This window comes from Shewanella sediminis HAW-EB3 (assembly GCF_000018025.1).
In the GTDB taxonomy this organism is placed as follows: Bacteria; Pseudomonadota; Gammaproteobacteria; order Enterobacterales; family Shewanellaceae; genus Shewanella; species Shewanella sediminis.
Genome location: NC_009831.1, coordinates 4,267,687 through 4,325,357, shown reverse-complemented (window position 1 = coordinate 4,325,357; position 57,671 = coordinate 4,267,687). Strand labels below are relative to the sequence as shown.

General features: G+C 46.0%; 49 protein-coding genes and 1 riboswitch (2 of these 50 only partly in view). Of the genes, 19 read left to right on the top strand and 30 right to left on the bottom strand.

From position 1 onward, the window contains the following. The 3 genes from SSED_RS18585 to SSED_RS18575 form a co-directional block, all read left to right on the top strand. Positions 1 to 1,162 carry the 3' portion of a protein-disulfide reductase DsbD family protein gene (locus tag SSED_RS18585; RefSeq protein WP_012143884.1) on the top strand. 971 nt of this gene lie to the left of the window's left edge, so only the last 1,162 of its 2,133 coding nucleotides appear in the window; the start codon falls outside the window, past its left edge; its stop codon occupies positions 1,160 to 1,162. Between the two features lie 113 nt (positions 1,163 to 1,275). Next, positions 1,276 to 2,094 (top strand): DsbA family protein, encoded by an 819-nt coding sequence (locus SSED_RS18580; RefSeq protein ID WP_012143883.1) that lies wholly within the window; start codon positions 1,276 to 1,278, stop codon positions 2,092 to 2,094. A 26-nt stretch (positions 2,095 to 2,120) separates the two neighbouring features. Beyond that, positions 2,121 to 2,669, top strand: a complete 549-nt coding sequence (locus SSED_RS18575; protein WP_012143882.1) for a protein disulfide oxidoreductase — start codon at positions 2,121 to 2,123, stop codon at positions 2,667 to 2,669. A gap of 334 nt (positions 2,670 to 3,003) precedes the next feature. Here SSED_RS18575 and SSED_RS18570 read toward each other — a convergent pair whose 3' ends face one another. From SSED_RS18570 to SSED_RS18560, 3 genes are all read right to left on the bottom strand, one after another. Further along, positions 3,004 to 3,345 (bottom strand): Rid family hydrolase, encoded by a 342-nt coding sequence (locus SSED_RS18570; RefSeq protein ID WP_012143881.1) that lies wholly within the window; start codon positions 3,343 to 3,345, stop codon positions 3,004 to 3,006. 70 nt (positions 3,346 to 3,415) lie between these two features. Continuing rightward, positions 3,416 to 3,781: a hypothetical protein gene (locus tag SSED_RS18565; protein ID WP_150104362.1), complete on the bottom strand. Its 366-nt coding sequence runs from the start codon at positions 3,779 to 3,781 to the stop codon at positions 3,416 to 3,418. Between the two features lie 45 nt (positions 3,782 to 3,826). Beyond that, positions 3,827 to 5,215: an NAD(P)/FAD-dependent oxidoreductase gene (locus SSED_RS18560; protein WP_012143879.1), complete on the bottom strand. Its 1,389-nt coding sequence runs from the start codon at positions 5,213 to 5,215 to the stop codon at positions 3,827 to 3,829. Positions 5,216 to 5,445: 230 nt separating this feature from the next. On the opposite strand from SSED_RS18560, the gene SSED_RS18555 reads away from it, so the two are divergent. From SSED_RS18555 to SSED_RS18545, 3 genes are read left to right on the top strand one after another with little or no spacing between them, the layout of a single operon-like run. Then, a complete protein-coding gene (locus SSED_RS18555) occupies positions 5,446 to 6,045 on the top strand; it encodes a peroxiredoxin family protein (RefSeq protein WP_012143878.1) in 600 nt (199 codons plus the stop codon). Further along, positions 6,039 to 6,770, top strand: coding sequence for a gluconate 2-dehydrogenase subunit 3 family protein (locus SSED_RS23745; protein WP_012143877.1), 732 nt, complete (start codon positions 6,039 to 6,041; stop codon positions 6,768 to 6,770). The genes SSED_RS18555 and SSED_RS23745 overlap by 7 nt, the downstream gene beginning before the upstream one ends. 40 nt (positions 6,771 to 6,810) lie before the next feature. Continuing rightward, on the top strand, positions 6,811 to 8,502 hold the full coding sequence (locus SSED_RS18545; RefSeq protein ID WP_012143876.1) for a GMC family oxidoreductase: 1,692 nt from the start codon (positions 6,811 to 6,813) through the stop codon (positions 8,500 to 8,502). Positions 8,503 to 8,716: 214 nt separating this feature from the next. On the opposite strand, the gene SSED_RS18540 is transcribed toward SSED_RS18545, so the two are convergent. The 7 genes from SSED_RS18540 to SSED_RS18510 form a co-directional block, all read right to left on the bottom strand. Next, positions 8,717 to 9,649 carry an alpha/beta hydrolase gene (locus tag SSED_RS18540; RefSeq protein WP_012143875.1) on the bottom strand — a complete coding sequence of 311 codons (933 nt, stop codon included), beginning with the start codon at positions 9,647 to 9,649 and terminating at the stop codon, positions 8,717 to 8,719. Between the two features lie 224 nt (positions 9,650 to 9,873). Beyond that, positions 9,874 to 12,012 (bottom strand): phosphate acetyltransferase, encoded by a 2,139-nt coding sequence (pta, locus tag SSED_RS18535; RefSeq protein WP_012143874.1) that lies wholly within the window; start codon positions 12,010 to 12,012, stop codon positions 9,874 to 9,876. Positions 12,013 to 12,121: 109 nt separating this feature from the next. Then, positions 12,122 to 13,318: an acetate kinase gene (locus SSED_RS18530; protein WP_012143873.1), complete on the bottom strand. Its 1,197-nt coding sequence runs from the start codon at positions 13,316 to 13,318 to the stop codon at positions 12,122 to 12,124. Positions 13,319 to 13,417: 99 nt separating this feature from the next. After that, complete coding sequence (fabV, locus tag SSED_RS18525; RefSeq protein WP_223295924.1) at positions 13,418 to 14,623, bottom strand: enoyl-ACP reductase FabV; 1,206 nt, start codon at positions 14,621 to 14,623, stop codon at positions 13,418 to 13,420. Positions 14,624 to 14,641: 18 nt separating this feature from the next. Then, a complete protein-coding gene (locus SSED_RS18520; RefSeq protein WP_012143871.1) occupies positions 14,642 to 15,061 on the bottom strand; it encodes a MaoC family dehydratase in 420 nt (139 codons plus the stop codon). A 121-nt stretch (positions 15,062 to 15,182) separates the two neighbouring features. Continuing rightward, complete coding sequence (locus tag SSED_RS18515; protein WP_012143870.1) at positions 15,183 to 16,772, bottom strand: acyl CoA:acetate/3-ketoacid CoA transferase; 1,590 nt, start codon at positions 16,770 to 16,772, stop codon at positions 15,183 to 15,185. Positions 16,773 to 17,108: 336 nt separating this feature from the next. Next, on the bottom strand, positions 17,109 to 18,020 hold the full coding sequence (locus tag SSED_RS18510) for a LysR family transcriptional regulator (RefSeq protein WP_012143869.1): 912 nt from the start codon (positions 18,018 to 18,020) through the stop codon (positions 17,109 to 17,111). 331 nt (positions 18,021 to 18,351) lie between these two features. Between SSED_RS18510 and SSED_RS18505 the strand changes: the two genes are divergently transcribed. Both SSED_RS18505 and SSED_RS18500 read left to right on the top strand, forming a co-directional pair. Then, positions 18,352 to 19,086, top strand: coding sequence for a beta-ketoacyl-ACP reductase (locus SSED_RS18505; protein ID WP_012143868.1), 735 nt, complete (start codon positions 18,352 to 18,354; stop codon positions 19,084 to 19,086). Between the two features lie 8 nt (positions 19,087 to 19,094). Further along, the gene (locus SSED_RS18500; RefSeq protein ID WP_012143867.1) at positions 19,095 to 20,306 is read left to right on the top strand and encodes an acetyl-CoA C-acetyltransferase; all 1,212 of its coding nucleotides are present in this window, start codon (positions 19,095 to 19,097) and stop codon (positions 20,304 to 20,306) included. A 262-nt stretch (positions 20,307 to 20,568) separates the two neighbouring features. Here the strand turns inward: SSED_RS18500 and SSED_RS18495 are convergent, their stop codons facing one another. The 3 genes from SSED_RS18495 to phaZ7 all read right to left on the bottom strand — a co-directional run bounded on the left by SSED_RS18495 (position 20,569) and on the right by phaZ7 (position 25,129). Then, entirely contained in the window at positions 20,569 to 22,236 is a 1,668-nt protein-coding gene (locus SSED_RS18495) for a methyl-accepting chemotaxis protein (protein ID WP_012143866.1), read from the bottom strand. Positions 22,237 to 22,619: 383 nt separating this feature from the next. Further along, the gene (locus tag SSED_RS18490; protein ID WP_012143865.1) at positions 22,620 to 23,954 is read right to left on the bottom strand and encodes a DUF1302 domain-containing protein; all 1,335 of its coding nucleotides are present in this window, start codon (positions 23,952 to 23,954) and stop codon (positions 22,620 to 22,622) included. A 68-nt stretch (positions 23,955 to 24,022) separates the two neighbouring features. Then, positions 24,023 to 25,129 carry an extracellular native short-chain-length polyhydroxyalkanoate depolymerase PhaZ7 gene (phaZ7, locus tag SSED_RS18485; RefSeq protein ID WP_012143864.1) on the bottom strand — a complete coding sequence of 369 codons (1,107 nt, stop codon included), beginning with the start codon at positions 25,127 to 25,129 and terminating at the stop codon, positions 24,023 to 24,025. A 176-nt stretch (positions 25,130 to 25,305) separates the two neighbouring features. On the opposite strand from phaZ7, the gene phaZ reads away from it, so the two are divergent. The 3 genes from phaZ to SSED_RS18470 all read left to right on the top strand — a co-directional run bounded on the left by phaZ (position 25,306) and on the right by SSED_RS18470 (position 28,291). Next, on the top strand, positions 25,306 to 26,190 hold the full coding sequence (gene phaZ / locus SSED_RS18480; protein WP_012143863.1) for an intracellular short-chain-length polyhydroxyalkanoate depolymerase: 885 nt from the start codon (positions 25,306 to 25,308) through the stop codon (positions 26,188 to 26,190). 17 nt (positions 26,191 to 26,207) lie between these two features. Beyond that, a complete protein-coding gene (locus SSED_RS18475; protein WP_012143862.1) occupies positions 26,208 to 27,764 on the top strand; it encodes an alpha/beta fold hydrolase in 1,557 nt (518 codons plus the stop codon). A gap of 314 nt (positions 27,765 to 28,078) precedes the next feature. Beyond that, a complete protein-coding gene (locus tag SSED_RS18470) occupies positions 28,079 to 28,291 on the top strand; it encodes a dodecin (protein ID WP_012143861.1) in 213 nt (70 codons plus the stop codon). 59 nt (positions 28,292 to 28,350) lie between these two features. On the opposite strand, the gene queG is transcribed toward SSED_RS18470, so the two are convergent. Continuing rightward, positions 28,351 to 29,547 (bottom strand): tRNA epoxyqueuosine(34) reductase QueG, encoded by a 1,197-nt coding sequence (gene queG, locus SSED_RS18465; RefSeq protein ID WP_012143860.1) that lies wholly within the window; start codon positions 29,545 to 29,547, stop codon positions 28,351 to 28,353. A gap of 484 nt (positions 29,548 to 30,031) precedes the next feature. Between queG and SSED_RS18460 the strand changes: the two genes are divergently transcribed. Beyond that, positions 30,032 to 31,492: an MFS transporter gene (locus tag SSED_RS18460; RefSeq protein ID WP_012143859.1), complete on the top strand. Its 1,461-nt coding sequence runs from the start codon at positions 30,032 to 30,034 to the stop codon at positions 31,490 to 31,492. A gap of 145 nt (positions 31,493 to 31,637) precedes the next feature. On the opposite strand, the gene add is transcribed toward SSED_RS18460, so the two are convergent. Next, positions 31,638 to 32,633 (bottom strand): adenosine deaminase, encoded by a 996-nt coding sequence (add, locus tag SSED_RS18455; RefSeq protein ID WP_012143858.1) that lies wholly within the window; start codon positions 32,631 to 32,633, stop codon positions 31,638 to 31,640. 98 nt (positions 32,634 to 32,731) lie between these two features. After that, a riboswitch (purine riboswitch) is annotated at positions 32,732 to 32,831 on the bottom strand. Between the two features lie 179 nt (positions 32,832 to 33,010). Here add and SSED_RS18450 point away from each other — a divergent pair. Continuing rightward, on the top strand, positions 33,011 to 33,817 hold the full coding sequence (locus tag SSED_RS18450) for a substrate-binding periplasmic protein (protein ID WP_012143857.1): 807 nt from the start codon (positions 33,011 to 33,013) through the stop codon (positions 33,815 to 33,817). Here SSED_RS18450 and SSED_RS18445 read toward each other — a convergent pair whose 3' ends face one another. Then, complete coding sequence (locus SSED_RS18445; RefSeq protein WP_041422289.1) at positions 33,818 to 35,689, bottom strand: GGDEF domain-containing protein; 1,872 nt, start codon at positions 35,687 to 35,689, stop codon at positions 33,818 to 33,820. A 315-nt stretch (positions 35,690 to 36,004) separates the two neighbouring features. On the opposite strand from SSED_RS18445, the gene SSED_RS18440 reads away from it, so the two are divergent. Continuing rightward, positions 36,005 to 36,481 carry a phosphatase PAP2 family protein gene (locus SSED_RS18440; RefSeq protein ID WP_398354512.1) on the top strand — a complete coding sequence of 159 codons (477 nt, stop codon included), beginning with the start codon at positions 36,005 to 36,007 and terminating at the stop codon, positions 36,479 to 36,481. A gap of 81 nt (positions 36,482 to 36,562) precedes the next feature. Continuing rightward, the gene (locus SSED_RS18435; protein ID WP_012143854.1) at positions 36,563 to 37,000 is read left to right on the top strand and encodes a DUF3069 domain-containing protein; all 438 of its coding nucleotides are present in this window, start codon (positions 36,563 to 36,565) and stop codon (positions 36,998 to 37,000) included. Between the two features lie 1,365 nt (positions 37,001 to 38,365). On the opposite strand, the gene SSED_RS18425 is transcribed toward SSED_RS18435, so the two are convergent. The 5 genes from SSED_RS18425 to SSED_RS18405 all read right to left on the bottom strand — a co-directional run bounded on the left by SSED_RS18425 (position 38,366) and on the right by SSED_RS18405 (position 44,406). Then, positions 38,366 to 40,054, bottom strand: a complete 1,689-nt coding sequence (locus SSED_RS18425; protein ID WP_012143852.1) for an NAD-dependent malic enzyme — start codon at positions 40,052 to 40,054, stop codon at positions 38,366 to 38,368. Positions 40,055 to 40,611: 557 nt separating this feature from the next. Further along, a complete protein-coding gene (locus SSED_RS18420) occupies positions 40,612 to 41,076 on the bottom strand; it encodes a YehS family protein (protein ID WP_012143851.1) in 465 nt (154 codons plus the stop codon). Positions 41,077 to 41,161: 85 nt separating this feature from the next. Beyond that, complete coding sequence (locus SSED_RS18415) at positions 41,162 to 42,559, bottom strand: serine hydrolase domain-containing protein (RefSeq protein ID WP_012143850.1); 1,398 nt, start codon at positions 42,557 to 42,559, stop codon at positions 41,162 to 41,164. 11 nt (positions 42,560 to 42,570) lie between these two features. After that, the gene (locus SSED_RS18410) at positions 42,571 to 43,797 is read right to left on the bottom strand and encodes an NRAMP family divalent metal transporter (RefSeq protein ID WP_049772176.1); all 1,227 of its coding nucleotides are present in this window, start codon (positions 43,795 to 43,797) and stop codon (positions 42,571 to 42,573) included. Between the two features lie 234 nt (positions 43,798 to 44,031). Then, positions 44,032 to 44,406, bottom strand: a complete 375-nt coding sequence (locus SSED_RS18405) for a response regulator (protein ID WP_012143848.1) — start codon at positions 44,404 to 44,406, stop codon at positions 44,032 to 44,034. Positions 44,407 to 44,758: 352 nt separating this feature from the next. Here SSED_RS18405 and SSED_RS18400 point away from each other — a divergent pair, with 352 nt between their 5' ends. Further along, positions 44,759 to 45,382, top strand: coding sequence for a glutathione S-transferase family protein (locus tag SSED_RS18400; protein ID WP_012143847.1), 624 nt, complete (start codon positions 44,759 to 44,761; stop codon positions 45,380 to 45,382). A 126-nt stretch (positions 45,383 to 45,508) separates the two neighbouring features. Here the strand turns inward: SSED_RS18400 and SSED_RS18395 are convergent, their stop codons facing one another. The 5 genes from SSED_RS18395 to SSED_RS18375 form a co-directional block, all read right to left on the bottom strand. Further along, entirely contained in the window at positions 45,509 to 46,009 is a 501-nt protein-coding gene (locus SSED_RS18395; RefSeq protein WP_012143846.1) for a DUF4447 family protein, read from the bottom strand. 136 nt (positions 46,010 to 46,145) lie between these two features. Beyond that, on the bottom strand, positions 46,146 to 46,547 hold the full coding sequence (locus tag SSED_RS18390; protein ID WP_012143845.1) for an SMI1/KNR4 family protein: 402 nt from the start codon (positions 46,545 to 46,547) through the stop codon (positions 46,146 to 46,148). A gap of 236 nt (positions 46,548 to 46,783) precedes the next feature. Continuing rightward, a complete protein-coding gene (locus SSED_RS18385) occupies positions 46,784 to 47,572 on the bottom strand; it encodes a RelA/SpoT-related domain-containing protein (protein ID WP_041422288.1) in 789 nt (262 codons plus the stop codon). A gap of 191 nt (positions 47,573 to 47,763) precedes the next feature. Next, on the bottom strand, positions 47,764 to 49,848 hold the full coding sequence (locus SSED_RS18380; protein ID WP_012143843.1) for a M13 family metallopeptidase: 2,085 nt from the start codon (positions 49,846 to 49,848) through the stop codon (positions 47,764 to 47,766). 245 nt (positions 49,849 to 50,093) lie between these two features. Beyond that, complete coding sequence (locus SSED_RS18375) at positions 50,094 to 50,639, bottom strand: sugar O-acetyltransferase (protein WP_012143842.1); 546 nt, start codon at positions 50,637 to 50,639, stop codon at positions 50,094 to 50,096. A 93-nt stretch (positions 50,640 to 50,732) separates the two neighbouring features. Between SSED_RS18375 and rsuA the strand changes: the two genes are divergently transcribed. After that, complete coding sequence (gene rsuA / locus SSED_RS18370; RefSeq protein WP_190273170.1) at positions 50,733 to 51,461, top strand: 16S rRNA pseudouridine(516) synthase RsuA; 729 nt, start codon at positions 50,733 to 50,735, stop codon at positions 51,459 to 51,461. A gap of 72 nt (positions 51,462 to 51,533) precedes the next feature. Here the strand turns inward: rsuA and SSED_RS18365 are convergent, their stop codons facing one another. The 4 genes from SSED_RS18365 to lhpI form a co-directional block, all read right to left on the bottom strand. Next, positions 51,534 to 52,478, bottom strand: a complete 945-nt coding sequence (locus tag SSED_RS18365) for a DUF4097 family beta strand repeat-containing protein (RefSeq protein WP_012143840.1) — start codon at positions 52,476 to 52,478, stop codon at positions 51,534 to 51,536. Next, on the bottom strand, positions 52,475 to 53,008 hold the full coding sequence (locus tag SSED_RS18360; RefSeq protein ID WP_012143839.1) for a hypothetical protein: 534 nt from the start codon (positions 53,006 to 53,008) through the stop codon (positions 52,475 to 52,477). The genes SSED_RS18365 and SSED_RS18360 overlap by 4 nt, the downstream gene beginning before the upstream one ends. Continuing rightward, positions 53,008 to 53,544, bottom strand: coding sequence for an RNA polymerase sigma factor (locus SSED_RS18355; RefSeq protein ID WP_012143838.1), 537 nt, complete (start codon positions 53,542 to 53,544; stop codon positions 53,008 to 53,010). The genes SSED_RS18360 and SSED_RS18355 overlap by 1 nt, the downstream gene beginning before the upstream one ends. A 235-nt stretch (positions 53,545 to 53,779) precedes the next feature. Then, positions 53,780 to 54,736 (bottom strand): bifunctional Delta(1)-pyrroline-2-carboxylate/Delta(1)-piperideine-2-carboxylate reductase, encoded by a 957-nt coding sequence (gene lhpI, locus SSED_RS18350; protein WP_012143837.1) that lies wholly within the window; start codon positions 54,734 to 54,736, stop codon positions 53,780 to 53,782. Positions 54,737 to 55,017: 281 nt separating this feature from the next. On the opposite strand from lhpI, the gene SSED_RS18345 reads away from it, so the two are divergent. Continuing rightward, a complete protein-coding gene (locus SSED_RS18345; protein ID WP_012143836.1) occupies positions 55,018 to 56,880 on the top strand; it encodes a methyl-accepting chemotaxis protein in 1,863 nt (620 codons plus the stop codon). Between the two features lie 57 nt (positions 56,881 to 56,937). Next, positions 56,938 to 57,671: the 5' end (the start) of a sensor domain-containing diguanylate cyclase gene (locus SSED_RS18340; RefSeq protein ID WP_012143835.1), read on the top strand. 847 nt of this gene lie beyond the right edge of the window; 734 of the gene's 1,581 nt are visible here — the first part of the coding sequence; its start codon is at positions 56,938 to 56,940; its stop codon lies beyond the right edge, outside the window.

Below are 57,671 nucleotides of genomic sequence, written 5' to 3'. Positions count from 1 at the left end.
CACGGTAATCGCCGCCCCCGAGCTAAAGCGCAACGAGATCCGTCAGCAATTTATCGCATCGGCATTGGGTATTTTAGTCTCGTTCTGGCTGCTGGCCGGATTCATCTTAGTGCTTAAACTGACCGGGCAGGCGATTGGTTGGGGCGTTCAGTTCCAGAACCCTTGGTTTATCGGTTTTATGGCAATCGTGACCTCTATTTTTGCCCTCAATATGCTCGGCACATTTGAGATCAACCTGCCTTCCAGCCTACAGACCAAGCTGGCGACCACTGGCGGTAACAATAACCGGGGCCATTTCCTGCAGGGAATGTTTGCTACCCTGTTGGCGACGCCCTGTAGTGCGCCTTTCTTAGGGACTGCGGTGGCATTCGCCTTGGGTGCCGATACTCTCAGCCTGTTTGTTATCTTCACCGCACTCGCCGTCGGGATGGCGTTGCCCTGGCTGCTGGTAGCTCTGTTTCCGCAGGTGGCGAATTACTTCCCTAAACCCGGTCGCTGGATGAATATCGTTAAGGTGTTCTTCTCGGTCATGTTGTTGATCACCAGCCTGTGGTTAATCAGCCTGTTAAGCAATTTCGTTGCTTCGAGCATTCTGTGGTTATTCGCCGGGTTATTGGTGTTGATGTTTTTTGTCTTTATGGCAAAGAAACATGGCAGTGCTGCCGTGATCGCCAGCATTAGTCTGGGCATATTATTCAGTGCCGTTACCGCCTTTATGACCTCTGAGCAGTGGGCCAGACCTCTGCCCACAGACTTAGCCTGGACGCCTTTGAGTGAAGTCGAGATCAGTCAACAGGTCGCAAACGGTAAGACTGTGTTTGTCGATGTGACGGCCGATTGGTGCATCACCTGTAAGGCCAATAAGGCGGGAGTGATACTGCAAGACCCGGTTTATAGCGCACTCAAGCAAGCGGATATGGTGATAATGAAAGGGGATTGGACTAAGCCATCGGCGCCTATCACTAAGTACCTGCAGAGTCATAATCGCTTCGGTGTGCCTTTTAATGTGGTCTATGGCCCCAACGCACCCCAGGGGATAGCGTTACCTGAAATTTTGAGTACCAATGAGGTGCTATCGGCGATTGAACGTGCCTCTTCGAGGGCGATGGCGGCGACGCCCGCTGTGGGTGACACGGACTCCGAACAGTTCCGTTATGACTAGCCCTGTTTCTTTAAGGTGTGAGATCTCATAACGTTATTTATCTTCAATCGTTAAACTGAACCAATCGTGTGTGCAGGGGTTATTCAAGTAGCCCTGCATACCAAAGGAAAATCATGAAAGTTCTATCACGTTTTAATCGCGTTACAGATATGCTGTTTCAATCCCGTAAGGCTAAATTTGCCATGCTGGCCACCGTTGCCGGTTCTGTATTTTTTCTCTCATCACAGTTGATGACCAGTCAGCTTGCTCACGCCGACCATAGTAGTTTTACCGATGAGCAAAAATTGGAGATCAGGGCGATTGTTGAAGATGCATTGGTCAACGATCCTGAGCTGTTAAAGGAGGCCATTATTGCATTACAGATGCGTGAAGAAGATCAGATGAGCCAGGCCAGAGGTAGTCTGGTTGAGCAGCATCACGCGGGATTATTTGAGACCCAAACCGACCCATGGAAAGGTGCCGAAAACCCAGCCATCACTATGGTCTACTTTACCGACTTTAACTGCCCATACTGTAAGAAGCTTGAGCCTTCATTGGACAAGTTAATCGAAGATTACCCGCAACTAAGGGTCATCACTAAGATGGTGCCACTACAGGGTGAGGGCTCTCAGAAAGCGGTCGTGCTGGCACAAAAAGTATGGCTTAACGAGCCTGAAAAATACCACGCGTTGAAGGATATGTTGATGTCCAGCCCGCGCAGACTCGACGCCGATGCTATCGCTAAGGTGGCTAAACTAACGGATACCGAGCAGTGGTTAAGCAAGGATGATGACCGCGTCGTCAACGTTGTGCGTGATAATGTCTCCCTGATGAGAGACTTAGGACTAAGTGGTACGCCGAGTATGATATTTGGAGACACGGTTATTCCGGGGCTAGTCACTTATGAGGTGCTAAAAGAGCAGCTCGAAGAAGTGATCCAGGCTAAGGGCTAGGGGTTGAGTATTGAGGGAGAGTGACGATGAGCGATAATAACAGCGCCGATAACACTGATACTGAGCTTAAGCCGACTTTTTTCAGACGTGTCCTGGGTTGGGGGAGGCAGCTTGCTCTGTTGATACTGTTTTCCATGGTGTTCAGCGCGGGTCTGGATATGTGGCGAGGCAAAGATATCCCCAGAGATGATCTTCCCAACATTTCGGGTATTAGCCTGAAAGGGGAGAGCCTGGATATCGCCGCGCTGAGCAGAGACCAAGCCGTCTTGGTGTACTTCTGGGGCACATGGTGTCCCGTGTGTAACCTCGTTAGTCCAGCAGTGGATGTTCTATCGACGAGCTATTCAGTCGTCACGGTAGCGATGAATTCGGGAGCCGATGACAAGATGGTCAAATATCTCAAGCATAAAGAGTATGATTTTGAGGTGATTAATGACTCGAGTAATGACATTGCCAGAGACTGGTCGGTACAACTGACCCCGACCATAATGGTATTCAAGGATGGTGAACTTAAGCATTACACCACCGGGTTTACCAGTCTGCCTGGCATGTGGTGGCGAATGCTATTTACATAAATTTAGCTAATCGATGCGGTGGTCAATATCGATCACTGCATCTACCTCTATCTCTAATACCCATTCCGGATTGATGAAGCCGCTAACCTGTACCAGAGTTGTAGCGGGGTCTTATACCCAAACCACTTCAAGATGCAGGATTCAGCATGTCGAGAAGTGACAGAGTTCAAGGCATGAAATAGTAGGACTAGTTATTCTAATTCAATATTTCATAACGCAGAAAAATGTGACTTCTCGCCTTGCCCTTCGGGAGTTCCCGTAGAATACCTGCACTGCGTTAGTGATATCAACAAGGGAGTAACCATTCTCTCAATCACTGCCTTGTTCTGCTATCCTACGGGAGCTCTGAAACGAGCATCTTGAGGTAGCTTGGGTATATATGCTTAAAATATTTTCCATGGATCTCGGCCACTTTATGCCAGTCTTTAATATCTGTGAGCATGATACGGGTCCTGATGACATCATCTAAACTTGCCCCCGCAGCTTCCAGTGTGTGAGTGATAGTGTTCAGGCATTGTTGAGCCTGAGCCGCAGGATCGTTAGCTCCTACAATTTTCCCCTCCTTGTCCAGTGGAGCCGTGCCGCCAATGGCTAAGGTATTTCCGATTCGCACGGCTCGTGAAAAACCTATCATACCGGCATAGGGGCTTGAGCTTGGGATCTGGGTTCGGGACATAAAACACTCCTTCAGTAGGGGGGAGATACTGTTTTAAGTATGGAGGTAATTGCCCGTTTCGCCCTGTTTTTTAATCGGTTTTAAAACTGATCTCATAGTTTTCATTGATGGTGAAGCTGAGAGTCATCCCCAGCTCTGCCAATGGGCTCTCGTCGCCTACGTAACTCAATTGGCCCTGTGCCACGGTATCACCTGAATCGGAGAGGAGTTGGTAAGTAATAAGACCAACCTGCTTTTGTGGGGAGAAGTAGATCGTTTGGCGGCTTCTCGGTTTGATGGCCGAGAAGGAGAGGTCATTCGATGGAAAAGAAAAATTTAACGCCGAGTAGCTTTTACCTGACTGGTTATCAACCACGACTTTGGGAGATAGGAAATGATAAGCGATAGCGCTTATCATTATGAATAAACAGAGGCCGAACGCGATTCTTCTCTTCATACCTATTTCGCTGCGATGATTCGCTGTGATGATGACATCTCCAGACTAAGCTATTTTGCCTTCGCTGTGAAATCTATTGGGATCGAAAGGGCCGAGGTTGACGCTGGTTTTTGAGCCTGTGATTATTTCACTCACCAGTTTGCCGGAGATAGGCCCCAGGCTCAGCCCCATCATGGCATGCCCCGTAGATACCGTCAGGTTCGTGTATGGGTGACAGCGACCTATGATAGGTAACCCATCGGGAGAGCAGGGCCTGAAGCCGGACCAGAACAGACTCTGATCGATACTGTCAGCCCTGAATGCGGGCAGGTAACGACCGGCCGATTTTAGCAGCCCCTTAATCCTGTTTTGGCTGATCCCTCTTCGCTCCTGATTGGCCAGTACACCCAGCTCCATCGTGCCGCCGAAGCGGATCTCATTGTTAAATGGCGTGACGGCAACTTTAGCTTCACTCAGGATAAAAGGGGTTCTACAGTCAAAAGTGGCGGGCGCGCACTTATTGTCCGGGTCGTTACTTAAGGTGATGCTGATCCCTTTCCCCGCCTGAACGGGGATCTTCAACCCTAAGCTTGCGGCCGTTTGACCCGACCAGGCACCATTGGCAAGAATAAACTCATCGGCTTCGATGTTCCCCTTTTCAGAGCCCTTGGTATAGCCCGCCGAGACAAGTTTTCGCGGTCTGTTTTTGTCAGCTGTGTTATCTCCAGAGGGGCTAGTTAGCGAGTCGGTATTGAAGGATGTGATCTCTGCGTGCTCAATAAATTCGACCCCCCGAGTCTCGAGATAGACTCTTAAGCTATTGAGTAGCTCATAGGGGGCGATGTGTGCATCTTCCGGATAATGAGCCGCACCTATGACATCGAAATCGATATTGGGCTCCAGACATTTAAGCTCACTTGGGCTGAGCATCTTTGCATTTAGGCCCAGTCTGTTAGCCTGTTTGACGGTTTCGGCCTCCTCCTTCAACTCTTTCTCTGTCTTATAGAGCATTAACAGGCCTTTCTGATAAAACTGAAATTCAAGGTCCTCTTCATTGTGGAGCTCTTCGTAGAGGGCTAAAGACTTAAGGTTGATATCTAGGATGGCCTCTTGGGTATTTAAGGTGTGTTGCTTGGTGCATTTTTTAGCGAAGGACCAGAGCCAGAGTAAAAAGTCGAGATTGAGACTCGGGCGAACGAAGAAGGGACTCTGAGGATTTAACATCCACTTTAAGCCTTTTTGTATCATACCCGGCGCTGCCAGCGGAACGAAGTGACTGGGCGTGATATAGCCGGCATTACCGAAAGAGCAGGCCTTACCAATCTCTCCTTTATCTACGACTACCACCGACCTACCAGCCTTGTGTAGGTAATAAGCGCTACAGAGTCCGATAATTCCGCCGCCTATTACAGCCACCTCTTTGTTTTTATTTCGATTAGTTTCTGGATTCATCATCAGTGTCCCGGGGAGTCAATGGTGACAAACTACCTTGGGTGGGCGGTTAAAACTTGTTCTGAATCAATTTTTCACCAGAAAGTGATTTAACATGAATTATTTTGTAGATGAACACGGTCTGTTAATTCAATGTAACTACAAGGTTGTCAGTTTTGGTGTTTATCCTATAGTGATAAGTTAGTAGATGCTTGGTATAGATAGCTTTCGTGATTAGATTGGGGAAGATAAGCATGAGAAGAGATGTTTCACTGTTTTCGGGTTTGAATTTTTTGGTGATCAGGGCTCTGGCTTTGGTAGTGGCTTCGGCGTTTGCTTTGAGTGTCGGCGGGTCGGTCAGCGCCGAGCCGTTAAAAGTGGGTGAGATAGCGCCAAACTTCACAATCAATCAAATCGATAACACTCCTTTCAAACTTAGCGAGTTTAAGGGGAAGCAATCAGTCTATCTGATCTTTTGGAATACCTGGTGTGGCCACTGTATGAAGAAGGTGCCTCAGTTGATGACTATTGAGCGTGAGTTCGGTGAGCAGGTTAAGTTACTTGCGATCAATACCAGCTGGAGTGATTCTTTAGCCGAGATATCTCAATTTCAGGCCAGATTCGAGGCTAATTACGCCATCGCCTTCGATGATAATGCCGAAATCACCCATAGATACGGGGTTATGGGCACACCTACCGGTTTCCTTGTCGATATCAATGGGGTAATAAGACAGGTCGATGGGATAACCCATACGTTGGCGGCCAACATTGAACAGTGGAATCGAGTGTCAGGCACTGAAGGGAAGCCCGTGGTGCTGGCGGGGGCAGTGTGCGACAAGGACAGCTTATGTTAAACAAGAGTCTGTTAGAGAAAGGTATCTTAGAAAAGAGTCAGTTAGGAAATAAAACTGCTTTATTTCCTAACGACAAGGGGCTCACATCTGCCGGGGCTGCTAAGCGTGAGCATGGGTCAATTAAAGCTGAATTTGTGAGCGCCTATAATTCCGGACTCAATCGGCGTGCTTTTTTAAGGCAGACCGGAGCCGCGGCCGTGTTGCTCGGCTTGCTTGGGGCTAAACCCAGTGCCGTGATAGCAGAAGAAGCAGAGGACAAAGTAGAGAATGACAGGGGATTAGAAGACTTCAATGCCCATAGCCGCGGTGTTGTCGAGGCGGTGCAGTTGCAGCTATTTCCCGATGATGGCGATGGCCCTTCGGCCAAGCAGCTTAATGGATTTCAGTACCTGAGTTGGGCATTGGACGATCCTGAAAATGTAGCCGAGGGTGATAAGGCGTTTATTCTCAAAGGCGTAGGCTGGTTAGAGGAACAGTCAAAGGCGACTCAGGGCGAGAGCTTTATAAAATTGTCACTCATTCAACAAGATACGGTGATGAAACAGATTTCACAAACCCGGGCCGGTGAAAACTGGTTATCGTTACTGCTCTATTATCTCCTCGAGTCACTGACCCTGGATCCTGTCTATGGCGGCAATCCCGATGGTATTGGCTGGAAGTGGCTGGAGCACCAGCCTGGTTTTCCTCAGCCCGTTAAGGGAAAAACCTATTTAGATTTTAGCTAATATTATTCCCTCTCGGTTTCAGGTTTAGGCTGCATAACATATGAAAAATACTAACGAATTTGATATCTGCATCGTAGGCAGTGGCGTCGGTGCCGGTCCTGTGGCCCATGAACTGGCCAAGGCGGGTTACAGGGTTGGTGTGCTCGAGAAGGGGAAGTGGTTTAAAGAAACGGACTTCTTCAAAGATGAGCAGCTTGGACGTCATAGGGTATTTAGATCTCAATTCAAGGATGAGCGGCACACCTTAGAGGAGCCCAACGGTGACGGCACCTGGTCGAGTGAGACTACCGCGCAGTTTTGGGGCGGCAATATTGTCGGTGGTGCCTCTAACTTTATGAGTGGTTACTTTCATCGACTCAAGCCACAGGATTTCCGGTTAGTCAGTGAGTTTGGTGAAATAGAAGGGGCCAATACCGTCGACTGGCCAATCGGCTATGACGAGTTAGAGCCCTATTACACTAAGGTTGAGCAGCTTGTAGGGGTGTCGGGCAAGGTGGTTGAGCATCCTCACCTGGAGCCGCGTTCGACCAAAGATTTCCCCTTTCCTCCCACCGCGGAGCATCCGGTCGCTCAACGGTTCGATTTAGCCTGCAGAGCACTTAAACTCCACCCACTTCCCATGGCGAGAGGCATCTTGTCGGTGCCCTTTAATGGGCGTTTGAGCTGTGAGTATTCCGGCTATTGTGGCAGTTATGGCTGTCACTCAGGCGCCAAAGCCAGCTCCCGTGCGGCCTTGTTGGATAACGCCGTTGCAGGCGGCAATTGTGAGGTTATCACACAAGCCAAAGTGTATCGGCTCAATACTGATGAAGCCGGAAGGGTGAGCTCTGCTGACTACTTCGACAAAGACGGAGAATCAGTACGGGTCCTGGCCACCATTTTCGTGGTGGCCTGTTACTCCATTGAGAGCGCACGTTTATTGTTAAGCAGTACCGGAGTTAAGCACCCACAAGGCATAGGAAACAGCAAGGGACAGGTAGGTAAGAACCTGCACTGCTGCGCGGGTGGAACGGGTCATGGGGTGTTTAAACTCGATAAGCTAAAAGAGTTTGAAGCCAGGCAGCTCAAGATCCGGGGACCGTTTTATAATCGCGCCTTGCAGGATTGGTATGTGATCGATGACAGGTCCGTCTCTGACAAGCCGATAAAGGGCGGCACTTTAGATTTTGTGTTCGATCCGCCATCACCTACAGCGGAGACGGCAGGGCTCAAGTGGCAGGGGGATAATCTGCTGTGGGGCACGCCCCTAAAGCAGAAGATTAAGGCGCACTTTACCCAATCGAAAGACTTTAAGTTTGAGGTGTTTTGTGACTGGCTAACTAATGACGAGTGTTATGTCAGCTTAGACCCTGATGAGAAAGACAGGTGGGGCCAGGCTGTCGCGAAGGTGCGCGCAGGGTTTCACCCCCATGATGAGAAGGTCGCTCAATACCTGGTCGATCGCGGAGTCGAGGTGATGAAAGCCATGGGCGCAGACGAGGCCTGGGGCAATGTGTTTACCTCACCGACATCCAACCTGGTCGCCGGAGGCTGCCGTTTCGGTAATGACCCTGACACCTCGGTGCTGGACAGAAACTGCCGGGTACACGACTGCGATAATCTCTATGTCACCGATGGAAGTTTTATGCCTAATGGTGGTTCAGTCACACCGACACTGACTATCTATGCCAACGCGTTTCGGGTTGCGGACAGGATACTGGAGGAGATGAAGGTGCTAGAACCTAGAACCTAGAACCTAGAACCTAGAGCCTAGAACCTCTAACCTAAAACCTTCTCCGTAGGAGCGGCTTTAGCCGCGAAGCTGTCCAAAGGTTCCGGTTAAGAATTTATGGACCGGTGGGGGAATGGCTGGAGCTCCTCGAAGCTCGAAGATGCTAGGCTCTAGGAACGCGAACCTAGCATCTTCGCTCTATCATTAGTCTTCAAGCCATATCGCTTCTGTTGTCCTATTTTAAAAACTCGGTGATTGAACGATAAACTGATTCACATTCACTTTTGACAAGATCTTCCATGTTCATAAATGTGTGGATCATATCGGGGAAGTGGATGAGCTTAGTCGTAACGCCAGTTTTATTGAGCTTTTCAATATAGCTTGTACCTTCGTCACGCAGGGGACAGAATTCGGCGGTAAAGACCAATGTTGCGGGTAAACCATCGGTAAACTCACCTTGCAGCGGTGACGCTTTTCTACGATCATCTCCGGCATTAAAGTAGTTGTCGAAGTACCAGCCAATTTTCCCTTTTTGCAGTAGGTAACCCTCTGCATTTTGTTCAATAGATCTGCTCTGCATGGTGTAATCCAGACTGGGATAGATCATGACCTGTTTATCGATTTTTACTTGGTTATCGAACTGGGCTTTTGCACTGACACTAGCCACTAAAGCCCCGCCACCAGAGTCTCCGACTACAGCAAGTTGTTGTTGATAATTTACTTTGCGATTATCCAGTGTGGACCAGATATTTTTGACAACGGTGTAGGCATCATTAAGCCCTGCCGGGAAACGGCATTCGGGGGCTAAGCGATAATCTACCGAGACAACGATATGTTGTGTCGCATTGGCTAGCTTTCGGCAGATGGGGTCGTAGACTGTCACACTGCCTGCCATGTGTCCGCCACCGTGGAGGTAGACAATAACCGGTAAGGCTTTTTCCGGTGCAGGATGGTAGATTCGTACCGGAACATCATATTCATCATTAATAACCAGATCGTCTCCCACCCATGCGATCTCCGGTATATCAGTGACTAGTCCTTTGGTTAAGTTAGCTAACCCTTCACGGGCATTGGTTGCGGTAGGCTTAAAGCCATTTTCAATGAGTATGGCAATTTGTTGGTTAAAGTTTTCGAGCCAAGGCTGCAGTTTGTCGCTTACTTTACGCACTATTTTACTCCTATGCCGGGATCGTTTCTGTTTCCTATCTCGGCTTACTTGAGAACAGCTAGGTTATTTGAATTGCCTTCAATCATACCTAATGTGCTCAGGTTTTATTTTCCCGATTTTTCATAATTGTATTGCCGATGCAAGGTTCAAATCTGAATCAAACTGGCAAGCACACATAGCCTACCAGGTGTACTTGCCATTGCTACGACAATGTTTGCCCAAGATTAACCTTGAGAAGCCTGAATTGCCGTTAGGGCAATGGTGTAGACAATGTCATCAACCAAGGCTCCCCGTGACAGGTCATTAACGGGTTTTCTCATTCCCTGTAGCATAGGCCCAATACTGATGAGTTCAGCACTTCTTTGTACCGCCTTATAGGTGGTATTGCCGGTGTTCAGGTCTGGGAATACGAATACCGTCGCCTGACCCGCTACAGGGCTATTGGGAGCCTTAGATTGTGCCACATTTGGCATAACGGCGGCGTCATATTGAAGCGGACCATCTATGATGAGATCCGGTCGTTTCTCTTTAGCGATACGGGTCGCTTCACGCACCTTGTCGACATCGGAACCACTTCCTGAACTACCTGTCGAGTAACTGATCATAGCTACTCTCGGTTCTATGCCGAATGCGGCGGCCGATTCGGCAGATTGAATGGCGATATCAGCGAGTTGCTCGGCATTGGGATCTGGGTTAATCGCACAGTCACCGTAGATCAGCACCTGATCTGGCATCAACATAAAGAAAATAGATGATACCAGGCTGGCTCCCGGGGCTGTTTTGATCAGTTGAAGTGGAGGTAGTATGGTATTAGCCGTAGTGTTAACCGCACCGGAGACGATGCCATCGACCTGGTTTTGAGCGACCATCATGGTACCAAGGACCATGTTATCTTCGAGTTGCTCCTTTGCGACCACCTCGGTTAGCCCTTTATGGCTACGAAGTTCAAGCATAGGTTCGATGTAGCGTGCTCGGGCCGTTTCCGGCTCAATAATAGTGACCCCTTCTCCCAGAGTCACCCCTTGCTGTTTGGCAATACGTTCGATCTCTTCGGTATTACCCAGTAGAACACATTTTGCGATGCCGCGCTGGGCACAGATACTTGCAGCCTCGATTGTTCGGGGCTCATTACCTTCGGGTAACACCACGGTTTTACAGGCTGCTTTGGCCAGTTCGGTTAACTTGTATCTGAATGCCGGAGGTGAAAGATGATGTTCACGTGGTGAGTTTTCCGTCACGCTTTTAATCCAGCTTGGATCGATATGACTCGCGACATACTCCTGACACTCTTCGATACGTACTGCGTCATCGACAGGAACTTCATAGTTGAAGCGCTGAATATTCAGTGAGGTCTGCCAAGTATTGGTATTGGCGAGGAAAACCGGAAGACCGGTCTCTAAGGCTTGCTCACATAGAGTCATCACTTCAGGTTCGGGATCATAATTACCTGTCAGTAACAGGGCGCCAATGTTAACTCCGTTCATTGTGGCTAAACAGGCTGCGACGATAGCGTCGGATCTATCTCCCGAGGTGACCAGTAGTGAATCGGTTTGTAGGTGTGAGACCATGTTCGGAATACTTCTGGCACAGAAGGTGACCTTGCGGAGGCGACGGGTGCTCATCTCTCCGGCGTTGATAATTTTTGCATTTAGGTGTTTGGCTAGATCTGATGCCCTCGGTGCTACCAGATTTAAATTGTAGGGAACAATTCCCAGGACCCGAACCGGACTTTTACCAATAGGTTTAAACATGCTCGCTGTATTTAGACCTTGTGACCGTCTATTGTTTAACACCTCTGACATATCAGCTTGGATATGCCCTTCATCATCGATTGGTGCCCCTACTTTATTAATAATTGCGCCAATGAGGCGCTTGTTTTTGGCACCGCCCCAGGTGTTATGCGCTATCTCAAGGCGATGCATTAAGGCTGTCGTTGTCTCATTGCCTGGGGTGGCGACAAAGATGATATCTGCATCTAGGGCCTTTGCGATAGCGTAATTTATATCACCTGAAAATGGGTGGTTTCTTGTTTGTACCAGTCCCTCAACGATTAGAGTGTCCGATGTCTCGATATGTTCAGTGACGCGGGCAATAATCTGTTCCATCAGGGTATCTGTTTTGTTGGTACGGATCATGTCTTCGGCGTACTTCATAGAGAAGGGCTCGAGTGGGTTAACCGTTGGAGATTGACTCAGAATTGTCGTGGAACGTTCGGATCCCTTGTCGTGGGATCTTTGTTGGGCAATGGGTTTGAAGAAACGAATTTTTACCCCATGATGTTCAAATGCGCGAACTAAGCCCAGGCTGACAGAGGTCAGGCCTACGCTGGTTCCAATGGGGATGAGTATGATATTACGAGACATAAAGACCTCTTTGACTGCGCCAATTTTGCGCTGAATATTTCCGGAAACTCAGTCATCGCTGAATTCCTGGATTAATAAGCATGTTTTGTTATCAGAGTGATGCGTGGGATTATTTAATCAGTGCCATTGCATCTTGGGCGATAACCCACTCCTCATTGGTCGGAATAACTAAGGCGACAGGGCCACTGTCTTTCGTTATCTTCCCTCGATTGCCAAAGCGTGCTGCCTGGTTACGTTCGTTATCGAGTTCAAATTTGAATACCTCCAGTAAATTGAGGGTTTTTTCTCTGACGAGAGAGGAGTTTTCGCCTATTCCACCGGTGAACACTAAGGCATCTAATCGACCTAAAGGGACGGTATATGAGGCGATATACTTAGCCAGGCGATAACAGAATATATCCAGCGCTAAACTCGCTCCTTTATGCCCACGCTGGACAGCCTCTTCTATGCCACGGCAGTCATTGGTTAGTTCAGAGATCCCAAGTAAGCCGCTTTGGTTGTTTAGCAGGTGATTGACTTCATCTAAGGTGTAGCCGAGTCGATTAATCAGATGGTAGATAATTGATGGGTCGAGATCGCCGCAGCGGGTTCCCATCGCTAAGCCTTCTAACGGTGTTAGCCCCATCGAGGTGTCTACGCTCTTACCACCTCTGATCGCGGTTATCGACGCGCCGTTTCCAAGGTGGGCACTAACAATATTGGTCTCTTCGAGTGGTTTACCAAGAAGCTTCGCAGCTTCACGGCTGACAAACAGGTGGCTGGTACCGTGCATGCCATAACGGCGAATACTATTTTCACGATACAGCTTATAGGGAATGGCATAGATGTAGGCTTTTTCTGGCATTGTTTGATGGAAAGCGGTATCAAATACGGCGACCTGTGGAAGGGACGGAAATGAAGCCTGAGCCGAGCGAATTCCAATCAGGTGTGCAGGGTTATGTAACGGTGCCAAGCTGGCGCAATTCTCTATGCCCTGGACTACGGTTTCATCGATTAGTACGGATTGAGTAAATTTCTCTCCACCGTGAACGACCCTGTGTCCAATGGCCAATATCTGTTCTTTAAGATGTGGGAGATCAGATAAGATGATATTAACGATATATTCAACAGCTTCACGGTGTGCGGTAAATACACCTAGATCGGCCTCATGCTTTTCTCCGTTTACATTCCATTTAATACAGGCGTTTTCTAACCCAAAGCATTCGGCAAGCCCTGAGAGCTGCTCATCGCCGGTTAGCGCATCGATGACTGCAAATTTTAGTGAAGAGCTACCACAATTGAGAACGAGTACGAGTTTGTTGGACATTATTAAACCTTGTGAACTTTAGATAACACCTGCTCAATTGAGCAGGTGTTTCTTAAGATATTGAAGTGTGTAGACCGGGAGAGTCAGAAGATAAAAATATTAAGGTTGAAGTTGGCACAGAGAGTCAAAATCTACTCTCGCCTGATAATCGACGCCCGGAAGATCGAAGCCATTAAGCTGCATGAAGTCTGTCTTATAACCTTGATAGTCGCCTATTAAGGCAAAATTATCCGGCGCAATTTTAGCGATCAGTTTATCTACTTCATTTTGAACGCCAGCATCGAGCTCCCAATCATCGATACGGATCAATCGCTGGTTATCGACCGGGATAGCCGATTTATCGCCATAAACCCGCTGAGCAAACAGCCTTTGCATCTGTTCGATACAGCCTTCATGCAGTCCCTTCTCTTTCATGACTTTATAGAGTGCAAGGATATAGGGGGAAAATGCCGGGATATAGACACTGGCCTTGGTGACCAGGGCTTTGCACACCGAAACGTGCGCCGTTCCGCCAATCTTAGCCAACTTGTGATTAAGCATGTCGCCGGTAGCATGCAGGTGCGTCTTGGCTCTGCCTAGCGTTCCCTGGTGATAGATAGGGTAGGTACTCTTGGCGCCTATATATGAGTAGGCTAGTGTTTTACAGCCTTTGTCCAATACATCGGCTTCGGATAAGATCTCTATCCAGCTTGCCCAATCATCGCCCCCCATCACTTTCTCGGTGGCATCGATCTCTTCATCTGTTGCCGTACCCACTGTCATCTGTTCCATGGTATCGGTTTCGATATTGATAGTCGGTCCGGTTACCGGCTCACCGATAGTCTTGATTGATGATCGCCACAACTCTCCGGTTACCGGGTCGGGCCTTACTCCCGTTGCCAAGCTGTAGATAACAAGATCAAGCTTGCCGCCAAACTCAGACTTTATGTAATCAATAACCTGCTCTCGAGTCTGTGGTGAGAAGGCGTCGCCGACAAAGTTCTTCGCAATTAATCCTTGTTTCTCAGCCTCTTCACGGAAGAAAATATTGTTGTACCAGCCAGCCGTTCCAATACCTTTCTCACTGGGGCCACGTTCGAAGGATACGCCTATGGTATCCGCCGCTGCCCCCCCGAAGGCCAGTGAGATGCGGGAAGCTAAGCCGAAACCGGATGATGCACCTAAGATAAGTACTTTCTTAGCACCATTAACGATAGGCTTTTCAGCTTTTACATAATCGATCTGGTTAATAATGGCTTGTCTACAGCCTGTTGGATGTGCATTGCGTGCAACGACCCCTTTAACTACGGGTTTAATAATCATCATTTACTCCTGAATATAAAATTAATCTGCCTTGGGGGGCATTACAGTGGCCATGCCTTCGATAACCACCTTGTTGTGCTGGTTGATGCTGCGGGTCTTGAGCTTGACTATGTTCTTGTCTTTGATTATCTCGGCGACTTCGACCTCTGCGCGAATGGTGTCACCGATATAGACTGGTGCGATAAAACGCATATCCTGACCCAGGTAGATGGTTCCGGGGCCGGGTAACTTCATGCCCAGTACTGCCGAGGTCAGGCCGGAGACTAAAATGCCATGTGCAACCCTCCGACCAAAGACGCTTTTCTGGCCTGCTAACTCACTCACATGAACTGGATTTATGTCTCCGCTGATCCCGCAAAATTGCAGTATGTCAGATTCGCTTATGGTCTTCTCAAATGACGCACTCTGGCCGATAGTAAGCTGGTTAATTGTATAATTCATTGTATTTACTCATTTAAAATAATAAGCCATTGTGATTAAATGCTTTTTAGTCAATGGCTTAAAATGAACCTTCCAGTCCTCCAAAATGCTGTTATTAAAGGGAGGACTAGTGTTGGTGGAATTAGGCGGCGTTGAATACGGTTAAGTCGTCATCCTTTGAGTCAAGGGTGAGCCCCATGGGTTGGTCGGTAAAGATCCGCTTATCCATGATTTTTAGATCTGCGCCGATCTTGGGGGTGAACTCCATCTGATCTAATATGTCATGCTTGAGATCCACCCCCGGGGCAATTTCAATCAACTCGAGCCCCTCGGTGACCAACTTAAATACGGCGCGCTCGGTGATATACAGAACAGGTTTATTGTTTTTTCTGGCGATATCGGCCGCGAATGTGATCTGACCAACCCGATTAATCAGTTTTTTAATCTGGCCCTCATTGACGATTCGTAACTCTCCGTCACCCGTTTCAATCTGTAGCTTTCCTGCGGTGAATGTGCCGCAAAAAAATACTTGCTTGGCATTCTGGGTGATATTGATAAACCCGCCGCAGCCAGCAATTTTTGGGCCGAATTTTGAAACGTTCAGGTCTCCATTTATGTCACACTCTGCCAGCCCTAAAAAAGCCTGATCGATTCCGCCACCATCGTAAAAATCAAACATTTGATCTTGGGTTATCACAGACTCAGGGAAAGCCGATGCTCCAAAGCTGAGCCCTCCGGCCGGGGTTCCACCAATGGCTCCAGGCTCGACCGTTGCAATGACTTGATCAGTGATCCCCTCCTCATCTGTGACATTGGCAATCACTTCGGGGGCACCGATGCCGTAATTTAAGATAGCACCCTGCTTGAGCTCCATTGCCGCGCGGCGGGCAATGATCTTTTTAGCATCCAGTTGACGTGGCTGCGGTTTGCCTATTTGCCCGTCTCCGCGTCCGCAGTAGGCGGGGTTCATCTGCTCTGCGAATGTCTGCATATGGGATTCACCGTCAGCCACGACTACCGCATTGACAAAAATCCCGGGAATGCGGACCTGTTGTGGGGCTAAGGTTCCAGCTTTGACGACTCTTTTGACTTGTACAATGACTGTGCCGCCCATATTGGTGACAAGCTGTGCTGCTGCCAGATTTTCTAAAAACAGACACTCATCTTCCATGGTGATATTGCCGTTCTCATCTGCCGTTGTGCCTCTTAGCAGTGCTACATTGGCATCGAGTCGTTTATAGAACAGATACTCGTTATCATCTATGGTCATTAGTGATACGCGCTCTTGTTTAGTGATGGCGTTAATTTTCCCACCACCGAGCCTTGGGTCGATAAAGGTGCCGAGGCCGACATGTGAGAGTGTGCCGGGTTTACCGGCTGCCGAATCTCTGAGTAATTGTGCTATCACTCCCTGAGGAAAGTTATAACCTTGTATCTGCTCGTCATTTGCCAATTTCTGGAGTCGTGGAATGAGCCCCCAATGTCCTCCCAGTGCCATACTGACCATGCCGGGATGTGAAAGGTGATTGGTGGCCTTGTCTTTACCATCCCCCTGACCGGCGGTGAAGTAGATCTCTAAATTATTAGGGTGCCCGGTTGAAAGGAATTGTTCACCGACGGCTTGCTCTATCGCTTCAGGGACGACCGCACCTATGAATCCGCCTAAAATCACCTTATCTCCATCCTTGATAAGGGATGCAGCTTGTTTAGCTGTGAGTACATCAACTTTCATAATAACTTCCTTCAGAACCGATTAATTCAAGAAACCAACAGCCCATAGATAAAGTGGCTTTAAGGTAATGAATGAAGTTTATAAGCTTGTTATTGATGAGAAAATAGATGAAATTTGGAAAGATAATTGCATTAATGGGATAATTGGGTTGGGGGAAACATTAAGTTTGTTGGGATGTAAGGCGGTGTGGTGTTGCTTCTGAATAATAGTGAGTTTGAAGAGAAAGGCCGATAATATGGCTATTGAACATTCATAAGCTCATACCCTATGACTAACTATGTGAGCATGAGCTTAGATATGTCGCTGCCAGCGGTTAACAGCTGGAGTTGTAGATAATTATGTTGTTTCCTGACTGATCTCTTGTACGCGTTTGAGTAGGAACTCCTTAAAGTTGACGCATCGGGTCGGCATCTGTTTTCTTGGCCTGAAATAGAGGCTGAATTCAAATTGGCTATTACTATAGTTATCGAGTACCGGCACCAAGCGGCCATCAGCAAGTTCATCTTTAATCAGTTGATTTGGCAAGTAAGCTATGCCAGCTCCTGTTAGGGCCACAGTCTTCAAAAATTCGCTGTCTTCCACTTCAACAGTTTGAGCAATATCAACGGTAGTAAATTCTCCGTCTAGTTCAAATACCCACTTATTGCCACCGACTAAAGTTGAGGCATATAAGCAGTTATGCTTCTTGAGATCCTCCGGGAATTCAGGACAGGAAAACTGTTCAATATAGCTGGGTGAGCAACACGCTTTTAGGGGGTATTGAAGTAGAGAGCGTTTAACCAGCAGGCTGTCTTTTTCCAGGTAACCTTGGTAAGTAGCATTAGCCCTGATAGAGAAGTCGACCTCATCGATATGGTCAACATCATAAGCGGTTTCAACGATTCGAAAGGAGACATAGGGATACTCGCGTAGATACTCGCCTACGATCCGGCTGAGGAAATTTTTGGCAAAAAGTGGCGTGCTCGCTATACGGATCACCCCGCGGTCTTCATTACCCAGGTTTTGTATTTCGGTGAGGATGTCATCAATTTCGGTGTTTACATGGCAGAATCGATCGAATAACCGTTCTCCCGCCTGTGTAGGTACTACTTTACGGGTCGAACGCTTGAGTAAGCTAACCCCCATATTCTCTTCCAGTTCAATAATCCAGCGGCTACCCGCCGAGGCTGAAATTCCATACTGCTTGGCAGCATCGCTAAAAGAACCTGTTCGAACCACGTGTAGAAAGTAAACGATTTTATCGAGCATAGAAGTTTCACTATGGGAAGAGAAGGGAATAGCCAAACATATGAGTATGACTGCTATATATTATTGATACGTTAAGTAGCTTAATATTGATACCAATATTTGAAAAGAGATATGAGTAACAAAAAAGAAATTACCTCAGTCGTCGATATACTATCCCGAATTAGCTATTCTTAAAAGAATTTTATCCCTTATATGCAATAGTGTTTTGACTTATTGATACTAATCATCGAACCGTTCTAGGCCTAATATAGGTGCAAATTAAAGCAGATATCGTCGTGGTTATTTGGCGCTCTCTGGCTTTCCTATATGACTAAAAAAAGGTGGTAGAACTATGCTGGCTAACAAAGTTTGTATTGTAACAGGCGGGGCGCAGGGAATTGGGCGTTGTATCGTTGAAACATTTGCGAAGCAGGGAGCATTAAAAGTCTATGCCTGCGATATGAATCATGAAGCGATGGTAGATCTGGAAACTCAGTACAGTAATGTTTGTGCTAAACAGCTTAATGTTTGCGATAGGGATGCTATCAAGATGCTGGTGGCAGAATTGAAAGAGGTACATGGCAATATCGATGTCTTGGTTAACAATGCCGGTATCACACGGGATAATCTTCTGGACAGGATGAGTGAAGATGACTGGGATATGGTGGTCAATGTCAACTTGAAGGGCGTCTTCAATATGACTCAGGCGGTTTCACCTGTGATGATTGAAAGTGGTGTCGGTTCAATCATAACCATGTCATCGGTCGTCGGTACCGACGGCAACGTTGGTCAGAGTAACTATGCCGCGACTAAAGGCGGTGTGATCACTATGACTAAGGGCTGGGCAAAAGAGTTTGCTCGTAAAGGTGCTCAGGTTCGCGCGAACTGCGTCGCGCCCGGCTTTATCGAAACCCCAATGACCATTGAACTTCCGGAAAAAGTACTCGATTACATGAAAGGGAAGACACCACTGGGGCGTATGGGTAAGCCTCAGGATATCGCCGATGGCGTGCTGTTCCTCGCCAGCGATCAGGCCAGTTTTATTACCGGACAAACACTAAAAATTGATGGCGGCTTAGTGATCTAGGAGACAGTATGAGAAAGGTATATATTGTCGGTGCTAAACGCACCGCACTAGGTAGTTTCGGTGGAACTTTAGCTTCTGTTCCAGCTTTTGAGCTTGGAGGTCACGCGATTAAAGGGGCGATTGCTCAAGCCGATATCTCTGCTCGCTGTATCGATGAGGTGGTAGTAGGTAATGTGTTGAGTGCGGGTCAGGGCATGGGTCCTGGCCGACAAGCCGCACGTTTTGCAGGCATACCCGATGAGGTTCCGGCCTACTCTCTTAATATGATCTGTGGCAGTGGTATGAAGACGGTTATAGAAGCGGCCAGTAAGATCAAAGCCGGTGATGCAGAGATCGTGGTCGCTGCGGGCATGGAGAATATGTCTAGTGCTCCATACCTCATGAGCAGCAATAACCGTTTCGGTGCCAAGATGGGTGACCAAAAGCTAGTTGATTCAATGATCCATGATGGACTGACAGACGTCTTCAACCAGTATCATATGGGAGTGACTGCCGAGAATATTGCTAACAAGTATGAGATTAGTCGTGAGACTCAGGATCAGTTTGCACTTCGGAGTCAGCAGAGGGCCTGTGCCGCTATTGAGGCCAGACGTTTCGAAAATGAAGTCGTGCCAGTTGAGGTGATGCTTCGTCGTAAGCCGGTGATGTTTAATCGTGATGAGTACCCTCGTACCGATGCCACAATTGAAAGTCTGGCTAAGCTGCGGCCCGCATTCGATAAAAATGGTTCGGTGACCGCGGGTAATGCTTCCGGGATTAATGACGGTGGTGTGGCATTTGTTATCGCATCACAAGAGGCGGTCGATGAGTATCAATTGCAACCATTGGCAGAGATAGTGAGCTACGGTCAGGGGGGGCTCGATCCCGCGTATATGGGACTTGGGCCTATACCTGCGATCAGACAGGCGCTACAGCGTGCTGATATGCCTTTAGATAAGGTAGAACTCCTCGAGTTAAATGAGGCCTTTGCTGCTCAGGCGATAGGTGTGATGCATGGCCTTAGTGAAGAGCATGGCGTCTCGCTCGACTGGTTTGATAATAAAACTAACCTTAATGGTGGCGCCATTGCCTTAGGTCACCCCCTAGGTGCTTCCGGAGGACGCGTATTAACAACACTGCTCTATGAGATGCAAAAGCAGCAGTGCAGTTACGGACTTGCCTCCTTGTGTATAGGTGGGGGAATGGGAACTGCGGTCATCATCAAACGATGTGTAAATTAATTCCTTTCATCATAAACCTGTAAAAGAGTGCCCCCTTTGCCGTCCATTTTATCTGGACGGCTTTTTTCGGTTCAAAAAATAACTTGAATATAAGTTTGTGCTAAAAGGGGAGTAGTTGTTCTTGCATGTCGAGTTTTATTTAGTGTAATACCAATCGGTATAACAAAATGCTCCATTCAGAGTTTTGTACACTCGATGCAGTGCTAATGAGCTTAAACGTGGAGTAATAATGTTTAAGCTCGTTGCCTCGCTTTATATTAATTTATGAAATCTTAAATTGTCCCACCAACTTGCTCAAATTACCTCCTTCCAGAGATACTGTTTGGCTTACTTTGTCGGCATCTTCACTGGAGTGAAGTAGATCGCTCACTATATCTTTTATCGCAAAGACGTTACGGTTTATCTCTTCAGTAACCGAACTTTGCTCTGTAGCAGCAGTGGCAATTTGAGTACTCATGTCGTTGATCGAAGTTACTGCCGAAGTCACCGCCCCTAGACTGTCCGATATCGCCCGTGAAGAATCCACCGAGCGGATACAGCTTTGCTGACTATCGTCCATGCTCTTAACCGCTTGGGAGACTGAGGTGTGTAGCTTAGATAGCATTTCGTTGATCTCCAGAGTACTGGCCTGAGTGCGACTGGCTAAGTTACGCACCTCATCGGCAACCACTGCAAAACCGCGGCCCTGTTCTCCGGCCCGCGCCGCTTCGATAGCCGCATTTAAAGCCAAAAGATTTGTTTGTTCGGCAATACTGCCAATAACAGTTAGGACTGAGTCGATCTTATGTGATTGCTCACTCAAAGATTTTACGTTGATTGCTGCGTTGTCAATTTGCATCATTAAGGACGAGACCTCGGTTAAAGAGCTATCAACACACCCTTGTGCCTTGGTGACATCACTGGTAGCAGCATGGGTTGCATCGGCCACTAAGGAGGTGTTCTGGGCCACTTCATTTGCTGTAGCCGACATCTCGCTCATCGCCGTTACTACCTGGTCTGTTTCACTGTTATGGTTTATCAACTTACCCGACATAACCTTAGTCTGCTCGCTGATATTTTTAGCAGCCAGTCTCACTTTTCCTGTAGCAGAGGCGACATCACCAATAATATGCTGCAACTTGCCAACAAACAGGTTAAATGAACGCCCAAGCTGAGCGATTTCATCTTCACCTTTAATATTCAAGCGTCGGGTCAAGTCCCCCTCGCCCTTAGCTATGTCGTTTAAGTTAGCTGCCATATTTTTAATCGGCACGACTATGTGTTGTGCAGTAAATATAACAAATAATGAGGTTGTGCCGGTTAGCAAAAATGCAATTATCAATATCCCAATAGATTTATCTTTCATCTGGTTAGTTGATGTGGCTTTATAATTGGCTACTACATTATCTATATCATCAATATAAACACCTGTTCCTATCATCCAGTCGGTATTAGGAAGCATCATAGTAAAGCCAATTTTCTCGATTTCCTGGCTAGAGCCAGGCTTTTGATAAAAGTAGGAGTAATTACCGTCACCGTTTTTAGCTGCATCGAGCAAGCCTACAAGAATTTTTGTACCTCTTGAGTCTGTCAAACCTATTTTATTTTTCCCTTCATACTCAGATTTTAAACCGTGGACAATATTTTTACCATTGGAGTCATAGATGTAGAAGTAACCTGCATTGCCAAAACGAATATTGCGTAATGCCTGGTTAACATCACCTAGAGGTTTTAGGGATAATTGATAAGCCACTATCCCGGCAGCAATTTCGGTTGCTTCTTTAATATGATTTTTTCTTTCATCAATTAACTGAGTCCTAAAAGTGACAACATCGTCTTCGAGCGAGGCCTGTTCGAAGACATAGGAAACAGAAATAAGAAGTGAAATTGAAATTAAAAATGGGTTCAAAGCAAGAAGTAATAATTTATTACGTAAACTGGAGTTAAACATGTTTTACTACATCCTATAGAGTGGAAGTTATATTTAAGGACTATAGCTAGGGGCACTACACCCGGTGTTATTGATAATTTCTCAGGTTTGTTTTAATAGGGCGCTAGATATAACTTTATTCCATGCAGATAAAATCTATGCAGGTAATATATTTGTGTTTTGAAAAGTATCGCCCGTGATGCAATATATAATAGATTTTCTGAGTTTATGCATCTGAAATTAACAAATAATGGCGGCCAACAAAAAAGTGACACCGTTAGGTTAATGTTAGGAGGCAGGCCATGATTTTGCCCTTACTAGCTTTATGATGGGGACAAGTTGTAGCTGAAGATATAAAAAGCCGCTTTAGCCTGGACCAAAGCAGCTGTTTTTACCGTTTGCTACTAACCGAAGCTGACTCTGAGTGTGGTCATGACCGCAGTATCATCGATATCTTCATCGGCGTGCCCTGCGCGTAGCTCAACCGAAGTGCCTTTACTGAACTCGTAGAGGGCCTTGATATCAAAGAAGTTACCATATGTATTATCTCTATAGAAATCGGGCAATACGGTGCTTAGATCGGCGTTATAGAGATCTAGTTCCATACGACCTGCGGCTAAGGTCACCGTTAACTCATCCATTGGAGTCCAGTTAGCACGCACACCATAGATAATGCCATCTTTACCGGTATTTCCGTTGAAGTCACCTAAACCACCGAAGAACTCTGTGCGGGTAGGGTTGATTTCGTTGCGAGGAGAGTTGTTGATAAGCATAGAGTAACTATCCCATCCACGTCCCACCTGGCCTCCATCACCGATGCCGGCAACTTGAGCTTGTATTTGGAATTCTGGTGTTATCTGATAGCCCGCTTCTACGAATGCTGCCCAGCTATTGTTTCCCCAGAAGTAGTTCGCCTGTTCTGCATTTGCGTCAGACAGGTTGAAGTTAGCCGCTGTTTTGAATGAAAAATCGCCTATCGTCTTTCCCAGGTAAGGAGAGATGTTATGGAAATTGTCGATAAAGTATGGATTAGGAAATTCATTAGGAAAATCCGGAGCCGATTCACCATCGAAATAGGCCCAAAGTACGCCCCAGTCGAGACCACTTTGGTTACCTATGGCGGCAATGGTGTACATGTTCAGATCGCCCGTCGATAACGGAGCGACACTGTTCTGTGAAAAATCTTCAGAAAATCTGAGATCGTATAGTCCGATTAACCCAAGGTAGCCACCATCTGTCATGATAGTTTTCATTGCAAGGATACGATCCCGGCGGTCATCTTGGATGTTAAAACCATAAGCCCAACTGGCTTCCTGGCGACCCACACGGAATAACCAACCATCATCTCCTTTGTATTGAAGGTAAGCCAAATCTAAGGACAGAGAGTCGATATTCTTATCGCTTGTGTAGTCGCTACCCGAACCACCGCTGTGACGACGATCTCCAGCCCAGTCATAGAAACCTAACATGCGGGTGTTGATGGACCATCCATTCTCATTCGTCAAATTCAGTGTTAATCTGGCTTGAGATTGAGCGCCCTTAACGTCGTCACCAGTATTGAAGTTTCCTTCGCCGTTATCGACATTGTAGCCTTTTACAAAAGCATCAGCCTTAAACTCTACAGTTCCGACATTATCAAATTCAACCGTTACTGCATGTAAAGCTGGAGACATCATTCCCAGAGAACAAGCAAAGGCTAAGGCTGTCAGCTTGGTTCCGGATTTATTGTTGTTCATCATCTATTTCCCTCTATTTTGTTTTATTTATATTCTTGGTATTTCTATTTTGGTATTTAATTCAGGTGTAATTAAAACGCATCGATTACCGGGCCACTTACGTAGTCGACCGCACAAGCTGTACCCTTACAGTCGCTTGTCAGCATCTTCACTAAGATGGCACCACTATTAATTTTGCTGTTGAAGTGTCCGACACCATCCAGATCTCCACCGGATAGGTTATAGGGGCTCAAATCACTGAAGTTGAAGTCGAGTGCACTTGCAGTTGTGCCCGCTCCCAGCTGTAGTTGGGAAATGACATTTGTTTCTGGTGTGAATAGCGCTCCTTTTGAACATGTACTTCGGCCGGAGGTTGTCGTGCAGTGGATCTGATCATGTAAGCCAGCCGTCAAACTGTAGAATCGATTTTCCGGGTGCTTCGAAGGTAGGTTGCGCATACTGCGAGAGTAATAATTGCCAGTCCAGGCATTTTGTCCCCACAGTGGTGAGAAGCTGCCATTATCGGGATATAGCCCAAAGGTGTTAGCGTCATAAAGGTTCTGACTGCCACAGGTTGGTGCTAATGCATTAGCGTATCCGGTATATAAACATGACTGCAGTCCACGAATGGCACCGGCGATATTAATAAATCGGTCGATTTTATCCCAGGCCTGATGTTTGTATAAGCTGGAGAGCGCCATTGAGACGCCGAGAGAGTGAGCGACAATGTTAACCTTTGTCTGGCCGGTATATGCCAATACATTATCGATAAATTGATGAATAGTTTCCTGTGTGCTCGCATCATGGTAATTAAGCTGTGGGGATTGTCGTTGTTTAGTAGAGAGGTAAGTTAACCCGAATAACTCACAGTCATTGTAGCCAGCCTGTTTGAAGGACTCATAGACAGAAAAGGGAGCTTGTGGATAGCTTTCTGGGCTGACACTCGGTGGGAGTGCCCAGCCGATGGCATTGTCTCCATTACCATGAAGAAAGATAACCGGTGTTTTGTTTGCCTGGCAGCTTCCCCCTCCAAATCCACCATCAGGATATTTGTCTTGGTTTATGAAGTTATCTGAAAATTGATAATTAGAATCAGAACAGATAAATCCATTATGATTATTGCACTCTACCGAATGAGCCGAAGAAGATATTAATAGTACAGGTAATATCCATAAATGCATTTTTAAACCTTTAATCATTTCTAACATCCTCGTCATCAATAAAGTTACGATTATATTAACCATTTACAGGCTTCTTTTGCGTAACATTTCCGGGATTGTTTTTTGCATTAACGGGATGTTAATAGGGTAACCAGGCGCTTCGAATAGCGTTATCATTGGGTTGTATTTCAGTGAATCATATTAGGAGTAGAGCCATGTGCCAACAGATAAAAACTGAAAAAGTGATCTTAGCCAATGGCGAGCAGATATATTATCGGGAGTCCGGAAAGGGACCTGTTTTGGTCTTACTGCATGGCAATATGACTTCATCTTTTCATCTTGAAGAGTTCATTAAATCCATCTCTTCAGGGGTAAGAGTCATTGCTCCTGATATGCGTGGATTTGGATTGTCGAGTTATAAGCAGCCCATTTCCAGCTTGAATGAACTCTCAGATGATGTTGCAGATCTTTTGAATCAACTCAATGTTGAACACTATGCCATAGCTGGTTGGTCAACCGGTGGTGGTGTTGCGATGCAGCACTGTATCGATCATAGAGAAAAAGTCAGCCAGCTTGTACTGATGAGTAGCATAGGGATTACCGGTTACCCGATTAAGTCTAATGGAGGACAAGGGGACTACCTTAAGAGCAAGCAAGCCATACTGGATGATCCTATGTTTGCTCCGGTTTTTTCAGCTTTTGAAAATAACGATAAGGCTTTCGTTCGTGGTCTGTGGGATATGGTGGTCTACAACCATAAGAAGCCGGCTGCAGAAACCTATGAATTGCTTATCGATGATGTGCTGACTCAAGTGAACTTAGCCGATATCTATTTTTCCTTATCAGTCTTTAACTTAAGTGATGACTCTAACGGAGTTATTCATGGAAACAGCCAGATACATAAATTTAAAACGCCTACCTTGATCTTACACGGTGATGATGACTTGGTTATTCCCGTAGGCACAGCGCTAAATACTCATCGGGAACTGAAAGAGTGCGGTGAGCTGGTTTCGTTAAAAACCTATCCGAACAGCGGTCATTCTTTGTTTATCGATCAAATTCAAGATATCAGTCATCAAGTTCTGACTTTTATAAAATAATAACTAGGACCTATAAAATGAATAGAAGTATCAAGTTTCACTTACTCTCATTATCACTTATCGGTATTGTTGCAGGGTGTGCAACGACTCAGTATCCAGTGAATAATATGCAAGCGTTAACCGTGACAGAACAATGCCAGGGAAGCTATTGGCAAGACTGTGTCGCCTATCCCTTTCCTGTGCAGTATGCGCAGGTAAAAGATGCAAAGGGAGTCGAATGGCAGGTGGCGTATATGGACGAGTATGCCGGCGACAAGAGCACACCTGAGACCGTCGTACTTATTCATGGTAAAGGCGTGTATGGCGGATATTTTGGCGACTTAATGAAAGCGTTACTGACTCAGGGCTACCGAGTCATAGTGCCCGACCTCCCCAATTATGGTAAGTCGATCCCTGGAAACCTGGATAACCCGGTGACACGTTCGCTCGACGATACCAGAAGCGCCATTCATGATCTGCTGGCGAATAAATTGAACATAGATAAAGCCAGTTTCCTTGGCCACTCCATGGGAGGCCAGTGGGTGATGGGGTATGCGTTAGAATATCCTCAACAAGTGAATAAAATAGTGCTTGAAGCATCGGGAGGCATGGAAGAGTTCCCAACGAGTGTCGCTGGTTTGCCATTTTTTGGCGATGAGCAGAAAGATTCTTATGAGAGTTGGGAAGGGATCTGGGGCAGCACACTGAAGAAAGAGAAAGCGAAGACGGCAGAAGATATCGTACTGTTTAACTACTTTAAGGCCAAGAACCCTAAGACTGGGGTTATCATGGACTCTCCTTCCGGCTACTTCATCAATAAAACCCCCATGACGGATTACGTGACTCACGCCCGTCAGTATATGATCGATAACTCAAGTAAGGAGTATAATGTCTATGCACAGACCTATATCAGAGATATCTATTCCATGGGAGTCGAAGTACGCGTAGAAGATCCACTGAGCCTGGTGAAGAGGATTGATCAGATAACGGCGCCAATGCTTATCACTTATGGAGAGAAAGAACCCTTTATCCCAACGACCATTTTTAGTGGTCAGCAGAGCTTACGTTGGGATGTGATTAAGCCTGTGTATGACAAGTTATCGAGTAAAGGCAACGAGCCCACTGTGGTTATTTACCCTAATGTCGGGCACTTTATCCATACCGATATTCCTGAGCAATTTCATCAGGACGTGATTAAATTCCTTGCTGGAGATAGGATATCCGGTGCTGAAAAAGTGTCAGCCTACAAGCCGCCGGTTGTTATGCCTCCTGAAGAGGTGACTGTTTTCTTTGATAAGTTTAAGCGAGTTTTGCTGAGTCAAAGCAAGGCTAATATAGCCACCTTTTACGCAGACGATTTTGTTGAAAATGGCTATGATAAATCAGCATTTTTAGCGATTCTATATAGTCAGATGGCTAAAGTTAAAGACTATAAAGTCTCTTTAGTTAAGTTCGAGAAAGACCCGAATGTTGCAGATGAGTACTTTATTGAAGGCATGGTGAACTTGGGGACTATATCGGTACCATTTAAAGAGGGTAGCAAGGTCCGTAAGACATCTGATGGTTGGAAATGGCTGGGTAACAGAAAGTCCTAATCTTCCTGTTTTTTCTGACGATATAAAAGTGAAAAGCATCTCTTAGCATGGAGATGCTTTTTTATTAATGAGGGGGAATAAATTTTTTGCTATAGCTTGTCTATCATTTGAGAGGCTGCTTCGTGGGCGACGAAGAACTATGTAGGAGCGGCTTGAGCCGCGAAGCCGTTGAGCCATGTACACCCTCCACTGGTGGAGACAGCTTTAGAAAATAGTCCGAAATCGGTGACAAAATTTTTTCTTATGCTGAGCAGGTTGAGATATCCCTTCTATACTTAATTTACTGAATATACACTCTAATCCCGGGATTCAATATGAGCCATACCTATAAAATCATTGAGATAGTTGGAACCTCGCCAATCAGTTCCGATGAGGCGATAAAGAATGCCGTTAAGACTGCGGGTCAGACATTGCAGCACCTTAGGTGGTTCGAAGTGGTCGAGACCCGCGGGCATCTCGAAGCTGGGTTAATTGCCCACTGGCAGGTGACGCTGAAGATAGGTTTTACATTAGAGCCTGAAGATTAAAAAACGAGGTTTTAGTTGCCAGGCCCTAGAGCCTAGCTCCTGGTAACTCGGACCTTTATTTAAGCATCCCTTGGCAGGCCTTTTTCCACGCTGCGGATCACTCGCTGGGTTTTTCTGTTGGGTGAGGCTTGCTCTTGTAACTGCTTTTCTTGCTGTTGAGTGAGTGCCCAGTCGATATGTTCGATGACCACCTCGTCAACTTCTTCAGAGGTTTTTCTCTGTTCGAGGGCTGTGACGATATCATTTGAGGCTGGTGCATTTCCCAGGGCTACCGCTATGTTTCTCAGCCAACGCTTATGACCTATACGGCGTATCGGGCTGCCTTCTGTGATCTTGAGAAACTCGGCTTCGCTCCAGCCGAACAGGGTGAGCAGCTGGGGTTGTTTCAGTGGATCTCGGGTATGAAAGTCATGCTCATTAGTCAGTGGTGCCTTATTGTTTACCGGACACACGAGCTGGCAGTCATCACAGCCGTAGATTCGATTACCGATAAGAGGCCGAAATTCTTCAGGAATCGCACCCTGTAGTTCAATTGTCAGGTAGGAGATACAGCGTCTGCCATCGACAATATAGGGCTCGACTATGGCATTAGTCGGGCATGATTTGATGCAGGCAACACAGGTATTGCATCCCTCTACCACAGGAATATCAACAGGCAGTGCCAAGTCGATGAAGAGCTCGCCTAAGAAGAACCAGCTACCGGCATCTTGATTGAGTAACAAGCTGTGCTTTCCGGTCCAGCCCAGACCCGCTTTAGCGGCCAATGGCCGCTCTAAGATGGGGGCCGAGTCGACAAATGGTCTGAAACCGGGCTTGCTGGCTCCCAGGTTGAGCAACTCAGCTTCTATCATCTGTCCCAGTTTTTTAAGCCTGTTGCGGATCATCTTGTGATAATCACGGCCGCCGGCATAACGTGAAATATAGGCTAAGTTTGGATCGCTCAGGTTGGTGGCAAATCCAGCTTTTGGTGGCAGATAATCCATGCGCGCAGAGATCACCCGTGTTGTCCCCGGATGCAGTTCATGGGGGCGAGCCCGCATCATGCCATGACTTTCCATATAGCCCATCTCACCATGATAGCCATTGTCTAACCACTGCTGCAGTTGAGGCTCTTGCGCTGTTAGGTCGGTGTCGCATATTCCTATTTGGGCAAAGCCCAGCTCCTGGCCCCACTGTTTTATCTGCAGTGCGAGTCGTGTGAGATCGCCAGGCGAGAGAGTGTAGAAATTAGATTGGCTAACGGGAGTGTCTGACATAAGAATACCAATTTCATTAAATATCTGTTCATTCAGCGGGAGTTTAAAGCGCTGAAGGCAAGGCGGATGATTGCAGCTAATAGTTATTCTATATCAAAAGCATTCAACGTAGCATAAAGTGCTTTAAAACCCGCCCTACGGGAGGCCCTCAGACGTTCCACTTCTGCATTTCATTGACTTACAAGGGAGCAGCCATTCTTTCATCAATGCGCTTTGAATTGAAAAGTCTGAGTGACTCTGAATTGACAACATATTTAATGAAACTGGTATAACTAGTGCTAAGGGATACAGGGACATGATAGCAGTATTTGTGCGATCGATAAATTTCTTCCTGATTAGCTCAAGGAGATAAGCAATGTAACGTGATTGTAATTCATATATTCTTTATACTCTTTATAAAATTAGAGTACCGGTGAGCGCTCCCTATGTGGGGCTGTTTTCGGGCATATCGCTCTTTTTACCTTCTTAGAGAACAGGTTCTGGCTTGAAAAGCATTAATAATAAGAACAGTGATAGAACCCTTAGCAAAGGTGATGCAGGCTTAGCTTGTTCTCATATTGGTGCTGTAAAAAGTGCTGTAAAGAGCCCCGCTAACGCTTCAAGTAGCAGTGGAATTTTACCTAACGGGATAGTATTTTATGGCTGGTGGATAGTCTTAACCTCAGTAATCGGTCTATCTCTTGGTTACAGCGTCATTGCCATGTCTTTCGGCACGTTTATCAAGGAGTTTGAAGAGACCTTTGGTTGGACACGAGGTCAGATATCTTTCGGTTCCACCGTAATAGGTATCACAGCGATCCTTTTCTTCCCCTATGCCGGTATGTTGGTCGATAGATACGGGGTTAAAAATATCTTGTTGCCATCTACCTTTCTTTTCGGCCTGGTCATGGCCTCGATGTCACTGCTTACTCCATCGATATGGCACTTTTATGCCATGTGTATTTTTATTCCACTTCTTGGTGCCGGGACTGCCCCATTGACTTATTCCCGCCTGCTTGTGAGCTGGTTCGATAAACAACGTGGGCTTGCTTTGGGCATAGGATTAAGCGGTGTGGGATTGGGGACGGCTATTGTGCCGCTGATCGCATCGTATTTTATTGAACACTACAGCTGGCGCCAGGCTTATCTTGCTATCGGCGGCTTGATCATTTTGTTGGTGTGGCCGATGGCTAAGTTTGTGTTAGCCGATAAACCCAATGAAAAGGGGTTGGTCGCCGATGGTATGGCATTGAGCGATGATGAAGCGAGTGCCAAGCTTCAAGCGCGAGTCGAACAGATAGATATCAAGGTTGGTTATACCGCTAAAGAAGCGGTGAAGAGCAAGGCTTTTTGGCTGATGCTAAGCTCGTTTTTTATCACGGGGTTAACCACCTCGACCCTGCTGGTTCACCTCGTTCCTATGATGATGGATAGAGGGGCTAGCCTGCAAGAAGCCGTGGAGACGTTTGCTTATTTGGGAATCTCTGTTGTCGGTGGGCGGTTAATTGCGGGTTACTTGATGGACAAATTCTTCGCGCCCTATGTGGTGGCGATCTTCATGCTAGGACCTATTCTGGGGTTGGCGGCCTTTTCGATGGGAGCTACCGGAGATATGGCGGCAATCTCAATAGGTCTCATAGGTATTGCTATCGGTGCTGAGTTCGATGCCATAGCTTATTTCACCACTCAGTATTTCGGAAAACGATCTTTCGGGGTTATCTATGGTTATGGTTATTCAGGTTTTAAATTAGGTGCCAGTATTGGCCCACTCATCATGGGCTTAACCTATGACCGTTTAGGTCGCTACACCGAGGTGTTATGGGCCATGTCGGCCACTATGGCACTGGGTTGCGTACTCATTTTATGCATGGGGGCATATCCATCGCTTCCGGTAAGAGAGATTTCTTCAAAGCTGGGTCAAAAAAGCTCTTTGGGCAAAAGAAAAGTGCTAAGCAGTAAATCATAAAGCAGTAAGCTGCCTTAGGCATGAGCTATCTTTCTCTGATTTATACCGGTTGGAATGACTTAACGATATTTATGCATTGCGATAAAAAAGGGGAATCGTTTATCGATTCCCCCTTAATTCGCTTATCTGGCTGTGACGTTAATCGCTACTCGGCGAACTGCATGAGGTGCTGTTTGACTTCATCAGAAGCGAAAGCTTGCTCGATACTGATCTTATAGATGTTGAAGTAATCTTCACGACTCAGATTGAACTCTTCCATCACCTTGCGAACTTCATCTGTCATTGTAGTGTTCGATACGGTGCGATTATCGGTATTAATGGTGATGGGCAGATTATCTTGATAGAAGGCCTTAACCGGGTGTTCGCTTAGTTTATCCACCGCTTTGGTTTGGATATTACTGCTTGGACAGGTCTCTAAGCCTATATTGTGCTGTTTGACTAAGTCATAAGCACCCTGATGGCCTGTGATATGGATTCCATGACCCACACGCTCGGCATTCAGAAGTGAGACTGCGTCATACACATTCTGGCCAACCCCTTGTTCACCAGCATGTATGGTGATGTGGTAGCCCTTCTCTTTTGCATACTTTGCATAGGGGATGAATTCATGGCAAAAGCCCGGCAGTTCAGCACCTGCAAGATCGAAAGCGGCAACACCTTTGCCTAAGAATTCCGCACCGGCATCGATGACGGCATTAATGTTATCTTTTGGAAAGGTTCTTAAGATAGAGAGGATGTAATTTCCCCTGATGTCATACATGGCTTCGGCGCGCTGCATGCCTTTGACTACGCTGCTGATGATCTGTTTGAAACTTAACCCTTGCTGCTGATGCAGCTGTGGACCGAAACGGACTTCGAAGTATTTTACATTTTCCTTGGCCGCATCTTCGAAAAGCTCAAATGATATCCGTTCAATCCCTGCTTCTGTTTGCATTACTGACAGAGGCAGGTCGAAACGCATCAGGTACTCTTCAAGGTTTTGACAAGTCTCAGGAGCTATCATTAATGAATTGATTTCATTGATATCTTGGCTTGGAAGAGGGATGCTTTGTTCTTGAGCTAGATCGATAATAGTTTGCGGGCGAACGCTGCCGTCTAAATGACAATGTAGATCGATCTTGGGCAGGTTAAAATAATTCATGAGTCTCTACCTTTATTGGATAGTACCTAAATAGGAACGCCGTCTATAGATTGAATAAAATAGTTCACTCTATAGAAATAGTACATATTTTGGATAGTGCATAAAGTTACAGACTTCATAATCAAGAATTTGTGGCTCTTGGTAGAAACTCCCAAACCGTATCATTGGGATTATACGAAGCTATTCGAGGGGCTAGGTTAACATTATGATAAAAGTGTCGCAATATATTAGGTTTGAGTTTAGGTTAAACTTACTGTGGTGAGCGAGTCTGCGCTGGCTAACATACTCATTAATCATTGAGTTGTGTTTGCTCTGATAGTATTTAACCTGGCGCTTAAGTCAGGTATCTGAGTCGTCTTGTTTTCTTATGGAGTTTTATGAGGTGTTTTGGCCATTTTATTGCGTTTATTCTGTGCTCATTTCTCATGGGTTATTATTTCTTTGGGAGCAGGGCTGTAGCCGAACAAGATGAAGTGCAATTAAGATTAATTACAGAACCTTGGGCGCCTGTTTCATATGAAGATAATGGCATAGCCAAAGGGTTTGCTGTTGACTTGGTGAATCAACTACAAGCTTCAATGGGGGCCCATTCTCCGGTCGAGGTGCTTCCCTGGGCGAGAGGCTTTTCTATAGCAAGCTCAACACCGAATATCATGTTATTCGCCACCTCTGTCGATGAAGATCGTCGAAAGCAATTTGATTTTGTTGGCCCTATTCTAACAAGCAATATCTCTCTCTACACCAAAGCCGAAGATACCATAGAGATAAATTCAATAGAGGAGGTGAAGAGGGCAGGATTAATTGGTGCATATCGCGGCTCTTTGGGAGAGGGCGTGTTAAGACGGGCGGGAGTGGAACAGTTGTTGATCGCCAGTTTTCCTCAGCAAAATGCAAAACAATTGATGCGTGGGCGGGTGCGGTTTTGGTGTCAGGCCGATATCGCGGTGACTAGCCTGCTCTCTGAGATAGGTATCAAACCTGAGAGGGTCAAACCCGTATTTTTATTGTCTGAAATCGATCTTTATCTGGCCTTTTCAAAAGGTACCAGTGATTCGGTTATTACGAGGTGGAGTGAGGCACTCACTGCGTTTAAAAACTCTGGTTCCTATAGTAAACTTTTTCGTCGATGGTTCGGAGATTTAAACGAACCCGAAGAGGTAGAGATATTGTGGCGCGAGAGGTGATTAGGCCTTGTCAGTCTCTGCATCTGATAGGCTTGTATTGCTGACGGCGCAGTTTCTTCCCTCGGACTTTGCCTGATACAGTGCACTATCGGCACGTTGAAGCAGCTCTGAGAAACTCTTATCCTTCTCCTGAGCGGCAATGCCTGCGCTGATTGTCATACCAAAGTTAGCTGCAATATCACCCAAGTCTGATTTGGCGATAGAGTTGACGAGTCTCTGTGCTATCTCGGTGGCTTGATAGAGTGTGGTCTCAGGTAAAATAATCAAAAACTCTTCTCCACCGACCCGGCCAACCAGATCCGCTTTTCTCATATGCGAACTGCTTATTTTTGCGAGTTCTATCAGCGCTTTATCACCAATGTCATGACCGTAGTTATCATTGACAGATTTAAAGTTATCGGCATCGAATAGGATCAACGCCAACGACGGAGGCTTAACTGAAAATAGCTTTTCACCTGTGGCATAGGTATGCCTGCGATTAGGGAGCTGAGTCAGATGATCGGTCATGGCGAGCACTTCCAACAGCTTAGATTTTTGAGCCTGCTTGAAGGCAAAGAACGAGATGATAAATATGATAATAAATGCCAGAATCAGCACCGCATATTCAAGCTGTTTATTCTGCTTTACGATTTTTAATTCATGTTCTTTAATTCGCTGGTATTCAACTAAGCGTTCATTTTCAGTTTCAATTCGTTTGGTGTTGAAGCGGGTACGCATCTCTGTGGTACGATTCGATTGCAGCTTTGCATCCAGTTCATTATGTAATACAAGGTACTGTTCCAGGGAACTGAAGGCTTGCTTCCAATCTTGTTGAGCGCTGTGAGATTGGCTTTCTAAGAGCAGTAGCTGCGCCATGCCACGAGTGTTTTTGACTCGAGAAAATGCAGCTTTAGCGTCATCTAGTTCAATCAAGGCTTGTACGGGGTCAGCTTGCATCAGGTGGACTTGAGCTTCAAACAACTTCATAAAACTATAGAAGGCTTCGTCATTCGGTTTAACAGAGTGACCCGCTTCAGTGAGATAAGCCTTTGCTTCATCTATTCGGTTTAACTTGAGTAATGTACCCGATATATTGACGGCAATCGTACTCGAACCACGCTCGCTTCCCTGTTCTGTCCAATACTTGTGAGCTTTAAGGTATTTTTCCAGCGCCCGCTCATATTCACCCAGCTCTTCTAACGCTATCGCCATCTCTGACAATACTCCAGTTGCCGAATTCATATCTCCGAGTTCAATGAATTTTGTTTCCAGCTGCTGGTAATATTTTAGTGCGGTCTGAGGGTCGCCAAATCTGCGGTAGCTGGTTGCCAACTCAGTAAGATTATAGAGGGACCAATACTCCAGTTTCAGGCTGTCATATAGGTGTTGAGCTGTGATGAGATCTTCCAGTGCTTGGGCAAAATTCCCCTGAAACGAGTACATGGCTCCACGTACACTGCGTGCATCGGCGATAAGCTTAGTGGACTCAAGCTGATAGGCATCTCCTACGACCTGATTATACTCCTCTAACGCCAGCACTACACGCCCCTGATGTTGGTAGAACCAGGCACGACAAAGCTTGATATCGGTGAATATCTCAGGAAAGTGGCTAATCTTGTCGGAGGCTAAGTGTTTATCGGCAAGCTTAACTGCCTCGGCTCTCTGTTTCTCATCGGTAGGATCATGATTCCAGCAAAGCGCACTTTGTAATCTAAGGTAATGGGGAAAGTCATCGGGAGATATATGTGTTTTAAGGTACTCGAGCTTTCGGGTTAACTCGGCAGGCTTTATCGCCATACCGCTCTCTATCTCGGTAAAAATCTCATCGACGCTGGTTTGTTCAATGGCGAATAAAGAGGTTGAAAAAAGCACAGAGCAGAGGCTGAGATTCATCAGCAAAAAATAAACTCTGTTCAGCCACCGTTTTTTCATCTGATTTAACTAATGCCTTTGATCTTATTCATCATTTAACCATAGCATATGAGTTTTCCCACCCGCATACTTTTATTGCATTCATTAACCATCAATTAGGTTTTAATCAATGAGTTTTATGTCGAGTAATACTACACCTACATTTAGGCAGTTGTATACTTTTGCATTTGAGATGGTCTGAAGGTATAACTGCACGCTCAATTAACCGAACATGAGTGAGTTGCTGTTGTGAGATTAGTTTTTGCGAGCATATTATTGTTAATGTGTGGGCCGGCAATGGCGAAATCGAACCTGGAAAAGTCCGGGGATATATTGCACCTGTTGCTCCCTGCTGCCACTTTTGGTGCGACATTAGCCTATGAAGATGACTTCGAAGGTAGCTGGCAACTCATCAAGACGGGGGTGGTTTCTCGTATCGCTGTCGAAGGGCTGAAATATGCCGTCGATAAAGAGCGTCCCGATGGTTCCGATATGGACTCATTTCCCTCTGGCCACACCGCCGATACCTTCGCCGCCGCGACATTTGTGCAGCAGCGCTATGGTTGGGAGTGGGCAATACCCGCTTATGTCGGTGCTGCCTATGTCGGCTACACCCGGGTTGCCAGCGATCAACACCATGTAGAAGATGTGCTTGTAGGCGCCGCCATTGGCGTACTATCCGGCCTGTATTTTACCGACCCTTATAAAGGCATCGCCATTACCCCTATTGCGGGAAATGGGAATTATGGCCTGTATGTGAGTGGTAAGTTCTAAACCGCTACAAGAGAAAGTATATTACCCGTGCCCGGTAGCCGGGCACATAAACGAATAATTTTAAACGATACCGAGTTAACTATGACTGATATATCTGTTGAATATAAAGCGCGTGTAGAGCAAGTTTCACTGAACGTTTGTAACACCGTTATTCCTATGGAGCAGCTTCCTGAAAACCTGACGGAGGCCTACGCCAACCTATGTAACGAACTGCTCGAAGACAATGATGAGAAGTTTGCTAAAGGTTGGGAAGCGCTACCAAAGAGCGCACAAGCCTTGTTGCCAAGGGAAGACTTTCACGGTTTCTATATCGCCAATGCCTGGTTGCAGCTAAGCCGCGTCGCCCAGGATATCTCAGAGATGGCCGACAGCGATGAGGCCATCGACGAAAAGGAATACAACGGCATCTTCACCCGCATCTCCGATGAGTCACTGAAAGAGAGCGCGAAGAAGCTGAAAAAATCCCGTACCGACAGAGCCCTGCTCAACAGCATCCGCGCAGTTGTAGACGGTAAGTAATCACCTCCTTAGTATTAGGTGTTAATCCTTTTACAGGGTGCTGATTGGCATTTAGCTAAACTACTCTTTAGCTAAGCAGCTAGGAACTAAGGCTATGGGCAACCATGGCCTTTTTTGTATCTGCCGCCAGCAGATACCTTACTGGTTAAGTTACTTGGCGAGTTTGTCTAATTACAAACTTCTAAAAACTTATCGATTTGGTTAGCTTAAGTTTTTCCATAAGTATCACTTATAACCATGGCTTTATCTGTGCTTATTGCTTGCAGCAGGCTTATGTGCAAACACTTCTGCGAGACGCCGCGAGTACAGTCCCTGTAGGCTCTGCCAAAACATCCATGTTTTGGAAGCTCGCAACCGCGTTTACACCTGAGTGTTAATCTCTTCGATTTGCTACTCTATGAAGCTGCTGATGGCAGGTCATTTAAATTTGATATGCCACCATTTAGACCACCAATTTCAAATTTTACTAAAAAATATTATTAAAAAAAACACAGCGCTAATAGTTGTATAAACAATAACATTTGATAACCCGAACTTTTTAACTAAAAGGCTGGCCTCCATTTCCTGTTCAAAAGTCATGAAATTATCATATTTTGAGCGCCTTAACAGAAACCAAACAAATGGAATTAAGTAACAACTTACAGTTGTGAAAATAAAATGGCTTTCATGATAGAACCAATCATTAATCTCTAAAAATACTCCTGAAAAAAATGTCTCTGCCAGTAACAACACGCTATGTAAATTCAACAACATGAAAAAGGAAAGAATTGACAACGATGATCCCAGTGAGTACAAATTGCTACCACCTTTGTTTTTTTCGTACTTGCACAGAACATAAAGTAATACTTTAAAAAAATATTCCATTATTATTTATCTTCTTCTCGCCTACTCGTCAGCTAACCTAATCGAAAAACAAAATGTATTTACAATAATTTTAGTAACTTACCAGTAAGGCTTCTGTGAGGCAATGGCCATTTTTGCTGTGAAAACTGAGAAGTTTGATAATCGAAGAGATGACTTTCTTGTGAACAATCAAGTGTAGGTGCGGCTGTGAGCTTCGATAGCATGGATGCTATCGCAGAGCCCACATGGAAGTGTCCATGGCGTCTCGCAGAAGTATCTACACATCCCCCGCTGGGAAGCGATAGATAACTAGGAAGGTACGACCTTCAAGCACACCGTTCAATACCAAAATTCCACAGAGAAGATGTAACTTGCCTTCATTCCAAGGCAAAAAAAAGCTACCAATATTAACTGGTAGCTTTAATCTTTCTCGTAGCCCCAAAACATTCGCGGCTAAAGCCGCTCCTACATGGAGAATGTCTTACTCCTGCAATAACGCCTGTAACTCGAACCTCGAAAGAGTTAGAACGACGTTCTCTTGTAACGTCGATACTCTGCGGTCCAGAAGTTATCTTCGATAGACTGCTCGAGTAGCTCATCGGTACAGGGGAGGGCGTGTCCTTGCTCGATGGCAACCTTACCTACGGCAAGGGCGATATGCTTACTGACCTTGTGGATCTCTTCCAGCGGTGGTAGCAGTGGGCCTTCGCCATCGAGTGCAAGTGGTGAACACTCGGCTAACGCACGACTCGATGCCATCAGCATCTCATTGCTGACCCGTTTGGCTCCGGCGGCTAAGACTCCCAGGCCTATGCCCGGGAAGATATAGCTGTTATTACACTGGGCAATTTCAAAGGTTTCATCTTCCACGACTACTGGCTCGAATGGGCTACCCGTTGCAACGAGTGCCTGACCCTTAGTCCAGTGCAGGAGATCTTTCGGTGTGGCTTCGACGCGGCTCGTTGGGTTAGATAGCGGGAAGACGATTGGACGAGGACAATGACTATGCATCGCCTTGATTATCTCCTCACTGAATACACCGGGGGCACCGGAAACGCCAATTAATACGGTTGGTTTAGCGTTGTTGACGACATCCAGCAATGAGATATTTTCACTGAAATTATCCCAGCCTTCGATATCATCACATTTCTGCGCCAGCTTTTGCTGGAATGGCAACAGGGTAGGCATATTATCTTGTAGTAAGCCCCAACGGTCGACCATGAAGACCTGTGCGCGTGCCTGCTCCTCGCTGAGCCCTTCAGCGATCATTTGTGCCACAATGGCTTCGGCGATACCACAACCGGCAGAACCTGCGCCGAGGAAGGTGACGCGTTGCTCACTTAGCTTGGTTTTTGCCGCTTTACAGGCCGCCAATAATGAACCGACAGTTACTGCAGCCGTGCCTTGAACATCATCATTGAAGCAGCAATATTGATCTTTATATCGCTCGAGCAGTGGCATCGCATTTTTTTGCGCAAAATCTTCAAATTGAATTAATGCGTCGGGCCAGCGGCGATGTACCGCTTGCATAAAGGCTTCGACAAATTCGGTATACTCTTCGCCGCCAATACGTTGATGGCGCCAGCCCATGTACATCGGATCTTCGAGCAGATTAGGGTTGTCGGTACCGACATCGAGAGTGATGGGTAGGGTATAGGCGGGGCTGATGCCGCCACAGCTGGTGTAGAGTGATAGCTTACCAATGGGGATCCCCATACCACCGATACCTTGGTCTCCCAGACCCAGAATACGCTCACCGTCGGTCACCACAATAATTTTTACTTTCTGACGGGTGGAGTTATTTAACAGATCATCGATGCGATCTTTATTTGGGTAGGAGATAAACAGGCCACGGTTACGACGATAGTTTTTTGAGAAACGCTCACAGGCCATACCCACAGTAGGGGTATAGATGATCGGCATCATCTCGGTGATATGATTCTGAACCAGACGATAGTAGAGAGTCTCGTTGGTGTCCTGGATATTTCTCAGATAGATATGTTTGTCGAGATCGTTGGTGAAATTAGTGTATTGGTCATAGGCTCGAGAGGCTTGCTCCTCGATGGTTTCAATCACATGGGGAAGCAGGCCTTCCAGGTTGAAAAAAACTCGTTCTTCATCGGTGAATGCGCTGCCCTTGTTGATCAAAGGGGCTTCGAGAATAGCTGGACCTGCGAATGGAAGGTAGAGCGGGCGTTTGTGATCGTCCATGGGTAACCTTTATGATTTTTTAGTTATTTAGGATGCTGTTTTCTATGCATGGAAAGACTAACACAAAGTGTGATCTTTGTTGCGTTTTCGAAGGCTGATTTTCGATTATTTTTTATCTTATCTGTTTAAAACGCTCTAATACCAATTGCGTTAAGTAGCTGACCATTCAGCGAGAATTCAAAGCCCTGTAGGCAAGGAGTATATTTGCTCCTGCAATATAGACATATGCCACATCCATGTGGCTATAGGATGATTGAAGCTAATAGTTATTCTCTGCAACAAGCTCCTGCGTTGCTCTACCTTCTGCATCCATGCCGTCGTATATCGAAAGCATCCAGTGCAGCATAAAGGGCTTTGCCCTTTGCTTTAAACATCAGTCGCACTAAGTGAGCCCCCTTAGGCTTTCTTAAAAGGGAGTAACCATTTCCTCATCAATGCGCCTTTAATTGAAACCCCTGAGGGGCTCTGAATTGGTTAATTATTTAATGCAACTGGTATCATCAGACACAAAAAAGCACAGCCTGAGCTGTGCTTCTGTTTTAACTTAGCTTCCAGACCTACTTACCGCGATACTTCAGCGATAAACCGGTTAAGAAGTTACGCAATACCTGATCGCCACACTCTTTGAAGTGTTTATGACCCGGTTTTCTGAATAGCGCACCTAACTCAGATTTTGACATGTTGAACTCTGCCAAAGTTAATGTGCCGATGATGTCATCTTCACGCATCTCGAGTGCTACTCTTAGCTTCTTAAAGATAAGGTTGTTATTGATTTGCGATACCGGCTCAGGAATTTCAGCACCCTCTTTCAGACCACGCTTTTCGATAATCAAACCATCGAGGAAAAGACACATGGTCTTATCGTTACACGGCTGGTAACCCTCTTCAGATTCTTTCTTAAGCATGTCGAGCAGTTGCTCTTGAGATACTTCGTGATTTACCTTACCGAAGATCTTGATCATCTTGGCGTTCTGGTAATCGAACACGAAACGTAAGCGGCGTAAAATATCGTTGTTAATCATGATGTTTTTTCTTTATCTCGATGATTCCGCGTCTGCGGGATCTTGTGATTGCTATTATAGCCGAATTTAACGTTGATCCTTTGATTTATTTAACATCTTGAATCTGAGCCGATATTAACCTGTTTCTGATGATAGCCCGAACCTGGTTATGCAGCTCAAATACCCTGTCGAGAGAGTTTAGGTTCAGTGAGATGTTTTCTAACATCACTAAACCTAAATTAAATTGCGGATAGTAGAGTGTCATAGACATATAGCCGGACAGGTAGCCGGTATGGCTATATTCTGTGAGGTTATCATCAAAGTTTAAGCGTAAGCCGTATCCGTAGCTCATATCTGACCAGAGGAAGTCTATCTCGGTGTGAGGTGTCGTCATTAACTGATAGCTTTTCGGGCTGATAAATTTACCCGCATGCAGTTTTATCTGAAAGTCTGAGAAGGCTTTGGTGGTTGAGATTATCCCGCCAGCCGGAATTAAAGACGCGGTGATTGTCAGGTCCGATTGGGTTAACCCGTTTGCCGTTTCAGTTAAACCGATGGCGAGGGCGGGGGCACGTTGGCGTATATCATCGATATCACCCACTTCTGCATAGAGTCCGCCTAATCTATATGCCAGTTTAAAATCGGCTATCTGTTGGGGAAGAGTTTGTTGGTTTACCTGCTCAAGGAGTTCTCCCAGAATGGTGTAGCCATAGTTTGAATATTGAAATTTTGAGCCGGGTTCGAAACGATTTGGTTTGCCCAGTTGATCGATACCCGATGTGTGGCTCAGTAGGTGATGAAGGGTGATCCTCTCATCAAACCGGTTAGGGTTGAACCTCGGTTGCTCTTGGGATGTTTGCCTGGAGGTGCCATAGAGGAGCTCTGGGTTAGTCGTTTTAGCCTGGTTCTGGGGAGTCACAGTGGTGCTGTCCGCTGACCCATCTTCATCGACTTGGGATATTTTTCCCTCTTCAGTTTCTGACTCTGACTCTGACTCTGGCTCAGTTTCGGGCCGAGTCTCAAACTTTGCATTAAAACCCGTGGATGGCTCACTTTCCTTCTCTTGATCCCAGTCCTGTTCACTATCTACCAGCGTTTCATTCTGGAATCTATAGCTGTTGAGAGAGCGGTCAAGCTGTAGTTTTCCGGCATCGACGGCTTGCAGTATTAAGGTGGCGGTGATCTGTTTAGAGAGGGAGGCAATAACAAAACTGGATCGTCCATTGATCCCCCTACCTTTATGCATGCTAAGTAAGGGGTTTCCCCCCTCCGTCAAGAGGATGCTGCCGCTAAAGGGTTGCAGGGAGTTATCGATAGCCTCCCTGACTCGATTTTCGAGCGGAAGGTTCTGCTCGAGTTTTTGTGACCCGGCTTGTTCGCTCTGGGAGTTTTCAGGGGATGAGCTATCCCCGGGCGGTGGAAAATCGGCATGGGCCGGAGCGGTTAACAAACCGAGCAGTATTACGCTCCGCCTCAAAGTAATTAAGCCAATCCTTAACTTCATTTTTTACTTCCTTACTTTGTTGCCATCCAATAAATAAACAATCCGGCGAAGCCAACTAAATAAAGCAAGCCGAATATAGAAAGAGACTTCATTTTCAAGCCATAACGGTCAGATTCTGGCAAGGCTGAACTGGTCATCAATTTATAGTTTAACCAGGCAAATACCACTGTGGTCATGAAAGCCAATATCATGACAAATTCCAGCAGCGGCAATAACGCCCCTCTGAAGAAAAGTACTATGGCCAGTCCTAGCGCACTGATGGTCAGCATGACCCCTGTCAGTCGTTTCTGCGACTCGTTTTTATTAGTCAGCAGCTGCCAACCCATATTCAGGGTTCGGCTATAGCCATCGATAACGGTCACTGTGGTGCTGAATATACATAAAAGCGCTACGGCTCCTATCAGGTAACGGGTTTCATTGCCCAAAACCTGACTATATAAGGTGATAAGTTGGTTCGCAAATTTAACCCCCGATGATGAGAAATGCTCACCGCTGCCATGCATGACTAAAGAGCCCAAAGCTAAAAATACGATGGCAAGCAGGGCTGTAATAAGGTAGCCAAAGTTAAAGTCGAAGATGGCCTGCTCTTTGGTGACACTTTGGCTTTTCTGTTTTTCCAATAACCACAAAGAGTTCCATGAACTGACCTCTATCGGCGCGGGCATCCAACCCATCATGGCAACTAAAAAGCCGATATACCCCCATTGCCAAGGGGAGGGAGATATAAATTCTGGACTCACCATTGAGGGCGCATTCAGTGCTAAAGCGACAGCAATTAAGGTGGTGATAGTCAGAAAAAACATGATCACTTTAGTGAGCTTATCGAGTAGCGCGTAGTGGCCGAAAATGAGCAATACTAAGCTGGAGATTAAGACGATGAACGCCAATATATCGATAGATAGCGGAATAAAAAGAGTCAACATGGCTGCCGTTAACATCGTTACCCCTGCCGTGCTGGCAATTGCAGCTAGGGTGTTGAGTCCGGTAAACAGAAGCAGATAGCCTCTGCCTTGCTTTAAGTAACCATGAAGTAGACTCTCATTGGTGGCTGCAGTATAGCGAGCACCAGCGGCAAAGAAAGGATATTTGAGAAGGTTTACTGCAAGAATTAACCACGCAAGTTGCCAGCCAAACTCTGCTCCGGCTCTCGTAGAAGCGACCAAGTGTGAAGCGCCAATGGCTGCGGCGGCCATTAACAGGCCTGGTCCCAATGCTTTCAAGGCCACTTTAAATGACATAACCGGGTGCTTTTTTGAGTGTATAACTGGGTTGTCGGCTAGCTTTTCCATGAGGAACCATTTGATTGAGTTTCATTGGCGGTGGTGTTATTTATCAGGTGGCTAAAATCCATTTATATCATCCATTGTTCTAATATCCTGAGTTCACTAGGCTCAGAAAATGTTCAGTAAGCGAATGAATTAGATTAACAAGATGCTGTTGTTAAACCAATGGTAACCTTGTGAGAATCTTATTTATTGGGGGAGATGCTTGATGAGGAGGTCCTTAAACTCCTTCCTGTTAAACGGTTTGCCGAAGCTGGCTACGATATTGACCCGCTTCATCTTTAATATATCGAGTGTAGAAGATAAGGTCAGGGGATCCATGCCCGATACCAAAATGACGGGGGTATTGTCGTTTAATTCTATGATGCGATCGATATGTGCAATACCAACCATGTTAGGTAGTTGAATGTCAGTGATGATGAGATCGGCGGCTAACAGTGACTCTTTATCGGGTAACGAGTCGAAATGAATAAAAGTGTCAAAACCGGCAACATCGACCAAGGTTTTGATCTGTTTTACCATAAATTCATCATCTTCAATCAGAAGTACTGTGGCTGATGTCATTAACTTTCCGCCTGCTGGGGTATCTCATTGAGTGTAGCTTCAGTCGGTAAAAAACTCATTACCGAGTGCTAAAAAACCTTATGGATAATCAGTTTACTCAAGCTAAATAATCGCTACTTTTGCACCTATCGTCAGTTGCCTCATGGGAACTCTTGTTGACTGAGTTCTATTTGGGCTAGGTTTACTTTCACTGTTTACTTATCGCTCCTGTTTTAATCACCGTGGGAAGGCTTCTCATGATTAAAAGGTAAGAGAATGTAAATGCGGTCTTCCAAAGGCCGTTCTTTTTGCTTTAAATAGAAAGTTGCTTTAATAGAAGCCATTTTTGATATTAAGATCAAAGGAGTGTGTCATGATAAAGTTGTATGGTGTTCCCCGTAGCCGTTCACTGCGAGTGTCCTGGACGCTGGAAGAGTTAGGGATAGATTGGCAGTATCACTTTATTAACTTTGCTAAAGGAGATAGTCGAAGCGCAGATTTCCTCGCGGTGAATCCTTGCGGTAAAGTACCGGCCTTGATCGATGATGAACTGGTTATTACCGAGTCGGCGGCTATCGTTTTACACTTAGCGGAAAAGTATGGCGACAGGAAACTGCTACCAGAATTAGGAAGCGATCTCTCAGCCCTACACCATAGGTGGGTGAGCTTTATTATTTGCGAATTAGAGCAGCCCCTCTGGACCATGGGAAAGCATAAGTTTGCCTTGCCTGAAAATCTGCGTCAGAGCAGTATCTTACCTGTGGCTAAGTGGGAGTTCGATAGGGCTGCGGGTATCGCAGAAAATTGGCTGCCGGACAGTGATTATCTGTTAGGAGATAGCTTCTCCGCGGCAGACATACTGTTAGCCCATACTTTGTTATGGGCGACGCGTTTCGAGCAGGAGATCCCGCCAAGACTTGCCGCCTATCGCGACCGCGTTACTGCAAGACCCGCGATGGCTAAAGCACTCGAAAAAGAGATGGCTGGAGCCGAATAAAAGCAGCTTATTCGCAAACAAAAAAGCATCTATTTATACGGCTTGGTATAAATAGATGCTTTTTGTTTATATTCTCTTCGCAACTCGCAACTCGCAACTCGCAACTCGCAACTCGCTACTCGAACCTTATAATTGCGTCGCAGCCCATTTTGCGCGGCTTTCACGACTCTCTTTGAAGCCCTCTTTCTCGCGATAAGCTTTGTAACCCTCGACATCGAGCGGGACTAAGGTAACCTCGACTTCAAGAACAAGCTTACACTCTTTCTTGATGCGCCATGCCGCAGTGTTATACAGCTCAGTCAGTGGTAGAGAGCTTAAGAATTCCGGGTTGTATTGGGTATAGATGGCTTGGGTTGGGTAAACCACAAAGCTGAGTCGACGCTTAGGCTCTTTCTTAAATAGCTCTTCGATACCATCACAGGTGTTAAGCACCTGCATTTCGATGATTTCATCTATCTCCAGTAGCTTCTTCTCTGCAAGGCCCGATACCGGTTTCTCACCTGCTTCCCAGGCGAGTACATCCTCTTCGGTTGCTTTTGAAAGTTCGGCAACTTGGGCTGGAGTTAGTCCTACAGATAAGCGTAGGTATTTTATTTCGATGGCATTTAAGCCGGCATTTTTTGACATGATGTTTCCAAAATAGAGATAATTCTCGCGAACCTGATGCGAAAAGAATTTTTAACTTGTTAGAACCTAGAACCTAGAACCTAGAACCTAGAACCTAGAACCTAGAACCTAGTTCCTAGTTCCTAGGAACTGAGACTTAACTTTGCATCCAGACCTCTTCGGCCCATTGCCAGAACGATTCCCAGGTTTCGCTTTCGAGCCCATCTTCGCTCCAGAGCATGACCTGACCTTCCTGATCGATGCAGTAGAAACTATTGCCCTGTTGGCATATGGCCACGTATTCACGTGACATACCAATAGACCAGGCATAGGCGGTCACTTCAGACAGGTAGGTGTGCGAATATGGGTCGCTGGCCGTTACAGGCTCGATGGTTCCATAGATGACATCACTGGCGTAAAGAAGGTATTCCTTTAGCTCTGAAGGCAGAGGCATGAGGATCTCCTCTTCAACGACCACGATTTGTTCAAAGGTCGGGAGTTCTAAAGGGATAGGAACTGTTTCGCTCAGTTCCTGTAGTTGCTCAATGATGTCGTGCATCGTCTCTTCGCTGGTTATGTTTCAGTGGGGGCAAGTATATCCTGATTGATGTTATTTTGTTAGTTAGCGTTTGTATCAATCCTCAGATTATGGTTTTGCTTCTCTTGTAGAGGATAGAGGGAGGAGAGTGGGAATATCTGCTGCATTTTGCGCTCTGTTGCATGGGAGAGTCATTCTGAAAGAGTGACTCTGGAGGTTTAGATAATCACATAACCTCCAGGTTCGTTTGTAAGGCTCTAGGCGACGGCAGCGGTAATGATACCGGCCTCATCGATACGCTTATATTGGAGCCAGGCTTTATGGTATTGCTTATGTGATGCCTGGCGCAGACGTGTTATTCGCGCTGTTTCTATCTCATTGAGCTGTCTGTTTTCATTTTTAGCAACGGCTTGTATCGCTTGCGCCTCTTCATAAACCAGGTGTTCAGCACCACTCTTGATCTTTGCTATCTCGTCTAAGTGCAGTTGCACCTCGGCTATCATCTGTGAATTTGGGAGCCTGATAAGTACATTGAGATCGCGATAGCCTGACTCTTTAGGTGAGGCGAAACGGTTTTTTACCTGAACGACCTGTGTTTGAGTGCTCAATGACTCATACGCTTGCATAAGATCATGAATATTGTTGCTAACCAGTGTGGCTCTTGCCAGGTCGGTTAATTGACTCGCGTCACCATTAAACTTAGCCGTCACTTTCTCCTGCGCCCTCGCATAACTCTTAATGGGAGGGAGTAGAGGTGAGCTATGAGAATTACCGGCGATGGTATTCATTATGTGGTTTAGCTCATCTTGCGCGGTTTGCGCCTGAGAATATAGAGAGTCTAAATCGCTGCTGGTTTGTCTGGGGATCTGGTATTGGAGGCTGGATATAGATGTCAGGCCGGTTAGGTTTTTGGTCAGTGACTGCCTGACGGCATAGTTATCACTTTTCTCTTTGACGTTGTTTTGAAGTTCGTAAGTTGCCGCAAACCCTGTCCGGGTGGATAGAAGAAGTAGGAAGATAAAAAATGTACGAAACAATCTGTTCATACTATTCATAAACATAAAGTAGACCTCTTTTCTCGCTGAAATACTAAACGATAAGGTTAATTTAGGCTTTGGTTGCTTAATCTATGCTGAATGGATAATTAATGTTTGTTCATGAAAGAGTTTACTCGGTTTTTAGATGAAAAAAGAGCGCTTAACGCGCTCTTTTAAAAGAAAAAACTCTAGTTAGTTGATTACCAGATCTTTACACGCTTTTCGGGGGCGAGATACATGGCATCGCCCTCTTTCACGTCGAAAGTGGTATAGAACTGAGGCATGTTAGACAGGGCACCCAATGAGCGGAACTTAGCCGGAGAATGCGGATCGGTTGCTACACGGTTACGCATAGATTCCTCTTTAATCTTCGCGCGCCAGATTTGAGTAAATCCGATGAAGAAGCGCTCATCGCCGGTTAAACCGTCGATAACAGGGGCCTCTTTTCCGCTAAGTGACTTTTTATAGGCTTTATACGCTATGGTCACACCAGAAAGGTCACCGATGTTCTCACCAAGGGTCAGCTCACCATTAACGTTGAGATCGTCAAATACGGCATAACCATTATATTGTGTGACTAAGGCGCTCCCTTTCGCGGCAAATGCTGACAGATCTTGTTCTGTCCACCAGTCACGCATGTTGCCTTCACCATCAAACTTAGCCCCCTGATCATCGAAACCATGGCCCATTTCATGACCAATAACGGCACCAATACCACCATAGTTTACGGCATCATCGGCTTCCATATTAAAGAATGGAGCTTGAAGGATTGCTGCCGGGAATACGATCTCATTCATGGTTGGGTTGTAATAGGCGTTGACCGTTTGTGGGGTCATATGCCATTCCCATTTACGGATTGGGCCGGCAAGTTTTTCCAACTCTTTGTCATGACCGAGTAGACTCGCACGAATACCGTTGCCGACGAGCTCGTCAGCTTTGATCGTCAGCTTATCGTAATCTTCCCATCTATCCGGGTAACCAATCTTAGGATCGAATTTAGCCAGCTTATCTTTTGCTGCTACTTTAGTGTCGGCGCCCATCCAATCCAGGTTGTCTATGCTGTCGCCGTAAGCACCACGTAGATTTTCAACCAGAACCTGCATACGCTCTTTGGCCTCAGGCGTGAAATGACGCTTAACGTAGACTTTACCCACGACTTCGCCAAGCACAGAGTTAACCGTGCTCACGCCGCGTTTCCAGCGAGGCTGCTGCTCGGCTTGACCATTTAATGTTTTGGAGAAAAACTCAAAGTTTTCTCTATCAAGATCGGCGGTTAACTGGCCTGCAAAACTCGTGAGCAGCTGCCACTGCATGTAGGTTTGCCATGTGGTTAGCTCGTTCGCCTTAAGCACTTCATTGAAGCCTTCGATGAAACTTGGCTGATTGATGATGATATCAGATTGCTTCTCGACACCTAAAGTCGTCAAGAATCCAGTCCAATCGATGTCTGGTGCCAGAGTCGGGAGATCTTTAACTTGCATCAGGTTGTACGTTTTTGTGCTATCTCGGGTCTCAACGACATCCCAATGTCTGCTGGCTATTGCAGTTTCGAGGGCTAACACCTTCTCAGCACTGGCTTTTGGGTTAGCAAGACCTGCTAACGTGAACATCTTTTCGATGTGCTCGATGTAAGCCTTACGAATATTGACGAAACGCTCACCTTCATTGAAATAGTAATCTTTCTCCGGAAGGCTTAGGCCATACTGCCAGATGTGTGTGGCGTAGCGGCTTGAATCTTTTGCATCAACATCGATATAGAAAGCGAGTGGCGTACCAGCACCAATTAGCTGACTATGAGCAAAATATTTGACCAGTTCATCTTTCGATTTTAGTGCGGCAATCTTGTCTAATTCGCCCTGAATTGGCGCAGTCCCTAGCTTATTAAGCGTGTCGATATCCATAAATGAGCGATAAAGGTCGGCAACTTTTTGCTCGTCACTACCCGCTGCTAGATTAGGGGTGGCGGCTACCTCTTCGATAATGGCTTTTACATCATCACGGGATTTTTCACGAAGATCATAGAATGCACCCGCGCTGGTTCTGTCGCTCGGGATCTCGGTATTCTTAATCCAGGTGCCATTTACGTAGTTGTAAAAGTCGTCTTGCGGACGAACTGACTTATCAAAATTAGCAAAATCGATACCTGAACCCAGCGCCTTTGATACCGCTGCAGCAGTCTCTGTTTTAGTGATTTCAGGTGCTTTAACTTCGGCTGCTTTATTATTGCAGGCACTAAGACCTACAATCAGTGAGGCACAGAGTCCCCCAACGAGTACTTTCTTCATTATGCTTCCTTTATCTGCTGGTTGCCCATCTATGGGTCATTGTTGTTATATCCAATGTTACTGTTTTGGTGATACGGCAACTGGATTTTTGATCAGTAAGTATATGCGGCTCTTACATTATGCTACATATGTTAAGGCTATGGTGTGGGTGTAGACAAGTGTTGAGAGGTACTTCCGTGTGTTTCTACCCATTTAGTTGTGTAAGTAAAGGTTTCCTTCTACCCATGAATTTTGGGTAAACCAGGCTATAACGCTTTGATTATTCGTGCAGGGTTCCCTGCTACCAGAGTCTTGGCCTGAACATCTTTGGTCACTACCGAGCCCGCCCCTATTACGGCTTCATCTCCGACTGTAATGCCCGGGAGTATGATTGCACCACCGCCAATCCAGACGCGCTTGCCTATGGTTATGGCTTTGGCAACCTCATAGCCTTGGCATCGCTTTTCGGCTTCGAGAGGGTGGTTGGCGGTATAAAATTGTGCATTGGGTCCAACCATAGTGTGCTCTCCGATATGGATTGGAGCATTATCCTGCAGGGTGACATTGCTATTGATGTATACCCTACTGCCAAGGTGAATGTGTAAACCGTAGCTGATATAAAACGGCAGGACTATGTTGGCGTCAGGAGACTTGTGCGGTAGCAAATTTTCATCATGCTGATAATCGAAGGAGAGGTTAGCCTGTCGATTGAGCACCTGTTGTTGCTTTCTCAGCTCCATGAGCTCTGCATCTAAATAGTTATATTCCTGACCGGAAATCATTTTCTGATAGTTGCTAAGCTCTTGGTTCATAGCTGTTCCTACTCATTTTTATTCAGACAGGTTAGTGTGAAGTCGGTATCCATGCCAAGCAAAACTTTGCCCTTTGTGAGCTTGGGCTTCATAATGTCGCCAATTCTGTATTCAAAGCTGAGATCTATTGTGCGTCTAGACAAATTTATCTGCGAATCGACTTCGCTAACCCGTTCTTTAGCGAAGAAGGCCATGCATAGAGGCGATGTCACTTGCGATGGTGAAATCATTAAGAACTCTGGCTTTAAAGTGACTGATGCACATACCATCTGTCTCGATGGCGAGGTGCTATCGATCATCGGGCCTCGTTTTATCATGATCAATAAACCCGTCGATACCATCTGTTCGACCATAGATGAAGAGTACCCATCTGTGTTGGGATTAATTGATGTCATTAAACCTGAAGAGTTGCATATTGCCGGGCGTCTGGATGCGGACACCACAGGGCTAGTGCTGATAACTAATGATGGTCAGTGGTCCCATAAAATCACCTCTCCTAAGAAAGAGTGCGGTAAGCGTTACTTGTTGGAAACGGCTGAGCCATTGGCTGATTCATTGGTTGAGCAATTTGCAACTGGGTTGCAGCTCAATAATGAAGACGGCCTGACTAAACCGGCTATATTGGATATCTTAGGTGCTCATGAGGCAAGATTAACTATCACTGAAGGTAAATATCATCAGGTTAAGCGCATGCTCGCCGCGGTGGGGAATAGAGTCACCCGCTTACATAGAGAATGCGTTGGCACGATAGAGTTAGATGCAGATCTTGATTTGGGTGAGTGGCGTTACCTTACCGACGAAGAGATTAAGTCGGTTAAGTAAGTTTTAATGTAAGGCCTGCAGATGCAGGCCTTTTGTTATCTGCTTACAAGATCCATTATCGGAAAAAGGTCGCTAATCTGAGAGCTTGATTGAGCCACTAATGGTTGAAATTTTGATATCTGCGCCGGTACTACCCGTTTGGAATTTAAGGTAAGAGGTCGGAGAGTACTTCTCTTTCTTTGGCTCGTCGTCGGTCAGACTGTTTCTGATCTTACCTCCGGGGCCGCCATTGATATTGAAGTTGGCGGCAAGATTTTTAGGGAGCTTTAGCTCAATACCACCACTCACGCTATCTAAGTTCGCCCTTGATTTAAGACTGCTCACCGCGAGCGTGATATCGCCACTGATCGTTTTTACTTTTAATTCATTCACTTTTTTCAGCTGAACGTTGGCATCTCCCGATATCTGCTCGATAGAGACATTTTCAGCTGAGCTATTTGCTGTAAGATCTCCACTGACCAGCTTATAGCTTATCTCACCATCACTGTTTTTATCTTTTATCGACCCCGATATGGTGTCGAGTTTAATCTTTCCGGTTAGTTTAGACGTTTTTATGTTCCCGGATACGGTGTGGATGAAGATCTGATTGTCGATATCGGACGCATTGATATTGCCACTGACGGAGTAGATCCCAATAATTCCTGAAAGAGAGGAAAGGTTATAGCTTGAGGATAGGCCCTCTGCGTCCAGGGTTAAGTTTTTAGGTACCATGATAGTTAAATCAGAACCACTCTTATTATTACCATTGAAGTGACGGGGCATTTTATCTTCGAGAGTGACCTGGTTTCCCTGCTTATCTAATATAAAGCCTTCGCTGAGTTCATCTAATGTCCCCTTCACGCTGATCTCATCCTTATCCCAGGACCTCACCTTCACGTCGCCTCTCAGTACCTTGATATTGAGTTTTAGGTTGTCATCTACCTGTAATTGCTTATCGACAGATTGTGCTGCGATAGCCATATTTGCTACTAATATGAGGGGGATGGTGAGGTAATTTAATAATTGACTGACTTTCATATTGTCGCTCCTTGTGAATTTTGCGAAACAGGCAGCTTCTGCCCCTGTCTTAGAAGTTCGATCTCTCGGTGTTGGGCCCATAGCCACAATTGCCAGAGTTGTTTGTCTGTTGGATTACGTTTCAGTGATTCATAAATTTGCTTGGCGGCTTCTCTTAGTTGATCGATACCCGTTTCGACGGGAGAGCTATATGGACTGCTCTGCCAGTTAACCAACTTACTCGTTTGTTGAAGTTGTGCGATTTGAATCTCGTGTTGGGCTTTTATCTCTGCTAGCGTATTTATTAATGCTGAGTCGACCTCTGGAAGTGGTAAAAGCGGATTAAAAAACTTCTGGCCGATAAAAGCTGTGATTAACAATAGGCAGGCTATTGCTGCATTACGCCAGAGGTTATGGCTGGAGCGCTTAGTCATAAGGCTGATAGGCGCATCCAGGCGTTTTTCTATCTTGTCCCACAGATCATTTTCCGGCGTGAGTTCCTTTGGGAGGTTCGCTATCAAGTCGTCGAGTTTGCTATCTTTGCCATTCATTACAGCATCTCCTGTAGTAGCTTCCTGGCTCTGTGGTACTGTGCTTTACTCGTGCCGGAGGCAATGCCCAACAGACCGGCGATTTCATCGTGTTTATAGCCTTCAATCGAGAACAGTATAAATACAATACGCGCCCGTTCGGGAAGCTTGAGTAATAGCTTGTCAAAGTTCTCATATTCCAGTTTGTCACCGCTCGCTTCGGTATGTTCACTCATGGGAGTGAAACGGGCCCAAAAGCTTTTATGTTTCTGAATACTGCTCAATGTCTGGTTGACCGTCATGCTATGTAGCCAAGTCGTAAATTGACTCTCTCCCCGAAACTGAGGCAACTTTTGCCACAAGCGAACAAAGGTTTCCTGTGTCGCTTCTTCTGCCAAATAAGCTTGTCCGGAGAGTCTGAAGCAAAGGCCATACACTCTTTTGTGATGACGCAAATAGATCTGCTTGAAAGCGGTTTTATCTCCTTGCTTGGCTTTCTCAATCAGCTCTAGTTCTGAAACCTCTTGGTTTGCAATGAACTCTATCTGTGCATTCACTCAATATTCCCTGTGTTATGAGTACTAAATCTTTTTGATACCTATTAGACATAGGCAGAGTGGAAAAAGGTTTGAATTAATATTAATTAAATGTTGCCGAAAGGTATATCTGTTATATCGAAGATGAGGGAGTACAAAGTAAAGCGGGCGTAATATATCAATTAAGGGGGTTGTGGGAAGAGGAAAGAGGAAAGAGGAAAGAGGAAAGAGAGGGGGCTCCTCTCTTCCTGGCAGGCTATTTACTTTGGTTTATCTCTGCAAATGCTATTTGTGCCCCGACGAGATCGGCTAAAGCGGTGCCAACGGTTTTAAATAGTGTTATCTGTTTATCGTCAGTTCTTCCCTTCAGTCGATGATCACACAGTTGTGACAGCTCACCTTTGACTTCATTCGTGTCGTAAAGCCCCTCGGCGACAGGTATCAGGATCTCTCCAGCCTCGGCAAAGACATTTATTTTTGAGTCGACATATACATCTGATTTTAAAATTAATTTAGTGTCGCATTCGCGCCTGTCATGATTATGGTTACCGACAAAGTCTGTATGTGTGCCTTCCTGTACCCAGTCACCGTCAAACAGCGGACTCGGGGAGCCCGTAGCGCAACTGATGATGTCGGCATTACGAACGGCAGACTCTAAGTTGTCACATACCTGCACATCCAGTTCGGGGCGATTGGTTTTTACTATATCGACAATCTTGAGAGCACTTTTTGGGTTGCGGCCCCAAATCTGAATCTCTGTAATAGGCCTGACGCTTGCGTGAGCGAGTGCCATAAAGGAGGCAAGACGACCGGTGCCACATACCAGTAATTTGGTGGCGTCTTCTCTTGCCAGAAAGTCACTTCCCAATGCTGAAATAGCTGCCGTACGCCAGTAAGTCACGCTTGTACCATCCACTAAAGCCTGAGGAATACCTGTTTTACGATCAAAAATCATTATTTTGGAATAAAGGCTCTCTAAATCTGACGACTTGCTTGGATTATTTGGAAAGTAGGTAAAGGCTTTAACCGCGATCGTTTGCTCATTCCATGAGGGCAACACGGCAAAGGCATCGCTGTGGGATGAGGATTCATCTAGGCTGAATACTTGTCGTTGAGGCATGCCTGCTGGCTTAGAGAACGTCTCTTTAAGCGCACTAATCAGTTTCGGGAAGTTAAGTGTTTGGTGAATTTGTTCTGCATCAATGACTAGCATAGTTACTCCATAATACCATTTTGGATACAGTATACTAAAATAGCATCAAGATAAACATGACTCTTGATGTGAAGATGAATGTGTGGATAAAACATGAAAATGCAGGGTTTGCATGATTTTATTGTGTTTTTTAACTAATATTAGCTAATAATGCTAATTTTGTTGCCGGTGGCCAGTGGTGGTGTAACTCCGCTGTTGCATTTGTTGCCTAACCAACTTAGCCCTGTGATTTATTTACAACTATCCTTACTAGAGTGCTCTCATTTATAAAGGTCGCCAATATGCTCATTCGTCATAAATTACTGCTCAGTGCCGCAGTGTCTATTCTTTCCATATTTGCCATGTTTGGTCTGCAAGTATATTCAAGTGGTGTTCAGGATGATCTGTCTCATACTGCCCAAGGTGTTATTGAATTAGAGAAAGAGGTGCTGAGTCTTCGAAAAGACGAAAAGGATTTCTTTGCCCGATTGGAGCTTAGTTATTTGGATAAACACCAGTCAAATTCTGATGATATTGCAAAAGTGATTAACTCGTTAAGAGAGAGCTTTGTTATTTATGAGATATCGACCGATGCCCTGCAGAGTTTCGAGAAGAGTTTGAGTCACTATGAACAATCGTTCAAAAAGGTGGTTCAACTGCAGCAGGAGATTGGACTTACCCCCAAAACAGGCCTCTATGGCACTCTTAGAGAAGCCGTTCGTAATGTTGAAACTCTGGTTAAAAAGTATGATGAGCCAGAACTGATGGTGGTAATGCTACAGCTCAGGCGTAATGAGAAAGACTTTATGTTGCGCCGGAACATGAGTTATGTAGACAAATTTGAAGGCAATATTGATAAATTCGGGCAGACGTTGGCCGAGTCCGGGCTCGATTATAGTGTCAAAAATGAAACCATGACGCTCATCTCAAGTTACCAGAAAGATTTCGCAACCTTAGTGGCTAAGGAGCAAGCCTTAGGGTTAACCAAAAATGACGGTGGAATGGCGGAACTGCGTGATGCCATTGCTACGGCTGAGGCGGACTCTGAGCGACTGAAAGAGCAAGCAGGTGCAGCGATCCATGCTGCTGAAGAGTCGGCCCTTACGGTGGGAGTTGTTGTATTTATCCTGATCGCTATCATTCTTTGTGCTTTCACCTTCTTTATTATACGAAGCATTATGGAGCCAGTAACACGTATCACGCTTGCTATCTCAAACATCGAAAAGAATAAGGATTTGACGGTCCGCTGTGATGCAACCTCAGACGATGAACTTGGGCAGATAGCCAAACACTTTAATCTTATGGTTGAGAGCTTCCAGAAACTGATTGAAGAAGTTATAGATTCGGTTCAAATCATGAATCACTCCTGTTCTGAGCTCTCATTAAATGCCACTAAAGCATCTGAAGGGGTGGGGCAGCAGCTCAATGAAACCGATATGGTGGCTACCGCGATAACTGAAATGGGAGCGACTATCGATGAGATTGCAAAAAATACCGAGTTAGCCGCTGACAGAGCGGGAAATACCCATGACAATGCTCTAAAAGGTCAGGCTGGTGTCGAGCAGACTATCGAGAAGATTCAATCATTAGCTGAACAGTTAAATGGCTCAGCGCAAGTGGTCGGTGAGTTGGAAAAGGACAGTGAGACGATAGGAAGCGTACTGGATGTGATTAGAGGGATCGCCGAGCAGACGAATCTTCTTGCGCTCAATGCCGCTATCGAAGCGGCCCGTGCCGGTGAGCAGGGACGTGGTTTTGCTGTCGTCGCCGATGAGGTGCGTAGTCTGGCTATGAGGACTCAAGAGTCGACCGAAGAGATCGCAGGGATCATTCAAACACTGCAGGCGAGAACCCGTTCTATCGTTCAGTTGATGGAAGCGACGCAGAGGCAGGGAGGGGAAAGTGCAGAGCAGGCCGCAACAGCGGGTACTCTACTCGAACAGATAAACGTCGATGTGACGAATATCATGGACATGAGCACTCAAATTGCGGCTGCAATCGAAGAGCAGAGTATGGTTGCCTCTGAGGTTAATAAGAACGTCGTGGTTATCAGGGATATTGCTCAGGACTCGGCGACAGCTGCTGATGAGAATGCACAGGCGACGAGTGAAGTTCAGTCTCGTGCCGAATCACTTCATCAAGCAGTGAGCTTGTTTAAGATCTAACCCTGAAGTTAAATCGTTAGGCTAAGCTTAGAGAGTGTATCTATATAAATTGATTTTATGAAATTAAATCACTTTTTGAATTTGCTTGGCCTAGTGATCTTGCTGTTCTCATTTTTGGCGGCGAGTGTGCTTTATCACTTTGTATACTTGCCCGGTATTGAATCGCAGATACGCTCACAGCAAGAAAAAGAACTCCTTGCCGTTCAGCGTGGCATTAAGTTTGCTCAAAAGAGTTTAGAAACACTTTGTTATGATTATGCCGTCTGGGATGAGATGGTTAAATTTGTCTATTCCAAAGAACCCGCCTTCATAGCATCGAACTTAAGCGTGAACAGTTTTGAAGCTGCCGATATCGATGGTGCGTACCTATTCGATACCCAAGGTAAGCTTCTGTGGCAGCACTTCGTAAATCCTGACTTTTCATCGCAGCGCTTACAAAAAGATAACACAACCTGGATTGGACAAGTGTTACCTGATGAGAACATCATTACAAAGCAGCTCCCCTCGACAAGAAACGGAATAATTAATTTAGACGGTACTGTGGTCTATTTCAGTAATGCCGTTGTGTTACCAACCAGTGCTATGGGAGAGATCGTCGGTAGCCTGCTGATGGTGAGGGAGATTGATAATGGTCTGGTTGATCAGATCAGACAGTTGAGCCTGGTTAATTTTAATATAGAGGGGTTAGACCCTGAAAAATCATATTCAGGGCTGACCAACTTCAATAGTATGCCTCATATTGGATCACTGGCCTCTAAGCATGAATGGTTGATAAATGATGTCTTTGGCGT

What these genes read in the sequence shown, in the direction of transcription:
- SSED_RS18580 (WP_012143883.1), top strand. Translation starts at nt 1,276, where the DNA reads ATGAAAGTTCTATCACGTTTTAATCGCGTTACAGATATGCTGTTTCAA.
- SSED_RS18575 (WP_012143882.1), top strand. Translation starts at nt 2,121, where the DNA reads ATGAGCGATAATAACAGCGCCGATAACACTGATACTGAGCTTAAGCCG.
- SSED_RS18570 (WP_012143881.1), bottom strand. Translation starts at nt 3,345, where the DNA reads ATGTCCCGAACCCAGATCCCAAGCTCAAGCCCCTATGCCGGTATGATA.
- SSED_RS18565 (WP_150104362.1), bottom strand. Translation starts at nt 3,781, where the DNA reads ATGAAGAGAAGAATCGCGTTCGGCCTCTGTTTATTCATAATGATAAGC.
- SSED_RS18560 (WP_012143879.1), bottom strand. Translation starts at nt 5,215, where the DNA reads ATGATGAATCCAGAAACTAATCGAAATAAAAACAAAGAGGTGGCTGTA.
- SSED_RS18555 (WP_012143878.1), top strand. Translation starts at nt 5,446, where the DNA reads ATGAGAAGAGATGTTTCACTGTTTTCGGGTTTGAATTTTTTGGTGATC.
- SSED_RS23745 (WP_012143877.1), top strand. Translation starts at nt 6,039, where the DNA reads ATGTTAAACAAGAGTCTGTTAGAGAAAGGTATCTTAGAAAAGAGTCAG.
- SSED_RS18545 (WP_012143876.1), top strand. Translation starts at nt 6,811, where the DNA reads ATGAAAAATACTAACGAATTTGATATCTGCATCGTAGGCAGTGGCGTC.
- pta (WP_012143874.1), bottom strand. Translation starts at nt 12,012, where the DNA reads ATGTCTCGTAATATCATACTCATCCCCATTGGAACCAGCGTAGGCCTG.
- SSED_RS18530 (WP_012143873.1), bottom strand. Translation starts at nt 13,318, where the DNA reads ATGTCCAACAAACTCGTACTCGTTCTCAATTGTGGTAGCTCTTCACTA.
- fabV (WP_223295924.1), bottom strand. Translation starts at nt 14,623, where the DNA reads ATGATGATTATTAAACCCGTAGTTAAAGGGGTCGTTGCACGCAATGCA.
- SSED_RS18520 (WP_012143871.1), bottom strand. Translation starts at nt 15,061, where the DNA reads ATGAATTATACAATTAACCAGCTTACTATCGGCCAGAGTGCGTCATTT.
- SSED_RS18515 (WP_012143870.1), bottom strand. Translation starts at nt 16,772, where the DNA reads ATGAAAGTTGATGTACTCACAGCTAAACAAGCTGCATCCCTTATCAAG.
- SSED_RS18510 (WP_012143869.1), bottom strand. Translation starts at nt 18,020, where the DNA reads ATGCTCGATAAAATCGTTTACTTTCTACACGTGGTTCGAACAGGTTCT.
- SSED_RS18505 (WP_012143868.1), top strand. Translation starts at nt 18,352, where the DNA reads ATGCTGGCTAACAAAGTTTGTATTGTAACAGGCGGGGCGCAGGGAATT.
- SSED_RS18500 (WP_012143867.1), top strand. Translation starts at nt 19,095, where the DNA reads ATGAGAAAGGTATATATTGTCGGTGCTAAACGCACCGCACTAGGTAGT.
- SSED_RS18495 (WP_012143866.1), bottom strand. Translation starts at nt 22,236, where the DNA reads ATGTTTAACTCCAGTTTACGTAATAAATTATTACTTCTTGCTTTGAAC.
- SSED_RS18490 (WP_012143865.1), bottom strand. Translation starts at nt 23,954, where the DNA reads ATGATGAACAACAATAAATCCGGAACCAAGCTGACAGCCTTAGCCTTT.
- phaZ7 (WP_012143864.1), bottom strand. Translation starts at nt 25,129, where the DNA reads ATGATTAAAGGTTTAAAAATGCATTTATGGATATTACCTGTACTATTA.
- phaZ (WP_012143863.1), top strand. Translation starts at nt 25,306, where the DNA reads ATGTGCCAACAGATAAAAACTGAAAAAGTGATCTTAGCCAATGGCGAG.
- SSED_RS18475 (WP_012143862.1), top strand. Translation starts at nt 26,208, where the DNA reads ATGAATAGAAGTATCAAGTTTCACTTACTCTCATTATCACTTATCGGT.
- SSED_RS18470 (WP_012143861.1), top strand. Translation starts at nt 28,079, where the DNA reads ATGAGCCATACCTATAAAATCATTGAGATAGTTGGAACCTCGCCAATC.
- queG (WP_012143860.1), bottom strand. Translation starts at nt 29,547, where the DNA reads ATGTCAGACACTCCCGTTAGCCAATCTAATTTCTACACTCTCTCGCCT.
- add (WP_012143858.1), bottom strand. Translation starts at nt 32,633, where the DNA reads ATGAATTATTTTAACCTGCCCAAGATCGATCTACATTGTCATTTAGAC.
- SSED_RS18450 (WP_012143857.1), top strand. Translation starts at nt 33,011, where the DNA reads ATGAGGTGTTTTGGCCATTTTATTGCGTTTATTCTGTGCTCATTTCTC.
- SSED_RS18445 (WP_041422289.1), bottom strand. Translation starts at nt 35,689, where the DNA reads ATGAATCTCAGCCTCTGCTCTGTGCTTTTTTCAACCTCTTTATTCGCC.
- SSED_RS18440 (WP_398354512.1), top strand. Translation starts at nt 36,005, where the DNA reads ATGGCGAAATCGAACCTGGAAAAGTCCGGGGATATATTGCACCTGTTG.
- SSED_RS18435 (WP_012143854.1), top strand. Translation starts at nt 36,563, where the DNA reads ATGACTGATATATCTGTTGAATATAAAGCGCGTGTAGAGCAAGTTTCA.
- SSED_RS18425 (WP_012143852.1), bottom strand. Translation starts at nt 40,054, where the DNA reads ATGGACGATCACAAACGCCCGCTCTACCTTCCATTCGCAGGTCCAGCT.
- SSED_RS18420 (WP_012143851.1), bottom strand. Translation starts at nt 41,076, where the DNA reads ATGATTAACAACGATATTTTACGCCGCTTACGTTTCGTGTTCGATTAC.
- SSED_RS18415 (WP_012143850.1), bottom strand. Translation starts at nt 42,559, where the DNA reads ATGAAGTTAAGGATTGGCTTAATTACTTTGAGGCGGAGCGTAATACTG.
- SSED_RS18410 (WP_049772176.1), bottom strand. Translation starts at nt 43,797, where the DNA reads ATGTCATTTAAAGTGGCCTTGAAAGCATTGGGACCAGGCCTGTTAATG.
- SSED_RS18405 (WP_012143848.1), bottom strand. Translation starts at nt 44,406, where the DNA reads ATGACATCAGCCACAGTACTTCTGATTGAAGATGATGAATTTATGGTA.
- SSED_RS18400 (WP_012143847.1), top strand. Translation starts at nt 44,759, where the DNA reads ATGATAAAGTTGTATGGTGTTCCCCGTAGCCGTTCACTGCGAGTGTCC.
- SSED_RS18395 (WP_012143846.1), bottom strand. Translation starts at nt 46,009, where the DNA reads ATGTCAAAAAATGCCGGCTTAAATGCCATCGAAATAAAATACCTACGC.
- SSED_RS18390 (WP_012143845.1), bottom strand. Translation starts at nt 46,547, where the DNA reads ATGCACGACATCATTGAGCAACTACAGGAACTGAGCGAAACAGTTCCT.
- SSED_RS18385 (WP_041422288.1), bottom strand. Translation starts at nt 47,572, where the DNA reads ATGAACAGATTGTTTCGTACATTTTTTATCTTCCTACTTCTTCTATCC.
- SSED_RS18380 (WP_012143843.1), bottom strand. Translation starts at nt 49,848, where the DNA reads ATGAAGAAAGTACTCGTTGGGGGACTCTGTGCCTCACTGATTGTAGGT.
- SSED_RS18375 (WP_012143842.1), bottom strand. Translation starts at nt 50,639, where the DNA reads ATGAACCAAGAGCTTAGCAACTATCAGAAAATGATTTCCGGTCAGGAA.
- rsuA (WP_190273170.1), top strand. Translation starts at nt 50,733, where the DNA reads ATGTCGCCAATTCTGTATTCAAAGCTGAGATCTATTGTGCGTCTAGAC.
- SSED_RS18365 (WP_012143840.1), bottom strand. Translation starts at nt 52,478, where the DNA reads ATGAAAGTCAGTCAATTATTAAATTACCTCACCATCCCCCTCATATTA.
- SSED_RS18360 (WP_012143839.1), bottom strand. Translation starts at nt 53,008, where the DNA reads ATGAATGGCAAAGATAGCAAACTCGACGACTTGATAGCGAACCTCCCA.
- lhpI (WP_012143837.1), bottom strand. Translation starts at nt 54,736, where the DNA reads ATGCTAGTCATTGATGCAGAACAAATTCACCAAACACTTAACTTCCCG.
- SSED_RS18345 (WP_012143836.1), top strand. Translation starts at nt 55,018, where the DNA reads ATGCTCATTCGTCATAAATTACTGCTCAGTGCCGCAGTGTCTATTCTT.